At 71.1% G+C, this 40,405-nt stretch carries 28 protein-coding genes and 2 tRNA genes (1 of these 30 running past the window's edge); 25 read left to right on the top strand and 5 right to left on the bottom strand.

Features of this window, described 5'->3' with window-relative positions; genetic code table 11:
* Window positions 1–4: transfer RNA gene (locus ACIGXE_RS01655), tRNA-Gly, on the bottom strand; it reaches 67 nt to the left of the window's first position.
* A gap of 135 nt (window positions 5–139) precedes the next feature.
* Between ACIGXE_RS01655 and ACIGXE_RS01660 the strand changes: the two genes are divergently transcribed.
* The 5 genes from ACIGXE_RS01660 to clpX all read left to right on the top strand — a co-directional run bounded on the left by ACIGXE_RS01660 (window position 140) and on the right by clpX (window position 4,791).
* Window positions 140–216: transfer RNA gene (locus ACIGXE_RS01660), tRNA-Pro, on the top strand.
* Window positions 217–362: 146 nt separating this feature from the next.
* The gene (gene tig, locus ACIGXE_RS01665; RefSeq protein WP_399741397.1) at window positions 363–1,742 is read left to right on the top strand and encodes a trigger factor; all 1,380 of its coding nucleotides are present in this window, start codon (window positions 363–365) and stop codon (window positions 1,740–1,742) included.
* A 272-nt stretch (window positions 1,743–2,014) separates the two neighbouring features.
* Window positions 2,015–2,632: an ATP-dependent Clp protease proteolytic subunit gene (locus tag ACIGXE_RS01670; RefSeq protein WP_399741400.1), complete on the top strand. Its 618-nt coding sequence runs from the start codon at window positions 2,015–2,017 to the stop codon at window positions 2,630–2,632.
* A gap of 56 nt (window positions 2,633–2,688) precedes the next feature.
* The gene (locus ACIGXE_RS01675; RefSeq protein WP_399741403.1) at window positions 2,689–3,351 is read left to right on the top strand and encodes an ATP-dependent Clp protease proteolytic subunit; all 663 of its coding nucleotides are present in this window, start codon (window positions 2,689–2,691) and stop codon (window positions 3,349–3,351) included.
* Window positions 3,352–3,507: 156 nt separating this feature from the next.
* Window positions 3,508–4,791 (top strand): ATP-dependent Clp protease ATP-binding subunit ClpX, encoded by a 1,284-nt coding sequence (clpX, locus tag ACIGXE_RS01680; RefSeq protein ID WP_399741406.1) that lies wholly within the window; start codon window positions 3,508–3,510, stop codon window positions 4,789–4,791.
* Window positions 4,792–4,866: 75 nt separating this feature from the next.
* Here the strand turns inward: clpX and ACIGXE_RS01685 are convergent, their stop codons facing one another.
* Window positions 4,867–5,835, bottom strand: coding sequence for a hypothetical protein (locus ACIGXE_RS01685; protein WP_399741409.1), 969 nt, complete (start codon window positions 5,833–5,835; stop codon window positions 4,867–4,869).
* Window positions 5,836–5,973: 138 nt separating this feature from the next.
* Here ACIGXE_RS01685 and ACIGXE_RS01690 point away from each other — a divergent pair, with 138 nt between their 5' ends.
* The 20 genes from ACIGXE_RS01690 (at window position 5,974) to obgE (ending at window position 32,622) form a co-directional block, all read left to right on the top strand.
* The gene (locus ACIGXE_RS01690; RefSeq protein ID WP_399741412.1) at window positions 5,974–8,595 is read left to right on the top strand and encodes a valine--tRNA ligase; all 2,622 of its coding nucleotides are present in this window, start codon (window positions 5,974–5,976) and stop codon (window positions 8,593–8,595) included.
* Window positions 8,596–8,765: 170 nt separating this feature from the next.
* The gene (locus tag ACIGXE_RS01695) at window positions 8,766–9,905 is read left to right on the top strand and encodes a sensor histidine kinase (protein WP_399741415.1); all 1,140 of its coding nucleotides are present in this window, start codon (window positions 8,766–8,768) and stop codon (window positions 9,903–9,905) included.
* A 173-nt stretch (window positions 9,906–10,078) separates the two neighbouring features.
* Window positions 10,079–10,255: a hypothetical protein gene (locus tag ACIGXE_RS01700; protein WP_399741418.1), complete on the top strand. Its 177-nt coding sequence runs from the start codon at window positions 10,079–10,081 to the stop codon at window positions 10,253–10,255.
* Between the two features lie 136 nt (window positions 10,256–10,391).
* Window positions 10,392–11,918 (top strand): bifunctional folylpolyglutamate synthase/dihydrofolate synthase, encoded by a 1,527-nt coding sequence (locus ACIGXE_RS01705; RefSeq protein WP_399741421.1) that lies wholly within the window; start codon window positions 10,392–10,394, stop codon window positions 11,916–11,918.
* A gap of 4 nt (window positions 11,919–11,922) precedes the next feature.
* Window positions 11,923–12,279, top strand: a complete 357-nt coding sequence (locus tag ACIGXE_RS01710) for a DUF4233 domain-containing protein (RefSeq protein ID WP_399741423.1) — start codon at window positions 11,923–11,925, stop codon at window positions 12,277–12,279.
* A 65-nt stretch (window positions 12,280–12,344) separates the two neighbouring features.
* Window positions 12,345–12,758, top strand: a complete 414-nt coding sequence (gene ndk, locus ACIGXE_RS01715) for a nucleoside-diphosphate kinase (RefSeq protein WP_399741427.1) — start codon at window positions 12,345–12,347, stop codon at window positions 12,756–12,758.
* Window positions 12,759–13,051: 293 nt separating this feature from the next.
* Window positions 13,052–14,071: a rod shape-determining protein gene (locus ACIGXE_RS01720; RefSeq protein WP_046905593.1), complete on the top strand. Its 1,020-nt coding sequence runs from the start codon at window positions 13,052–13,054 to the stop codon at window positions 14,069–14,071.
* A 99-nt stretch (window positions 14,072–14,170) separates the two neighbouring features.
* Window positions 14,171–15,202 (top strand): rod shape-determining protein MreC, encoded by a 1,032-nt coding sequence (mreC, locus tag ACIGXE_RS01725; protein ID WP_399741431.1) that lies wholly within the window; start codon window positions 14,171–14,173, stop codon window positions 15,200–15,202.
* On the top strand, window positions 15,199–15,864 hold the full coding sequence (gene mreD / locus ACIGXE_RS01730; protein WP_399741434.1) for a rod shape-determining protein MreD: 666 nt from the start codon (window positions 15,199–15,201) through the stop codon (window positions 15,862–15,864). Before mreC ends, mreD begins: the two co-directional genes overlap by 4 nt.
* Before the next feature lie 19 nt (window positions 15,865–15,883).
* Window positions 15,884–18,133 (top strand): penicillin-binding protein 2, encoded by a 2,250-nt coding sequence (gene mrdA / locus ACIGXE_RS01735; RefSeq protein WP_399741437.1) that lies wholly within the window; start codon window positions 15,884–15,886, stop codon window positions 18,131–18,133.
* 4 nt (window positions 18,134–18,137) lie between these two features.
* Window positions 18,138–19,337, top strand: coding sequence for a rod shape-determining protein RodA (gene rodA, locus ACIGXE_RS01740; protein WP_399741440.1), 1,200 nt, complete (start codon window positions 18,138–18,140; stop codon window positions 19,335–19,337).
* 49 nt (window positions 19,338–19,386) lie between these two features.
* Complete coding sequence (locus ACIGXE_RS01745) at window positions 19,387–20,904, top strand: CHAD domain-containing protein (protein WP_399741443.1); 1,518 nt, start codon at window positions 19,387–19,389, stop codon at window positions 20,902–20,904.
* Window positions 20,905–20,956: 52 nt separating this feature from the next.
* On the top strand, window positions 20,957–22,885 hold the full coding sequence (locus ACIGXE_RS01750) for a TIGR03960 family B12-binding radical SAM protein (protein ID WP_399741446.1): 1,929 nt from the start codon (window positions 20,957–20,959) through the stop codon (window positions 22,883–22,885).
* Window positions 22,886–22,955: 70 nt separating this feature from the next.
* Window positions 22,956–24,365 carry a hypothetical protein gene (locus tag ACIGXE_RS01755; protein ID WP_399741449.1) on the top strand — a complete coding sequence of 470 codons (1,410 nt, stop codon included), beginning with the start codon at window positions 22,956–22,958 and terminating at the stop codon, window positions 24,363–24,365.
* A 125-nt stretch (window positions 24,366–24,490) separates the two neighbouring features.
* Complete coding sequence (locus ACIGXE_RS01760) at window positions 24,491–25,282, top strand: TIGR03936 family radical SAM-associated protein (protein ID WP_399741452.1); 792 nt, start codon at window positions 24,491–24,493, stop codon at window positions 25,280–25,282.
* 235 nt (window positions 25,283–25,517) lie between these two features.
* Window positions 25,518–29,288: an Rne/Rng family ribonuclease gene (locus ACIGXE_RS01765; RefSeq protein WP_399741455.1), complete on the top strand. Its 3,771-nt coding sequence runs from the start codon at window positions 25,518–25,520 to the stop codon at window positions 29,286–29,288.
* 93 nt (window positions 29,289–29,381) lie between these two features.
* Window positions 29,382–30,293 (top strand): UTP--glucose-1-phosphate uridylyltransferase GalU, encoded by a 912-nt coding sequence (galU, locus tag ACIGXE_RS01770; protein ID WP_399741458.1) that lies wholly within the window; start codon window positions 29,382–29,384, stop codon window positions 30,291–30,293.
* Window positions 30,294–30,480: 187 nt separating this feature from the next.
* A complete protein-coding gene (rplU, locus tag ACIGXE_RS01775; protein WP_365340082.1) occupies window positions 30,481–30,801 on the top strand; it encodes a 50S ribosomal protein L21 in 321 nt (106 codons plus the stop codon).
* Window positions 30,802–30,815: 14 nt separating this feature from the next.
* The gene (gene rpmA, locus ACIGXE_RS01780; protein WP_030494090.1) at window positions 30,816–31,070 is read left to right on the top strand and encodes a 50S ribosomal protein L27; all 255 of its coding nucleotides are present in this window, start codon (window positions 30,816–30,818) and stop codon (window positions 31,068–31,070) included.
* A 112-nt stretch (window positions 31,071–31,182) separates the two neighbouring features.
* Window positions 31,183–32,622: a GTPase ObgE gene (obgE, locus tag ACIGXE_RS01785; RefSeq protein WP_399741462.1), complete on the top strand. Its 1,440-nt coding sequence runs from the start codon at window positions 31,183–31,185 to the stop codon at window positions 32,620–32,622.
* Between the two features lie 140 nt (window positions 32,623–32,762).
* On the opposite strand, the gene ACIGXE_RS01790 is transcribed toward obgE, so the two are convergent.
* The 3 genes from ACIGXE_RS01790 to ACIGXE_RS01800 all read right to left on the bottom strand — a co-directional run bounded on the left by ACIGXE_RS01790 (window position 32,763) and on the right by ACIGXE_RS01800 (window position 40,222).
* Window positions 32,763–34,325: a DUF6020 family protein gene (locus ACIGXE_RS01790; RefSeq protein WP_399741465.1), complete on the bottom strand. Its 1,563-nt coding sequence runs from the start codon at window positions 34,323–34,325 to the stop codon at window positions 32,763–32,765.
* Entirely contained in the window at window positions 34,322–37,864 is a 3,543-nt protein-coding gene (locus ACIGXE_RS01795) for a CDP-glycerol glycerophosphotransferase family protein (protein WP_399741468.1), read from the bottom strand. The genes ACIGXE_RS01790 and ACIGXE_RS01795 overlap by 4 nt, the downstream gene beginning before the upstream one ends.
* 108 nt (window positions 37,865–37,972) lie before the next feature.
* Complete coding sequence (locus ACIGXE_RS01800) at window positions 37,973–40,222, bottom strand: CDP-glycerol glycerophosphotransferase family protein (protein ID WP_399741471.1); 2,250 nt, start codon at window positions 40,220–40,222, stop codon at window positions 37,973–37,975.
* Window positions 40,223–40,405: the final 183 nt, after the last annotated feature.

Consider the following 40,405-nt stretch of genomic DNA (forward strand, 5'->3'; position numbering starts at 1 on the left):
CCGCGAGCGGCGCGCGCCGTGACTGATCACCGCGGCGGCACGGACGCCATCGTAGCGGGTTCCGGCAGGTCCCCGCACACCCCTGGGAAAGTGGGGGCGTCGCACCGTCCCCGTCCATGTACCCTACGTGTCGCACCGACGGGGTGTGGCGCAGCTTGGTAGCGCGTCCGCTTTGGGAGCGGAAGGCCGTGGGTTCAAATCCCGCCACCCCGACCAGCCAAGATCACGTTGTGGGGCGCGTGGCGCTTGCGGTTACTATGCAAGCTGCGTGCCCGTGTGTCTCTCTGACCGGGCCGATCGGCCGGAACCGCCACAGGCGGCGCCGCCGGAAACCAGGAATCAGCCATCAAGGAGACCGAACCGTGAAGAGCGCCGTGGAGACCCTGAACCCGACCCGGGTTCGGCTCACTGTCGAGGTGCCCTTCGAGGAGCTCAAGGACAGCCTCGACGCGGCGTACAAGAAGATCAACCAGCAGGTCACGGTCAAGGGCTTCCGCAAGGGCAAGATCCCCGCGCGTGTCATCGACCAGCGGTTCGGCCGCGGTGCCGTGCTCGAGGAGGCCGTGAACGACGCCCTCCCGAAGCTCTACACCGAGGCGGTCAACGAGGCCGAGGTCAACCCGCTGGGTCAGCCCGAGGTCGACATCACCGAGCTGAAGGACGGCGAGAAGCTGGCCTTCACCGCCGAGGTCGACATCCGCCCGGCCATCGAGATCCCGGACTACTCCGGCATCGAGGTCGAGGTCGACGCCGTCGAGGTCACCGACGAGGACGTCGAGAAGTCCGTGGAGCAGCTGCGCGAGCGCTTCGCCTCCACCAACCCGGTCGAGCGCGCCGCCGCCGAGGGTGACGTCGTCACCATCGACCTCGAGGCCAAGGTCGACGGCGAGGTGCTGCCCGACGGCGTCGCCTCCGGCGTCTCCTACACCATCGGTTCGGGCGAGCTCCTCGACGGCATCGACGAGGCCGTCACCGGCCTGGAGGCCGGCGGCGAGGCCACCTTCACCTCGCAGCTGAAGGGCGGCTCCGCCGAGGGCAAGGACGCCGAGGTCACCGTCAAGGTCACCGCCGTCGCCGCCCGCGAGCTCCCCGAGCTGGACGACGAGTTCGCCCAGATGGCGTCGGAGTTCGACACCCTCGACGAGCTCAAGGCCGACAGCCGCAAGCGCCTCGAGAACATGAAGCAGTTCGACCAGGCCACCCAGGCCCAGGAGCGCGTCCTGGAGAAGTTCCTGGAGCTCGCGGAGATCCCCGTTCCCGAGAAGCTGCTCGAGGACGAGATCAACACCCGCAAGCACAACCTGGAGCACCACCAGCTCGGTCAGATGGGCCTGACCCTCGAGAAGTACCTGGAGTTCCAGGGCAAGACGGTCGAGGAGTTCGACGCCGAGACCAAGGAGCAGGCGGTCAAGGGCATCAAGACCCAGTTCCTGCTCGACGAGCTGGTCTCCAAGGAGCAGCTGAACGTGGACCAGGAGGAGCTCACCGAGCACCTCATGCGCCGCGCCGCCTCCTCCGGCATGTCCCCCGACCAGTTCGCCCAGGCCGTCGTCCAGGGCGGCCAGGTGCCGATGCTGGTCGGCGAGGTCGCCCGCGGCAAGGCCCTCGCGGTCGTCGTCGAGGCCGCCAAGGTCGTCGACACCAACGGCGACGTGGTCGACCTGTCCGACGAGGACGACGAGCAGGCCACCGAGACGGTCGAGGCCGTCACCGGTGACGCCGAGGTCGCCGAGGAGAAGTAAGGCTCACCGGGAGGCCCGCGCCTCGCGCTGAACCCCGCGCCACGGGCCCGGACGCACAGTCGTGCGCCGGGCCCGTGGACGTCACCGGGCCCTTCGGAAATCCCCTCGTGACCCGTTTATGCGCGCCCAACTACCTTGCGCTCCCAGCGAACAGTTCGGGAACCGGGATGGCGTTGTCCTACCTGCGCGTTAGGGTCCATGAATACGAGGGCACTGCCCTCAGAACGAGACGCGAGACGGCCCGGGGCCGTCGGAGACGAGCAGGTGGATACGTGACGAATCTGAAGCCTTACGCCGCGGGTGAGCCGTCCATCGGTGGCGGCCTCGGCGACCATGTCTACAACCGGCTGCTCGGCGAGCGGATCATCTTCCTCGGCCAGCAGGTCGACGACGACATCGCCAACAAGATCACCGCGCAGATGCTCCTCCTGGCCGCCGACCCGGAGAAGGACATCTACCTTTACATCAACAGCCCCGGTGGCTCGGTGACGGCCGGCATGGCCGTCTACGACACCATGCAGTACATCCCGAACGACGTCGTGACCATCGGTATGGGCATGGCGGCGTCGATGGGCCAGTTCCTGCTCACCGGCGGCACCCCCGGCAAGCGCTTCGCGCTGCCGAACACCGACATCCTGATGCACCAGGGCTCCGCCGGCATCGGCGGCACGGCCTCGGACATCAAGATCCAGGCCGAGTACCTTCTCCGCACGAAGAAGCGCATGGCCGAGATCACCGCGCACCACTCCGGTCAGACCGTCGAGACGATCATCCGCGACGGTGACCGTGACCGCTGGTTCACCGCGGAGGAGGCCAAGGACTACGGCCTCATCGACGACATCATCACCCACGCCGCGGGTGTCCCGGGCGGCGGCGGCACGGGCGCCTGAGCCGCAGGCAGCCCGCTCCAGAGCCCACGATCGCCCTCAGGATGGTGAACAGCCCCATGACCCCGAACTTCTCCGCGAGCGGCCTCTACACCGGCCCGCAGGTGGACAACCGCTACGTCGTCCCGCGCTTCGTCGAGCGCACCTCGCAGGGCGTGCGCGAGTACGACCCGTACGCGAAGCTCTTCGAGGAGCGCGTGATCTTCCTCGGCGTGCAGATCGACGACGCGTCCGCCAACGACGTCATGGCGCAGCTGCTGTGCCTGGAGTCGATGGACCCGGACCGCGACATCTCCATCTACATCAACAGCCCGGGCGGCTCCTTCACCGCCCTCACGGCCATCTACGACACGATGCAGTTCGTGAAGCCGGACATCCAGACGGTCTGCATGGGCCAGGCGGCCTCCGCCGCGGCCGTGCTGCTCGCCGCCGGCACCCCGGGCAAGCGGATGGCCCTGCCGAACGCGCGCGTGCTGATCCACCAGCCGTCCGGCGGCACCGGCCGTGAGCAGCTCTCCGACCTGGAGATCGCGGCCAACGAGATCCTGCGGATGCGCAGCCAGCTGGAGGAGATGCTGGCCAAGCACTCCTCGACGCCGATCGAGAAGATCCGCGACGACATCGAGCGTGACAAGATCCTGACCGCCGAGGACGCCCTCGCGTACGGCCTGATCGACCAGATCGTCTCGACCCGCAAGAGCACGGCCGCCGCGGCACACTGACGCTCGACCTTCCCTTGCCGCGGTTGGTGTGGCCGAATCCCGTCCATGCCAACCGTGCCAAGGGGGGCCCGAACGGGGGGCCCGGCAAGGTACCGTCGAATATGAGGCACCAGGAGTCGCTGAACCAAGCGCTCCCAGGCGAAGGGGAAGCACCTCGTGGCACGCATCGGTGATGGCGGCGACCTGCTCAAGTGCTCGTTCTGCGGAAAGAGCCAGAAGCAGGTGAAGAAGCTCATCGCAGGCCCCGGTGTGTACATCTGCGACGAGTGCATCGACCTCTGCAACGAGATCATCGAGGAAGAACTCGCCGAGACGAGCGAGGTGCGGTGGGAGGAGCTCCCCAAGCCCCGCGAGATCTACGAGTTCCTCGAGGGATACGTCGTCGGGCAGGAGCCCGCGAAGAAGGCCCTCTCGGTCGCGGTGTACAACCACTACAAGCGCGTCCAGGCCGGCGAGAACGGCGGCGGGCAGGGCCGGGACGACGCCATCGAGCTGGCGAAGTCCAACATCCTGCTCCTGGGCCCCACGGGCTCCGGCAAGACGCTGCTGGCCCAGACGCTCGCCCGCATGCTCAACGTGCCGTTCGCCATCGCGGACGCGACGGCGCTGACGGAGGCGGGCTATGTCGGCGAGGACGTCGAGAACATCCTGCTGAAGCTGATCCAGGCGGCCGACTACGACGTCAAGAAGGCCGAGACCGGGATCATCTACATCGACGAGATCGACAAGGTCGCCCGTAAGAGCGAAAACCCGTCGATCACGCGCGACGTCTCCGGCGAGGGCGTGCAGCAGGCCCTGCTGAAGATCCTGGAGGGCACCACGGCCTCCGTCCCGCCGCAGGGCGGCCGGAAGCACCCGCACCAGGAGTTCATCCAGATCGACACGACGAACGTGCTCTTCATCGTGGGCGGCGCCTTCGCCGGCCTGGAGAAGATCATCGAGTCGCGCGCGGGCGCCAAGGGCATCGGCTTCGGGGCCACCATCCGCTCCAAGCGCGAGATCGAGGCCAGCGACCAGTTCCAGGAGGTCATGCCGGAGGACCTGGTGAAGTTCGGGATGATCCCCGAGTTCATCGGCCGCCTCCCGGTCATCACCTCGGTGCACAACCTGGACCGCGAGGCCCTGCTCAAGATCCTGGTCGAGCCCCGCAACGCGCTGGTGAAGCAGTACCAGCGCCTCTTCGAACTCGACGGTGTGGAGCTGGACTTCGACCGTCCGGCGCTGGAGGCCATCGCCGACCAGGCCATCCTCCGCGGCACCGGTGCCCGTGGCCTGCGCGCCATCATGGAGGAGGTCCTCCAGTCGGTGATGTACGAGGTCCCGTCCCGCAAGGACGTGGCCCGCGTGGTCATCACGGCCGACGTGGTCCGCAACAACGTCAACCCGACGCTGGTCCCGCGGATCGTGCAGAACGACGGTCGGCACGAGAAGAGCGCATAGCGTCCGCGCACGCTGCGAGAAGGGGCGCCCCGCCGGTCTCACCGGCGGGGCGCCCCTTCGTCGTCAGGCGTCCGGTCAGGCCTTGACGCGAACTTCCGTCCGCAGCTTGGCCGTGGTGGCGGCGGCGGACGTGGGGTCGGTGCCCTTGCCCGCCAGCATCGAGGCCATGTCCATCGGGATCACGAAGCCCAGCGTGCTGTGGTCGCCCCACACGCACACCGTCATGGTGAACTCCTTCGGACCCGGGCTGGTGTCACCGGTGTCCGGCTTGCTCTTCATCTGCTGGCACTTGAGGATCGCGCCGTCGAGGCCGGCCGGCGAGTAGGACTGCGGCTCACCGACGAGCTCCGCCTCGCCGCTCTTGTCCTTCGAGGCCTCCGCCTTCATGCTCGCGAACACACCGTCGACGACCTTCTCGGGGTCGTCGATCTGGCCGTAGACGCCACCGAACTGGAGCAGCTTTCCGGCCAGCGGGTTCGACTCGTCCTTCACCTCGTACGAGGCGTCGACCTGCTTGGCGTTCTTCACGCCGTTCTTCTCGGCGTCCTTGAGGAAGTCGTCGTCGTCGCTGGACTTGCTCTCGTCCGGGGACTTCTTGTACTCGCCGAGCACGGTCGCCGGGGTGATCAGCTTGTGCGGGCCGTCGTCCGCGACGGAGGCGCCGCCGCCACCGCCGTTGCCGAGCACGAAGTACGCACCCACGGCGAGGGCCGCCACCACGGCGATGCCGCCGATGACCCAGCCGGCCTTGCCCTTCTTCGCCGGCGGCGGGGGCATGTAGCCGCCCGGGCCCTGGGGCGCGCCGTACGGGGGCTGCTGGCCGTACGGCGGCTGCTGGGGCTGCTGGCCGTAGGGGGCGGGCTGACCGTACGGGGGCTGCTGCGGCGGGACGCCCTGGGGGGCCTGCTGCGGGTAGCCGTAACCGGGCTGCGGCTGGCCGCCGTACGGGGGCTGCTGGGGCTGCTGGCCGTAGGGGCCGGGCTGGCCGTACGGCCCGGGCTGCTGCGGCTGGCCGCCGTACGGGCCCGGCTGGTTGTAGCTCATGGACAGGTTCCCCTCACAGGATGTTTATGCGTAGCGAACATCCTGTCGGAAGCCGTGCCGTGCCGGGGCGGTGGGGGTCACACCGTTACCGAACAATCGAGTTTCAGGAGGACCGTCGGACACCCCTAAACTGGCCCCGTGACCGAGAACACTCAGCAGCAGACAGCAGCCACCACCGAATTGCCGACCCAGTACACGCCGGCCGAGGTAGAGGGGCCGCTGTACGAGCGCTGGGTGGAGCGCGGGTACTTCGAGGCGGACGAGAAGAGCGACAAGCCGCCGTACACCATCGTCATCCCGCCGCCGAACGTCACCGGCTCGCTCCACCTGGGCCACGCCTTCGAGCACACGCTGATCGACGCCCTCACCCGCCGCAAGCGCATGCAGGGGTACGAGACGCTGTGGCAGCCCGGCATGGACCACGCCGGCATCGCCACCCAGAACGTCGTCGAGCGCGAGCTCGCCAAGGAGGGCAAGTCCCGCCACGACCTGGGCCGCGAGGCGTTCGTCGAGCGTGTCTGGCAGTGGAAGGCCGAGTCCGGTGGCCAGATCTCCGGTCAGATGCGCCGTCTCGGTGACGGCGTCGCCTGGTCGCGCGAGCGCTTCACCATGGACGAGGGCCTCTCGCAGGCCGTCCAGACCATCTTCAAGAAGCTCTACGACGACGAGCTGATCTACCGCGCCGAGCGCATCATCAACTGGTGCCCGCGCTGCCTCACCGCGATCTCCGACATCGAGGTCGAGTACCAGGACGACGACGGCGAGCTCGTCTCGATCCGGTACGGCGAGGGCGACACGGAGATCGTCGTCGCCACCACCCGCGCCGAGACGATGCTCGGTGACACCGCCGTCGCCGTCTACCCGGACGACGAGCGCTACCGGCACCTGGTCGGCACCGAGATCGAGCTGCCGCTGACCGGCCGCCGCATCCCGGTCGTCGCCGACGCGCACGTCGACCCGGAGTTCGGCACCGGCGCCGTCAAGGTGACCCCGGCTCACGACCCGAACGACTTCGAGATCGGCCAGCGGCACGACCTGCCGTCGATCGCCGTCATGGACGAGCACGCGGTCATCACCGTCCACGGCCCCTTCCTGGGCCTGGACCGTCTGGAGGCCCGCTCCGCCATCGTCGCCGCGCTGCGCGCCGAGGGCCGGATCGTCGCCGAGAAGCGTCCGTACACCCACTCCGTCGGCCACTGCTCGCGCTGCAAGACCACCATCGAGCCGCGCCTCTCCATGCAGTGGTGGGTCAAGGTCGGCCCGCTCGCGAAGGCCGCCGGTGACGCGGTCCGCGACGGCAAGGTCAAGATCCACCCGCAGGAGATGGAGAAGCGGTACTTCGACTGGGTCGACAACCTGCACGACTGGTGCATCTCGCGCCAGCTGTGGTGGGGCCACCGCATCCCGGTCTGGTACGGCCCGAACGGCGAAGTCGTGTGCGTCGGCCCGGACGAGGAGCCGCCCGCCGGCGAGGGCTGGCACCAGGACACCGACGTCCTCGACACCTGGTTCTCCTCCGGTCTGTGGCCGTTCTCCACGCTCGGCTGGCCGGAGCAGACCGAGAGCCTCGCGAAGTTCTACCCGAACTCCGTCCTCGTCACCGGCTACGACATCCTCTTCTTCTGGGTCGCCCGGATGATGATGTTCGGCCTCTACGCGATGGACGGCACCCCGCCGTTCCACACCATCGCGCTGCACGGCATGGTCCGTGACCAGAACGGCAAGAAGATGTCGAAGTCCTTCGGCAACGTGGTCAACCCGCTGGACTGGATGGACCAGTACGGCTCCGACGCCGTCCGCTTCACCCTGGCCAACGGTGCCAACCCGGGCGTCGACGTGCCGATCGGCGAGGACTGGGTCAAGGCCTCCCGGAACTTCGCCAACAAGATCTGGAACGCCACCCGCTTCGCGCTCATGAACGGCGCGACGATCGAGGGCGAACTGCCCCCGGTCGAGCAGCTGTCCGCGACCGACCGCTGGATCCTGTCCCGTCTCAACAAGACGGTCGCCCAGGTCGACGCGTACTACGAGGACTACCAGTTCGCGAAGCTCAGCGACGCGCTCTACCACTTCGCGTGGGACGAGGTCTTCGACTGGTACGTCGAGCTGTCGAAGACGACGTTCTTCGCCGGCGGCGACCAGGCCAAGGTCTCCGGCCGGGTCCTCGGCGAGGTCCTGGACGTCATGCTGCGCCTGCTGCACCCGATCGTCCCGTTCGTCACCGACGCCCTGTGGACCACGCTCACCGGCCGCGAGTCCCTGGTCATCGCCGAGTGGCCGACCGACAGCGGCTTCCGCGACGACGCCGCCGAGGCCGAGATCGAGAACCTGCAGCAGGTCGTCACCGAGGTGCGCCGCTTCCGCGCCGACCAGGGCCTCCAGCCCGGCCAGAAGGTCCCGGCCCGCCTGGAGCTGGACGGCACCCCGCTCGCCGCGCACGAGGCGGCCATCCGCCAGCTGCTGCGCCTCCAGCCGGAGGGCGAGGGCTTCTCCGCCACCGCCTCCCTGCCGGTCGCCGGCGCGACGGTCTCGCTCGACCTGTCGGGCACGATCGACGTCGCCGCCGAGCGCAAGCGCCTCGCGAAGGACCTCGCCGCCGCCGAGAAGGAGAAGGCGCAGGCCGAGGGCAAGCTCGGCAACGAGGCCTTCCTGGCCAAGGCGCCGGACAACGTGGTCGACAAGATCCGCACCCGCCTGGCCAAGGCGGAGGAGGACATCGCCCGCATCCAGTCCCAGCTGGAGCGTCTGCCGCAGGCGTGAGCCGTACGCCGAAGGCCCCCGGAACCGCACCTGGTTCCGGGGGCCTTCGGCGTTTCCGCCCGCGGCGCCGTCTCATGTTTCGGACAAACGGGGTCCTCGTGCCCCATCTCACATCAGACGGGACTTCAGGTCCACGGTGACGGGACCAAGGACCCGGGATGATGGAAGGCATGGTTCCTCTTCCCACCCCGTCCGCGCTGCGCCGCTGCGTGGACCGGTGGGCCGTGTCGCCCCGCGCCATGGACGCCGTCGCCGCGCTCAGCGCCTTCGGTCTCATGGTGCTGGACGTGCCGGGGCTCGCCCGCGAGGACAACTCCCTCACCGGCATCACCGCCACGCTGGTCCTCGCCTCCGGCGCGGCCACCCTCGTGCTGCGGCGGCGGGCGCCCTGGGTGCCGTTCGTGGTGGCGCTCGTCCTGATGGGCTGGCTGCACGAACTGACGATGATCCAGTTCGCGCTGTACTCGCTCGGCCGCTTCCGGGGCCGGCGGACCGCCGTCCTCGCCACCGTGCTGTACGTCGGCGCCGCCTACGCCTACTTCAACACCCCCGGCTGGCCCGACCGGCACGGCGAGACCCTCAGCGACTTCCTGAGCCTCGTCGTCCCCATCGGCGTCCTCGCCGCGGGCGTCGGCATCGCCGCCTCCCGCCACGACCTCGTGCGCGCCCTGGAGGTCCAGCGCCGCGAGGCCGCCGCCCGGCAGGCCGTCCAGGAGGAGCGGATCTCGGTCGGGCGCGACGTCCACGACCTGGTGGGCCGCGAGCTGACCGTGCTCGCGGTGCGGGCCGAGGTGCTCGCCGTACGGGCCAGGGGAGCGGCGTACCAGCAGGACTTCGAGGAGCTCGCCGACACCGCCCGGCGCGCCCACCACATGCTCAACGAGACCCTCGTGCGGCGCGCCGACGGGGGCGCCGCCACCCCGGGTCTCGAGGGGCTCGCGGCCCTCGCGGACGAGAGCGAGCGGATGGGCAGCCCCGTGGACGTCCGCGTGGCCGAGGAGGCGAAGGCGCTGTCGCCGCTGCGGCAGGCGGCCGTGCACCGGGTGGTCCGGGAGTGCCTGACGAACGCGGCCAAGCACGCGCCCGGTCTGCCGGTGAGCGTGTCGATCACGGTCGAGGGTCCCGCGCTGCGCGTCGAGGTCCGCAACCCGCTCGCCCCCGCCCCGCCGGACCGGGCGCCGGTGTCGACCGGCACTGGCCTGTTCTCCATGGAGGAGCGGGTCACCAGCATGGGCGGCACCCTCGACGCCCGCCGCGAGCGCGGCGCGTACGTGGTGACGGCCACCCTGCCCTCGGGCCTCGCCCACTAGAGGCACCCGGGGCGCGGCCGGGCGTCGTGATCCGGCCGGGCGTCCAGGACCGGCCGGTCCGGCGGGTGGTCGGTTCCGGCGGGCGGTCCGTTCCGGCGGATCCGTGCGCCCGTGGGGTTTTGCTCCTGAGCAGGTGCGGGTACCCGCAGGGTCCACGGAAGGAGTGATGCGCCATGGCCGACGACCGGGACTTCTACTCGCGCGACCGGCCGGACCACCCCCGCCTCGCCGAGGACCGTCCGCGCGGCGGCGGCCCCGAGGATCCGGGGCGACGCGGCCACTGGCCCGTCTGGGCCGTCATCATCGGCATCGTGGTCGTGATCGTCCTCGTCACGGTCCTGCTGGGCTGAACACCCGCCGTGCCGGCCCGGCCGCATGACGGTCCTTGATCGTCGTGCCCGCCGGGCGGCCCGGCGGGCGGTGGGCCGAACGTCCCGAATGGGGTGGGTCCGTGGTCCTGTCGGAGCCGCTCCGTAGACTGGGTGCGTGAGTGAGCCGAGCGACCCGCGCGACCAGTTCGACGACAGCGACCAGGGCGACCTGTTCGACGACATCGTCGACACCGAGACGACCCGCGACCCGGACCTGGCGGTGATCGAGGCCGGCAGCCGCACCCTGCGCGCCATGGCCGGTCCGCCGCAGGGCGACCCGGTGCCCTCGCGTCCCGCCGACCCCGAGGTCGACAAGGCGCTGCGCGAGGTCGAGACCGAGCTGTCGACCCGCTGGGGCGAGACCAAGCTGGAGCCCTCGGTCACCCGTATCGCCGCCCTGATGGACGTCCTCGGCGAGCCGCAGCGCGCGTATCCGTCGATCCACATCACCGGCACCAACGGCAAGACGTCCACCGCCCGCATGATCGAGGTCCTGCTCGGCGCCTTCGACCTGCGCACCGGGCGCTACACCTCGCCGCACGTGCAGACCATCACCGAGCGCATCAGCCTCGACGGCGCCCCGATCGACCCCGAGCGCTTCATCGAGACGTACCAGGACATCAAGCCGTATGTGGAGCTGGTCGACGCCCGCGAGGAGTACCGGCTCTCCTTCTTCGAGGTCCTCACCGGAATGGCGTACGCGGCCTTCGCCGACGCCCCGGTCGACGCGGCCGTGGTCGAGGTCGGGATGGGCGGCACCTGGGACGCCACCAACGTCATCGACGCCTCGGTCGCCGTCGTCACCCCGATCGACCTGGACCACACCGACCGGCTGGGCGACACGCCCGCCGCGATCGCCGGCGAGAAGTCCGGGATCATCAAGCAGGGCGCGACGGTGATCCTCGCCCAGCAGCCGGTGGACGCGGCCCAGGTGCTCCTGAAGAAGGCCGTCGACGTCGACGCGACGGTGGCCCGCGAGGGCATGGAGTTCGGCGTCGTCTCCCGCGAGGTGGCCGTCGGCGGCCAGCTCCTCACCCTGCGCGGACTCGGCGGCGAGTACGACAACGTGTTCCTCCCGCTGTACGGCGCGCACCAGGCGCACAACGCGGCCGTGGCGCTCGCCGCCGTCGAGGCCTTCTTCGGCATCGGCTCGCAGCACGCCCGCACCCTGGACCTCGACACCGTCCGCCGGGCCTTCGCCCAGGTGGCCTCGCCCGGCCGGCTGGAGGTCGTGCGCTCCTCGCCCACGGTCATCCTGGACGCCGCGCACAACCCGCACGGCGCCCGTGCCACGGCCGACGGCATCACCGAGTCCTTCGGCTTCTCCCGGCTCATCGGCGTGGTTTCCACCAGCGCCGACAAGGACGCCCGCGGCTTCCTGGAGGCCTTCGAGCCGATCTTCGCGGAGGTCGTGATCACGGCGAACTCCAGCCCGCGGGCCACCGACGTCGACGCGCTCGCCGCGATCGCGGTCGAGGTCTTCGGCGAGGAGCGGGTGGTCGTCGAGCCGCGGCTCGACGACGCCATCGAGGCGGCGATCACGCTGGCCGAGGAGGAGGACGAGTACGCGGGCGCGGGCGTCCTCGTCACCGGTTCGATCTTCACCGTCGGCGACGCCCGACTGCTCCTGAAGCGAGGCTGAGCCGATGCGGGTGCTGTGTTCCTCGACGCTGATCGGCGAGTTCTTCGTCATCGGCTTCGCCGGGCTCGTCGCCATGAAGGACGACACGCTGGCGATGTCGACCGTGTGGTGGGTCTGCGGGATCGCCATGGTCCTGTCGGTGCTGCTCTGCGGGATGATCACCCGTCCGGGCGGCGTCCAGCTGGGCTGGGCGCTGCAGATCGCGCTGATCGCCAGCGGCTTCGTCGTGCCGATCATGTTCTTCCTCGGGGCGGTCTTCGCCGCCCTGTGGTGGGCCTCCGTGCACTACGGACGCAGGATCGACACCATCAAGGCCGACTGGGCCGCGCGCCAGGGCTCCGCAGGGCCTGACGCTGCGTGATCGGGGCCGGTCCGGGCCCTGTAGATTCGTCAGTCCCGCACACCGTTGTCTGAAGGAGTTCCACCGTGAGCCAGCGATCCCTCGTCCTGCTCAAGCCCGACGCCGTCCGCCGTGGCCTGATCGGCGAGATCATCGGCCGTATCGAGCGCAAGGCGGGCTGGACCATCACGGCCCTGGAGATGCGCGAGCTGGGCCAGGAGACGCTGGAGCAGCACTACGGCGAGCACAAGGGCAAGCCCTTCTACGAGCCGCTGATGGGCTTCATGCAGTCCGGCCCGGTCGTCGCGCTCGTCGTCGAGGGCGAGCGGGTCATCGAGGGGCTGCGCACCCTCGCCGGTCCGACCGACCCGATCGCCGCCGCCCCGGGCTCCATCCGCGGCGACTTCGGCACCATCGTCCGCGAGAACCTGATCCACGCCTCGGACTCCGAGGAGTCCGCCGCCCGTGAGCTGAAGATCTTCTTCCCGGGTCTCTCCTGAGGCCTGCGCTGACCGGGCGTCAGCCGATCAGCGCCATGACCAGGGGGCGACCGAAGGAATTCGGTCGCCCCCAGGCATATGAACGACGAACCCGGGAACGGATCGCCGCGTCATTCCGTCACCTATACAGAGGTGGACTGAGGCGGTCCGCCGCGCGGTATCCGCGCGGGCAGCACTACGATGGAAAACTCCACGCCGCACCACCTTCAGCCACCACCTCGCCGACCTGAGAAGCCGTCAACGCTCCGATAGGGAAGGCCCGACGCATCCTCATGGGAAACAAGGGGAACTCAATGTCGTTCATCGGCCGTGACATGGCTGTCGACCTCGGGACCGCCAACACGCTGGTGTACGTCAGGGGTCGAGGCATCGTTCTGAACGAGCCGTCCGTCGTCGCCATCAACACCAACACCGGCGGCATCCTCGCGGTCGGTGCCGAGGCGAAGAAGATGATCGGCCGGACGCCTGGCAACATCGTCGCCGTCCGCCCGCTCAAGGACGGCGTGATCGCCGACTTCGAGATCACGGAGCGCATGCTCCGCTACTTCATCCTCAAGATCCACAAGCGCCGCTACCTGGCCCGCCCGCGCGTCGTGGTGTGCGTGCCCTCCGGCATCACCGGGGTCGAGCGCCGCGCCGTCATCGAGGCCTCCACCCAGGCCGGCGCCCGCCAGGTGCACATCATCGAGGAGCCCATGGCCGCGGCCATCGGCTCGGGCCTCCCGGTCCACGAGGCCACCGGCAACATGGTCGTCGACATCGGCGGCGGCACCACCGAGGTGGCCGTCATCAGCCTCGGCGGAATCGTCACGGCACAGTCCATCCGGGTGGCCGGCGACGAGCTCGACAACGCGATCATCCAGCACATCAAGAAGGAGTACTCCCTCCTTCTGGGTGAGCGCACCGCCGAGCAGATCAAGATCACCATCGGCTCCGCCTACGACCTCGACCAGGACGAGCACACCGAGATCCGCGGCCGCGACCTGGTCTCCGGCCTGCCCAAGACCGTCGTCATCTCCGCCGCCGAGGTCCGCAAGGCCATCGAGGAGCCGGTCAACGCCATCGTCGACGCGGTGAAGACCACGCTCGACAAGTGCCCGCCCGAGCTCTCCGGTGACGTCATGGACCGCGGCATCGTTCTCACGGGTGGCGGCGCCCTGCTCCGCGGACTCGACGAGCGCCTCCGGCGCGAGACCGGCATGCCGATCCACATCGCCGAGGACCCGCTGGACTCGGTGGCGCTCGGATCCGGCAAGTGCGTCGAGGAGTTCGAGGCGCTCCAGCAGGTGCTCGACGCCCAGCCGCGCCGCTGACACCACCACCGCTCCCACAACTCCATCACCACCCCCCGGGCCCCGGCCCGGGGGCCCCGCCACAGCCACGTCACAACCCGAAAGGCACGGCCGCCGCACGTGAGGGACACACGAGAGAGCCGGCTGCTTCTGGTGCTGCTGATCGCCATCGCGTTCGCACTGATCACGGTGGACATCCGAGGAGGCCAGGAGTCGCCGGTCGACGGTGCCCGACAGGCCGCGGCCGCGGTCTTCGGTCCCGTCGAGAACGGAGTCGCCTCGGCGGTCGACCCGATCGGCAACGCCATAGGAGCGGTCCGCGACTCCGGGGAACGGCACAACCGCATCGCCGCCCTGGAGCAGGAGAACGCCGCCCTCAAGGCCAGGCTCGGCAGCGACGACCGCAACCGCAGCCGGCTGCGCGAGCTCGACGCCATGCTGAAGACCGCCGGCGCCGGGCAGTACGGCATCAAGGGCGCCGAGGTCATCGCCATAGGAGCGGCCCAGGGCTTCTCCTGGACCGTCACCATCGACGTCGGCGCCCGCGACGGCATCCGCCGCGACATGACCGTCCTCAACGGCGCCGGACTCGTCGGCCGCGTCACCACCGTCGGCCCCTCCACCTCCACCGTGCTGCTGGCCAACGACCCGGACTTCACCGTCGGCACCCGCATGGAGAAGACCGACGAACTCGGCTTCGCCACCGGGCAGGGCGACCGCCCGCTGCTCGTCCAGCTCCTCAACGGCAAGGCGAAGGTGAAGCCCGGCGACCGGCTCGTCACCTTCGGCTCGCAGGCCGACAAGCCCTTCGTGCCTGGCGTGCCCGTCGGCGAGGTGGTCCGCGTCGACCCCTCGGGCGGCGGCCTGACCCGCAACGTCTACGTCCGCCCGTACGTCGGCTTCACCAAGCTCGACATCGTCGGCGTCGTCGTCCAGGCCCCGCGCACCGACCCGCGCGACATGGTGCTGCCGCAGAAGCCCAAGCCGGCCCCGACCGTCACCGTCACGGTCACGCCCACGCCGACGGCGACGCCCTCCGGCGGAACGCAGCCCGGCCGGTCCACGCAGCAGCCGGGCGACCAGCCCGCGCAGAAGCCCGACGACCAGAACCAGGCGCAGGACCAGTCGCAGGACCAGGGGGAGACACCGTGAAGTTCAACCGCATCCTCCTCTCGGCCGTCCTGGTCGTCGTCGCGCTCGTCGTCCAGGTCTCCGTCCTCGCCCGCCTCCAGCTCCCCGGCGCCGTCCCCGACCTCGTCCTGCTCACCGTCGTCGCCCTCGCCCTCGCGTACGGACACGTCACCGGCGCCCTCGTCGGCTTCACCGCCGGCCTCCTCGCCGACCTCGCCCCGCCCGCCGACCACGCCGCCGGGCGCTACGCCCTCGTGCTCTGCGTCGTCGGCTACCTCTGCGGACTCGCCCGCCCCGAGAACGGCCGGCTGAAGTCCGCCACCGGCCCGATGACCGTGGTCGTCGTCGCCGCCCTCGGCTCCACCCTGCTCTACGCGGGCGTGGGCGCCCTGGTCGGCGACACCGCCGCCCGCCATGTGGGCCTCGGTTTCCTGCTGTTCACGGCGGCCCTCTACGACCTGCTCCTCGCGCCCTTCGCCGTGCCGCTGATCATGGCGCTCGCCCGGCGCGTGGACAACGACCCGCTCGCCGAGACCGGAGCCAACGGAGCCGACGTCTCCTCCGGCTGGCTCTCCTCCGGCACCGGCCTGAGGATCGGCAACCAGCGCGGCGGTCTGCGCGTCATGGCCGCCCGGACCCGCGCCTCACGCGCCGGACGCATCAAGGGAGTCAAGCGACTGTGACCGAGGGGGCAACGGCAGCATGAGCAACATCCCCGAGACCGGACGGACCCCCCGGGTCCAGATCCGGCTCGTCGTCATCCAGGTCCTCGTCTTCTCCCTGCTCTTCACCCTCGGCGGACGCCTCTGGTACCTCCAGATCCGCAACGGCAAGGAGTACACCGACGAGGCGAAGAGCAACCACGTCCAGCAGGTCGTCCAGCCCGCCGTGCGCGGCTCCATCCTCGACGCCCGCGGCGTCCCGCTCGCCGACAACGAGACCCGCCTCGTGGTCTCCGCCTCGCGCACCGAGCTGCTGAAGATGAAGGACGACGGCAAGGCCGTCCTCACCCGGCTCGCCGCCGTCCTCGGCATGAAGCCGCTGGACGTCATCAACAAGATCCGGCTCTGCGACTCCCAGACGCCCAAGCCCTGCTGGAACGGCTCGCCCTACCAGCCGATCCCCGTCACCGACGAGGCCACCACCCAGCAGGCCCTGCAGATCCGCGAGCGTGCCGAGGACTTCCCCGGCATCACCGCCGAACCCGCCGCCGTCCGCCGCTACCCGGCCCCCGGCAAGTCCCGCACCGCCCAGGTCCTCGGCTACCTCTCGCCCGTCACCGACGAGGAGATCGAGAAGGCCAAGGACAGCGACTCGCCGTACCTGCGCTCCGACATGGTCGGCCGCTCCGGCCTGGAGCGCACCTACGACAAGCAACTGCGCGGCAAGGCCGGCGTCACCCGCTACGAGGTCGACAACCTCGGCCGGGTCATCGGCCAGGCCAAGAGCGACCCGGCCGAGCCCGGCGCCAACGTCGTCACCTCCATCGACGCCCGCGTCCAGGCGGTCGCCGAATGGGAGCTGCACAACGCGATGGTCGAGGCCCGCAAGACCCACGACCGGAACACCAACGAGAACTACAAGGCCGACGCCGGCGCCGTCGTCGTCATGGAGGCCAGAACCGGCCGGATCGTCGCCATGGCCTCCCAGCCCGACTACGACCCCAACGCCTGGGTCGGCGGCATCTCCGCCAAGGACTACGCCGCCCTCACCGGCAAGGACTCCAACTTCCCGCTGCTGAACCGGGCCATCCAGGGCCAGGCCGCCCCCGGCTCCATCTTCAAGGTCGTCTCGACCGCCGCCGCCGTCAACGCGGGCTACGACTTCGACGGGCGCTACCCGTGCACCAGCTCGTACTCCATCGGCAGCCAGGTCTTCAAGAACTTCGAGTCGCAGAACCACGGCCCCATCAGCCTCGGCCGCGCCCTCGAGGTCTCCTGCGACACCGTCTTCTACGCCCTCGCCCACCAGCAGTGGATCAAGGACGGCGGGATGAAGCCGAAGAAGAACCCGGGCGACTGGTTCTACAAGACGGCCCATCAGTTCGGCCTCGGCGCCGAGACCGGCATCGACCTCCCCAACGAGGTCACCGGCCGCGTCCCCGACCGCCAGTGGAAGCAGAAGTTCTGGGAGGCCAACAAGGACTGGTGGTGCAAGTACGGCAAGAAGGGCGGCACGTACGTCCAGCAGCTGTCGTACGAGAACTGCCTCGAAGGCAACCTGATGCGCGCCGGTGACTCGGTCAACTACTCCATCGGACAGGGCGACACGCTCGTCACCCCCATCCAGATGGCCACCATCTACGCCGCCATCTCCAACGGCGGCACCCTCTGGAACCCGACCGTCGGCAAGGCCGTCATCAGCGCCGACGGCAAGCACGTCAGCGAGATCAAGCCCCGGTCGCACGGCAGGCTGCCGTTCAACCCGGAGACCCGCGACCTGATAGACGAAGCCCTCGCGGGAGTCGCCACCCGCGGTACGGCCGCCTGGCGCTTCGCCCAGGTCGGCTGGCCGCAGGACAAGATCCCGATGCACGCCAAGACGGGTACCGCGGAGGTCTACGGCAAGCAGACGACCTCCTGGTTCGCCACGTACACCAAGGACTACGCGATCGTCATGACGATCTCCCAGGGTGGTACGGGCTCCGGCGCCTCCGGCCCCGCCGTGCGCAACATCTACGACGCGCTCTACGGACTCGACGACGCCGGCAACCAGGACCTGAAGCGGGCCCTGCTGCCGCAGCCGCAGCAGACCCTGCCGAAGATCGAGGCCGACGGCTCCATCGACGCGCCCCGGATCAAGGCGTACGACCCCGAGGCGCAGAAGGTCGACCCGAACGACCCGCTGAAGGCCGACGCCGCGAAGCCGACGCCCGACCCCACCCAGCCACCGGCGAGGAAGCCGGACGACGACCCACTCGCGGGCCCGCCCGCCCACCGCGGGAGGCTCTGAACCGATGACCGCTCCCCACGGCTTCTCCGTCTCCCGCTACGCACCCGAGCGCGGCGCCTTCGCCAGGCTCACCGCCCGCGACTCGGTGCTGCGCCGGCTCGACTGGCCGATCCTGCTGTCCGCGCTCGCCCTGTCCTTCCTCGGTTCGCTCCTCGTGTGGTCCGCCACCCGCGGCCGTACCGAGCTCAACCAGGGCGACCCGTACTACTTCCTGTTCCGGCACGTCCTCAACACCGGCATCGGGCTCGCCCTGATGATCGGCACCATCTGGCTCGGCCACCGCACCCTGCGCGGGGCCGTGCCCTTCCTCTACGGCCTCTCGATCCTGCTGATCCTCGCCGTGCTCACCCCGCTCGGCGCCACCATCAACGGCGCGCACGCGTGGATCGTCATCGGCGGCGGCTTCTCGCTCCAGCCCAGCGAGTTCGTGAAGATCACGATCATCCTGATCATGGCGATGCTGCTGGCCGCGAAGGTCGACGCGGGCGACCAGCTCCACCCCGACCACCGCACCGTCGCCAAGGCCCTCGGCCTGGCCGCCCTCCCCATGGGCATCGTCATGCTGATGCCGGACCTCGGCTCGGTCATGGTCATGGCCGTCATCGTGCTCGGCGTACTGCTCGCCTCCGGCGCCTCCAACCGCTGGGTCCTCGGCCTCATCGGCGCGGGCGTCCTCGGCGCGGTCCTCGTGACCGCGCTCGGCATGCTCGACGAGTACCAGATCAACCGCTTCGCCGCGTTCGCCAACCCCGACCTCGACCCGGCCGGCGTCGGCTACAACACCAACCAGGCCCGGATCGCCATCGGCTCCGGCGGACTGCTCGGCGCCGGCCTCTTCAAGGGCTCCCAGACCACCGGCCAGTTCGTGCCCGAGCAGCAGACCGACTTCGTCTTCACGGTGGCGGGGGAGGAGCTCGGCTTCGTCGGCGCGGGCCTCATCCTGGTCCTGCTCGGCGTCATCCTCTGGCGCGCCTGCCGCATAGCGCGGGAGACCACCGAGCTCTACGGCACGGTCGTCGCGGCCGGCATCATCGCCTGGTTCGCCTTCCAGTCCTTCGAGAACATCGGCATGACGCTCGGCATCATGCCGGTCGCCGGCCTGCCGCTGCCCTTCGTCTCGTACGGCGGCTCGTCGATGTTCGCGGTGTGGGTGGCGATCGGACTGCTCCAGTCGATCCGCGTCCAGCGGCCCATAACGGCCTGAGTGTCCCGACGCACTGCCACTCGTGCCCGTTCACGTCTAGATTCGTTCCATGGCGGAGACGAAACGCGAGATCGAGCGTAAGTACGAGGCCACGGAGAAGACGACGGTCCCCGACCTCGTCGGCACCGGGGGAGTGGCCGCCGTCCGGGACGAGGGCGTCATGGACCTGGACGCCGTCTACTACGACACGGAGGACCTGCGGCTCGCCGCCGACGCCCTCACGCTGCGCCGCCGCACGGGCGGCGCGGACGAGGGCTGGCACCTCAAGTTCCCCGTCTCCTCCGGCATCCGCGACGAGATCAGAGCACCGCTCTCGGAGACCCTCCCGGCCTCCCTGGACCGGCTCCTGCGCTCCCGCCTCCGGGGCGCCGCGGTCGTCCCCGTCGTCCGCCTCCGCTCCCGCCGCGACGTCCGCCACCTGCTCGACCTCGACGGCCGCCCGCTCGCCGAACTGTCCGTCGACACCGTCCACGCCGACCGCCTCACCGGAACGGGCCAGGCCGCCTGGACCGAGATCGAGGTCGAACTCGCGGACGGCGCCGACGAGACCCTCCTCGACGCCGTCGAGGAACGCCTGAGGAAGGCGGACATCCGCCCGTCGGCGGCGGCGTCGAAGCTCGCCAGGGCCCTGGAGGAGACGGGCGCGTCCCTGCCCGCGCGAGAGGACGGCGGCGGCGCCCCCGGCACCGCCGGACACGCCGTCCTCGCCTACGTACGGGAGCAGGTCGACGCCATCGTCGCGTTCGACCCGGCCGTACGGCGCGACCTGCCCGATGCCGTGCACCAGATGCGGGTCGCCTGCCGCAGGCTGCGCAGCAGCTTCAAGTCGTACCGCAAGGTGCTCGACCGCGGTGTCACCGACCGTGTCGGCGAGGAGCTGAAGTGGCTCGCCGGCGAGCTCGGCGCCGCCCGCGACGAGGAGGTGCTGACCGCCCGCCTGAACGCCCGGCTCGACGAGCTGCCGAACACCCTCCGCCTCGGCCCCGTCCGTGCCCGGCTGCGCGCCCGCGGCGCTCGCCGCGCCGAGGACGCCCGGACGAGGGCGCTCGCCGCGCTGGACTCCCCGCGCCACCTCGCGCTCCTGGAGACCCTCGACGCGCTGCTCGCCGACCCGCCCCTGCGCAAGGCGGCCGCCCACGACGCCCCCGAGGTCCTCGCCCACGCCGTCCGCAAGGACTTCGACCGGCTCGCCGGCCGCGTCGAGCGGGCCCTCGCCCTCGATCCCGGCCACGAGCGCGACCTCGCCCTGCACGCCGCCCGCAAGGCCGCCAAGCGCACCCGCTACGCCGCCGACGCCGCCCGCCCCACCCTCGGTAAACCCGCGAAGCGGCTCGCCAAGCGTGTGAAGGCCGTCCAGTCGCTCCTCGGCGAGCACCAGGACAGCGTCGTCGCCCGCACCGCGCTGCGCGAGATCGCCGTCCAGGCCCACGCGGCCGGCGAGACCGCCTTCACCTGGGGACTTCTGTACGGACGCGAGGAGGCCGCCGCCCTGGCCGGCGAGCGCGAGCTCCCCGCGCTCTGGAAGCGGGCCGCGGCCCCGGAACTCCGGGCGGCGCTGAGCCACTGAGCACCGGGGTACGCTTGAGAGTCGCCCCCCTGCCAGCTCACGAAGGTTCGAGATGTCTGCTGCCGAGTCTGTCTTCCCGCAGCTCGAAGCTCTGCTCCCGCACGTGCAGAAGCCGATTCAGTACGTCGGTGGAGAGCTGAACTCCACGGTCAAGCCGTGGGAGTCCGCCGACGTCCGCTGGGCTCTGATGTACCCGGACGCGTACGAGGTCGGCCTGCCCAACCAGGGCGTCATGATCCTCTACGAGGTACTGAACGAGCGCGAGGGCGTCCTCGCCGAGCGCACCTACAGCGTGTGGCCGGACCTCGAAGAGCTGATGCGCGAGCACAACGTGCCGCAGTTCACCGTGGACAGCCACCGCCCCGTCGGCGCGTTCGACGTCTTCGGCCTGAGCTTCTCCACCGAGCTCGGCTACACCAACATGCTCACGGCCCTCGACCTCGCCGGCATCCCGCTGGAGTCCAAGGACCGGACGGTCGACCACCCGATCGTGCTCGCCGGCGGCCACGCCGCCTTCAACCCCGAGCCGATCGCGGACTTCATCGACGCGGCGATCATCGGCGACGGCGAGCAGGCCGTGCTCGACATGACCGAGATCATCCGGCAGTGGAAGGCGGAGGGCAGGCCGGGCGGCCGCGAGGAGGTCCTCTTCCGCCTCGCCAGGACCGGCTCGGTCTACATCCCGGCGTTCTACGACGTCGAGTACCTCCCGGACGGCCGCATCGGCCGTGTCGTCCCCAACAAGTCCGGTGTGCCCTGGCGCGTCTCCAAGCACACCGTCATGGACCTCGACGAGTGGCCCTACCCCAAGCAGCCGCTCGTGCCGCTCGCGGAGACCGTCCACGAGCGCATGTCCGTCGAGATCTTCCGCGGCTGCACCCGCGGCTGCCGCTTCTGCCAGGCCGGCATGATCACGCGCCCCGTGCGGGAGCGAAGCATCACCGGCATCGGCGAGATGGTGGACCGCGGTCTGAAGGCCACCGGCTTCGAGGAGGTCGGCCTCCTCTCCCTCTCCTCCGCGGACCACTCCGAGATCGGCGACATCGCCAAGGGCCTGGCCGACCGGTACGAGGAGGACAAGATCGGTCTGTCCCTCCCGTCCACCCGCGTCGACGCGTTCAACGTCGACCTGGCCAACGAGCTGACCCGCAACGGGCGCCGCTCCGGCCTCACCTTCGCCCCCGAGGGCGGCTCCGAGCGGATGCGCAAGGTCATCAACAAGATGGTCTCGGAGGAGGACCTGATCCGGACCGTCTCCACCGCGTACGGCAACGGCTGGCGCCAGGTGAAGCTGTACTTCATGTGCGGTCTGCCGACGGAGACCGACGAGGACGTCCTGCAGATCGCCGACATGGCGATGAACGTGATCGCCGAGGGCCGCAAGGTCTCCGGCCAGAACGACATCCGCTGCACCGTCTCCATCGGCGGCTTCGTCCCGAAGCCCCACACCCCCTTCCAGTGGGCCCCGCAGCTCTCCGCCGAGGAGACCGACGAGCGCCTGGCGAAGCTCCGGGACAAGATCCGCGGCGACAAGAAGTACGGACGCTCCATCGGCTTCCGCTACCACGACGGCAAGCCCGGCATCGTCGAGGGCCTGCTCTCCCGCGGTGACCGCCGCGTCGGCGCGGTCATCCGCGCGGTCTACGAGGACGGCGGCCGCTTCGACGGCTGGCGCGAGCACTTCTCGTACGACCGCTGGATGGCGTGCGCGGAGAAGACCCTCCCCGAGTTCGGCGTGGACGTGGCCTGGTACACGACCCGCGAGCGCACCTACGAGGAGGTCCTGCCCTGGGACCACCTGGACTCCGGCCTCGACAAGGACTGGCTCTGGGAGGACTGGCAGGACGCCCTCGACGAGACCGAGGTCGAGGACTGCCGCTGGACGCCGTGCTTCGACTGCGGTGTCTGCCCGCAGATGGACACGCACATCCAGATCGGCCCGACGGGCAAGAAGCTGCTGCCGCTCACGGTCGTGAAGTAGCCGCGTAACGCTTCGGGGACGGCCCGGCGGAGGATGAACCCTCCGCCGGGCCGTCCGCGTCCCCCTGGACATGAGCACGGAAAACCCTGCCCCGGTCCCGCCGCCGTCCGCGCCCCACCCGCTCATCCGCATCCCGGTGCGCATCGTCGTGCTGCTCCTGATCCTCCCGGTCCGCATGACCTGGGACGCCCTCAAGGCCGCCGGCCGCCTTCTCGACCGTGCGGTGCTCCGCCCCACGGGCCGCGCCCTCGGATGGCTCCTCCACCAGACGCTGCGCCGGCCCGCCCGCTGGCTGTGGCACCGCGTCCTGACCCCGACGGGCCGGGCGATCGCGTGGGCCGGGACGGCGGTCCGGCGCGGGGTCACGTGGGTGCTCGGCGGGCTGTGGCGGGGCCTGGCGTGGACGGCCGGCGGCGTCGGGCGGGGGCTCGCATGGGTGTTCGGCGGGCTGTGGCGCGGCCTGAGTCTGGTCTTCGGCGGGCTGTGGCGCGGCCTGAGCTGGGTGTTCGGCGGGGCGTGGCGCGGCCTGAGCCTGGTCCTCGGCGGGCTGTGGCGGGGCCTGGCGTGGACGGCCGGCGGCGTCGGGCGCGGGATCGTGGTGCTCGCCGGGTGGGTCGGGAAGGGTGTGGCCTGGCCCCTGGTCGCGCTCTGGCGGTACGTGGTCGTGCCCGTCGCCCGCCACGGGATCGCCGCCCCGGCCCGTTGGCTCTGGCTCCGGGTGCTGGCACCGCTCGGCGCCGGGCTCTGGCGGTACGGAGCGGTCGTGCCGGCCCGGTGGCTGTACCGCTGGGTGCTCGCCCCACTGGGCCGGGGCGCCGCGTGGCTGCTCACTCGTTCGGGGCGCGCCCTGGCGTGGGCGTTCACCGGGCTCGGCCGGGGGATCGCGGCCGGTGCGAAGGGCCTCGGCACGGTGCTGTTCGGGTGGCCCTGGCGGTACGTGCTCGTGCCGCTCGTCACGTACGGGATCGCCCGGCCCGCGGTCTGGCTCTGGCAGCGGGTCCTCGCGCCCCTGGGACGTGAGATTCGCGACGCGCTCGGGCTCTGCTGGCGGGCCGCCGGCTTCGTCTCCGTGGCCGTCGGCCGCGGCCTCGCCTGGCTGGCCCGGAACCTCGTGGCGCGCCCGGTGGTCTGGGCGGCGCGGCATCTCGTCGCCCGCCCCGTCGCCTGGCTGGCGCGCAACCTGGTCGCCCGCCCCCTCGCCTGGGTCTACCGCGAGGTGTGCACCCCGGCCGGGCACTGGGTGCGGGACGCCCTCTGGGCCCCGGCCCGGCAGGCCGCGGCCGAGGCCCGCAGGACGGCGCGGGCCGCGCTCACCGCCGCCCGCGACACCGTCCGGCAGGCCCGCCGGGACGCGTGGCGGGCCCTGCTCGGCGGGCGGCCCGGGGAACCGGAGGTGGCCCGGGCGCGTACTCTGGGTAGTACAACGAACGTCCCCGGCGCGGCGCCCGCACCCGAGATCTCCCCGCAGCAGCGGGGGTGAGCCGGGCGGGACCCCCGGGACACCCACCGCATTTCGAGGGCGGCGCGCCCCCCGCGCCCGCTCCGCACCGAGGAGAAGAACCACTGGGCAAGCGACAGCCCGAAGGCCCGCCGCCCGCACCGGCGGTGCAGCGCATCCGACTGCGCTACACCAAGCGCGGCCGCCTCCGGTTCACCAGCCACCGTGACTTCCAGCGCGCTTTCGAGCGTGCGCTGCGCCGTGCCGAGGTGCCCATGGCGTACTCGGCCGGGTTCACCCCGCACCCCAAGGTGTCGTACGCCAACGCCGCCCCGACGGGTACGGGCTCCGAGGCCGAATACCTGGAGATCGCCCTCACCGAGACCCGCGATCCCGAGACCCTGCGGGGCCTGCTCGACGCATCCATGCCGAGCGGCCTCGACATCGTCGACGCCGTCGAGGCCCGGACCTCCGGACTCGCCGACCGGCTCACCGCCTCCGTGTGGGAGCTGCGGCTCGACGGTGTGGACGTCGAGGAGGCGCAGAAGGCCGTCGACGCGTTTCTCGCGGCCGAGACCGTGGAAGTACAGCGCAAGACCAAGAACGGTCTGCGCACCTTCGACACCCGCGGTGCCGTCGTGGAGCTGACCGCGGCCCCCGCCCAGGGCGATCCCCAGGGTGATAGGCCGCTCGACAGCGCCTGTGCGATACTGCGGCTGGTTGTTCGGCACGTGACACCTGCCGTGCGACCCGACGACGTCCTGTCCGGTCTCCGAGCTGTGGCCGACCTGGCGCCGCCGGTCCCCGCTGCGGTGACCAGGCTGGCGCAGGGGCTCTTCGACGAGGAGTCCGGCACGGTGACCGACCCGCTCGCGCCCGACCGCGAGGCAGTCACGGCCGCTTCACCCACGGCCGCCGCGACCGCCTCAGCGACGGCGCCGGGTGCGGGTACCGCGTAGGGAGCGGTCGTTGTAGCGCCGCCCTGGTACTCGGGAGCCACCTGGGTCGGGCAGCGCACCCACCAGGAGACTTTCGCCAGGCCGTACGCAGAAGGCGTACGGAACCGGCGAGCCAGACATAGAGCTCCCGTGTGGCGCCCGCGCCCCGGACGGCGGCACCGCGCTTCCCGCGCGTCCGTGCCGCCGGACCGGAACCGGACGCGGCGCCCGGGAGCGTGACGGGAGAACCGCCCGCATGCTCGAACAGAACGAAGAGACCGAGAACAACGCCCCCGGTGACAAGCTGCCGCCGCGCCGTCGTCGCCGCGCCGCCTCCCGGCCCGCCGGTCCGCCGGTGACCGCCGAGGCCGCCGCCGACACCGCCGAGGTCGTGGAGACCGTCGCGGCCCCGGCCGCCGAGACCGCGCCCGCCGAGGAGGCGGCCCCCGCGCGTCCGCGTCGCCGGGCCACCCGCAAGGCCACCGCGCCCGTGGCCACCCCCGCCGAGACCCCGGCCCCCGAGGCCGCGGAGACCCCCGAGGCCGCTCCGGCCGCCGAGGCCGCGCCCGCCGCCGAGGAGGCCGCCCCGGCCCGCCGTACCCGCCGCCGCGCGACCCGCGCCGCCGCGACCCCCGAGGCCGAGGCCCCGGCCGCCGAGGCCGTCCCGGCCGCGGAGCCCGCTCCGGTGGCCGAGGCCGCCGAGGAGCCGGCGCCCGCCCCCCGCACCCGCCGCCGCGCCACCCGCGCCGTGACCTCCCCGGAGCCCGTCGAGGCCCCGGCCGCCGAGGCCCCCGCGGCCGCTCCGGCCGCCGAGGAGGCCGCCCCGGCCCCGCGCACCCGCCGCCGCGCCACCCGTAAGGTCAGCGCGCCCGAGGTGACCGCGGACGCCGCCGCCGAGATCGCCGCCGACACCTCCGGCGAGTCGCTGCCCGAGGACACCGTCGAGGAGATCGCCTCGCACGCCGCCGACGTGGCCGCCGCCGAGCAGGCCGCCACCCGCGGCCGCGGCCGCCGTCGCGCCACCTCGCCGCAGTTCACCGCCGAGCGGGCCGCCGAGGCCGAGGAGACCCCGCGCGCCCGCCGTGCCGCGCGCCCGGCCGTCGCCGTCTTCCAGGCCCCGGTCTTCACCGAGCCCATGTTCCAGACCCCGGAGACCGCCGCGGCCATCGCCGCCGCCGAGGCCGCCGACGAGGAGCTGGAGGAGGAGACCACCGAGGCCGCAGAGCCCGTCGAGGCCGTCGAGCGCCCCGAGACCGGCGCGCGCCGTCGCCGTCGCCGCCGTGGCGAGCCCGTCGCCGTCGAGCCCGTCCCGGCCACCGTCGCCGACGAGCCCGAGGTCGAGTCCACCCCGGAGGCCGAGGCCGAGGTCGAGGGCGAGGCCGAGGACACCGAGGAGTACGAGGAGCGCCCGTCCCGGCGCCGTCGCCGTGGCGGCCGTCGCCGTCGCCGCGGCGAGCTGTCGGAGGCCGAGGGCGAGGAGGCCGAGGAGGCCGAGGAGTTCCACGCCGAGGAGGGCGAGGAGGCCGAGGAGCCGGAGGACTCCGACGAGGCCGAGGCCTTCGGCGGGTCCAGCAGCTCCCGCCGTCGCCGCCGTCGGCGTCGCCGCAGCGGTGAGGCCGCCGACACCGAGGGCGCCGACGAGGACGGCGTCCGCACGGTCGTCAAGGTGCGCGAGCCCCGCCCGGCCCGCGAGAAGGCCGAGCCGAGCGACGAGGTGCAGTCCATCAAGGGCTCCACCCGTCTGGAGGCGAAGAAGCAGCGCCGCCGCGAAGGCCGCGAGCAGGGCCGCCGCCGCGTCCCGATCATCACCGAGGCCGAGTTCCTCGCCCGCCGCGAGGCCGTCGAGCGCGTCATGGTCGTCCGCCAGAACGGCGAGCGCACCCAGATCGGCGTCCTGGAAGACAACGTGCTCGTCGAGCACTACGTCAACAAGGAGCAGGCCACCTCCTACGTCGGCAACGTCTACCTGGGCAAGGTCCAGAACGTGCTGCCGTCCATGGAGGCCGCCTTCGTCGACATCGGCAAGGGCCGCAACGCCGTCCTGTACGCCGGCGAGGTCAACTTCGAGGCGCTCGGCATGGCCAACGGGCCGCGCCGCATCGAGTCCGCCCTCAAGTCCGGCCAGTCGGTCCTCGTGCAGGTCACCAAGGACCCGATCGGCCACAAGGGCGCCCGCCTGACCAGCCAGGTCTCGCTGCCCGGCCGCTACCTGGTCTACGTGCCCGAGGGCTCGATGACCGGCATCAGCCGCAAGCTCCCGGACACCGAGCGCGCGCGCCTGAAGACCATCCTCAAGAAGATCGTCCCCGAGGACGCGGGCGTCATCGTGCGCACCGCGGCCGAGGGCGCGAGCGAGGACGAGCTGCGCCGTGACGTCGAGCGCCTGCAGGCGCAGTGGGAGGAGATCCAGAAGAAGGCGAAGAACGGCAACGCTCCGACCCTGCTCTACGGCGAGCCGGACATGACCGTCCGCGTCGTCCGCGACATCTTCAACGAGGACTTCTCCAAGGTCATCGTCAGCGGCGACGACGCGTGGGAGACCATCCACGGCTACGTCTCGCACGTCGCGCCCGACCTGGCCGACCGTCTGTCGAAGTGGACCAGCGAGGTCGACGTCTTCGCCACGTACCGCATCGACGAGCAGCTGATGAAGGCGCTGGACCGCAAGGTCTGGCTGCCCTCCGGCGGTTCGCTGGTGATCGACAAGACCGAGGCGATGGTCGTCGTCGACGTCAACACCGGCAAGTTCACCGGCCAGGGCGGCAACCTGGAGGAGACCGTCACCAGGAACAACCTGGAGGCGGCCGAGGAGATCGTCCGGCAGCTGCGCCTGCGCGACCTGGGCGGCATCGTCGTCATCGACTTCATCGACATGGTCCTGGAGTCCAACCGCGACCTGGTGCTGCGCCGCCTCCTGGAGTGCCTGGGCCGTGACCGGACCAAGCACCAGGTGGCCGAGGTCACCTCGCTCGGCCTGGTCCAGATGACCCGCAAGCGGGTCGGTCAGGGCCTCCTGGAGTCCTTCTCGGAGACCTGCGTCCACTGCAACGGGCGCGGTGTCATCGTCCACATGGAGCAGCCGGCCACCCACGGTGGCGGTGGCGGCGGCAAGCGCTCGAAGAAGCGCGGCCGTGGCGGTGCCGAGCACGTCCACGAGCACGAGCACGAGGCCGTCGAGATCCCGGCGGAGGCGGAGGCCCCGGCCGAGACCGAGGCCGAGACCGCCGCCGAGGTCGCGGCCGAGCTCGCCGCCCCGGTGGCCCTGCCCGAGCCGATCGGCGCGGACGAGGAGCTGTACAGCAGCGTCGCCGAGGCCGAGGCCGCCGCCTCGCGCGGTGGCCGTGGCCGCCGCCGGGCCACCCGCCGGGTGTCGGCGCCCGCCGCCTCGCCGGTCGTGACCGAGACGGAGACCTTCGAGGTCGTCGTCCCGGAGCCGAAGGCGAAGGCCGAGCCGGTCGCCGAGCCCGTGACCGAGCCGGTCGCGGAGGCGGCCCCGGCGCAGGTGGCCGAGGAGGCCGCCCCCGCGCCGCGGACCCGCCGCCGGGCCACCCGTAAGGCCACGGCCCCGGTGACCGCCACCGCGGAGCCGGCCGCCGAGGTCGCCGAGACGGTGGTCGAGACGGTCGCCGTCGAGGAGCCGCCGGCCGTGGTCGAGGCCCCGGTCGCCGAGGCCCCCGCCGTGGAGGAGGCCCCCGTGGCCGCTCCGCCGAAGGCGCGCCGCCGGGTGGTCCGCAAGGCCACCGCCCCGGCCGGTTCGCCGACCGGCGCCGAGGAGGCCGCCGTGGTCGTGGTGGCGTCCGCCGCCCCGGCCGAGCCGGTGGAGTCCGCGGAGCCGGCGGAGACCGCGGAGGAGGCCGCCGAGGCCCCCGCCCCGGCCAAGAAGGCGGCGGCCCGCAAGACCGCCAAGAAGGCCACGGCGAAGAAGGCCGCCACCAAGAAGACGGTGGCCGCCAAGAAGACCGCGGCGAAGAAGGCCACGACGGCGAAGAAGGCCGCCAAGAAGACCGCCGCTCCCGCGCAGGACTGACCCCAGTCCCCTGACGCGACCCGTGTGGACCGTCCTCCCGCCGAGGGCGGTCCACACGGCATTGACCCCGGATCGGAACCAGGAACCAGCCCGATGAACAACACCCCCGCTCCCCGCGTGCGCAAGGCCGTCATTCCCGCCGCCGGTCTCGGCACGCGCTTCCTGCCCGCCACGAAGGCGACGCCGAAGGAGATGCTGCCGGTCGTCGACAAGCCGGCCATCCAGTACGTCGTGGAAGAGGCGGTCTCGGCCGGGCTCGAGGACGTCCTGATGATCACGGGCCGGAACAAGCGTCCGCTCGAGGACCACTTCGACCGGAACTACGAGCTGGAGGAGGCGCTCACCCGCAAGGGCGACGAGGAGCGCCTCGCCCGGGTGCAGGAGTCCAGCGAGCTGGCGACCATGCACTACGTCCGCCAGGGCGACCCCCGCGGTCTCGGCCACGCCGTGCTGTGCGCCCAGCCGCACGTCGGCGACGAGCCCTTCGCGGTGCTGCTCGGCGACGACCTGATCGACCCGCGCGACCCGCTGCTCGCCCGCATGCTGGAGGTCCTCGGCGAGCACGGCGGCAGCGTCGTCGCGCTGATGGAGGTCGACCCGGCGCAGATCCACCTGTACGGCTGCGCGGCCGTCGAGCCGGCCGGCGACGCGGACGTCGTACGGATCACCGGCCTGGTCGAGAAGCCGGACCCGGCCGAGGCGCCCAGCAACTACGCCATCATCGGCCGCTACGTCCTCGACCCGGCCGTCTTCGGCGTCCTGAACGAGACCGAGCCGGGCCGCGGCGGCGAGATCCAGCTCACCGACGCCCTCCAGAAGATGGCGGCCGACTCCCGCCTTGGCGGCCCCGTGCACGGCGTCGTCTTCAAGGGCCGCCGCTACGACACCGGCGACCGCGGCGACTACCTGCGGGCCATCGTGCGGCTCGCCTGCGAGCGGGAGGACCTCGGGCCGGACTTCCGCGCCTGGCTCAAGGGCTTCGTCGCCGAGACGGCCGAGATTTGACCCCCTACGGGCGGCGCCCGTAACCTAGACCGTCGGCGTGTCGACTGACATGCCGCACCTCTGAGCACCTCCCTCCCGGTCCGCCGGGAGAGGCCGCTCGTCCGATCCGGATCGCCGCAGGCCCCTCGGGTCCGCGCGTGGGCGGCTGGCGTCAGAGGTCCCTTTACCGAGTGAGAGAGAGATCCGCGTGTACGCCATCGTGCGCAGCGGTGGTCGCCAGCACAAGGTTGCTGTCGGCGACATCGTTGAGGTTGACAAGATTTCCACCGCCAAGGCTGGCGACACGGTCGAGCTCTCGACCCTGCTCGTTGTCGACGGCGACGCCGTGACCAGCGACCCGTGGGTCCTGGCGGGCATCAAGGTCCTGGCCGAGGTCGTGGACCACACCAAGGGCGCCAAGATCGACATCCTGCGCTACAAGAACAAGACCGGCTACCGCCGTCGCCAGGGTCACCGTCAGCAGTACACGGCGATCAAGGTCACGTCCATCCCGACGGCCGCGAAGTAAAGAGGGACTGAGCAATGGCACACAAGAAGGGCGCATCGTCCACCCGGAACGGTCGCGACTCCAACGCCCAGCGGCTCGGCGTGAAGCGCTTCGGCGGTCAGGTCGTCAACGCGGGTGAGATCCTGGTCCGCCAGCGCGGCACCCACTTCCACCCGGGCTCGGGTGTCGGTCGCGGTGGCGACGACACGCTGTTCGCCCTGCAGGCCGGTTCGGTGCAGTTCGGCACCTTCCGTGGCCGCAAGGTCGTGAACATCGTTCCGGTCGCCTGATCGGAACAGCTTGGCGGAGGCGGACCTCACTTCCCGATCGGGGAAGCGGGTCCGCCTTTCGCGTGTTACTAGATAGACATTCCGTACGAAGCTGACTGCTGGAGGCACAACCATGACCACCTTCGTGGACCGCGTCGAGCTGCACGTCGCCGCGGGTAACGGAGGCCACGGCTGCGCCTCCGTTCACCGGGAGAAGTTCAAGCCGCTCGGCGGCCCCGACGGCGGCAACGGCGGCCGGGGCGGTGACGTGATCCTGGTCGTCGACCAGTCGGTCACCACACTTCTCGAGTACCACCACTCGCCGCACCGCAAGGCCACCAACGGCAAGCCCGGCGAGGGCGGGAACCGGGCCGGCAAGGACGGTCAGGACCTGGTCCTGACCGTGCCCGACGGCACCGTGATCCTGGACAAGAAGGGCAACGTCCTCGCGGACCTCGTCGGCCACGGCACGACGTATGTCGCCGCGCAGGGCGGCCGCGGCGGCCTCGGCAACGCGGCGCTGGCCTCCGCCCGCCGCAAGGCCCCCGGCTTCGCGCTGCTCGGCGAGCCCGGCGACCTGCAGGACATCGTCCTGGAGCTGAAGACCGTCGCCGACGTGGCGCTCGTCGGCTACCCGAGCGCCGGCAAGTCCTCGCTGATCTCCGTCCTCTCGGCGGCCAAGCCGAAGATCGCGGACTACCCCTTCACCACGCTCGTCCCCAACCTCGGCGTGGTCACCGCCGGCTCGACCGTCTACACCATCGCCGACGTCCCCGGCCTCATCCCCGGCGCCAGCCAGGGCCGCGGCCTGGGCCTGGAGTTCCTGCGCCACGTCGAGCGCTGCTCGGTCCTCGTCCACGTCCTCGACACCGCGACGCTGGAGTCCGACCGTGACCCGGTCACCGACCTCGACGTCATCGAGGAGGAGCTGAAGCAGTACGGCGGCCTCGACGACCGTCCGCGCATCGTCGTCCTCAACAAGATCGACATCCCGGACGGCCAGGACCTCGCGGACATGATCCGCCCGGACCTGGAGGAGCGCGGCTACCGCGTCTTCGAGGTCTCCGCGGTCGCCCGCACCGGCCTGAAGGAGCTGTCCTTCGCCCTCGCCGACATCGTCGCGAAGGCCCGCGCCGCCAAGCCGAAGGAGGAGGCGACCCGCATCGTCATCCGCCCGAAGGCGGTCGACGACGCCGGCTTCACCGTCACATACGACGAGCACGAGGACGTCTACCGCGTGCGCGGCGAGAAGCCCGAACGCTGGGTCCGCCAGACCGACTTCAACAACGACGAGGCCGTGGGCTACCTCGCCGACCGCCTCAACCGCCTCGGTGTCGAGGACGAACTGATGAAGGCCGGCGCCCGCGCCGGCGACGGCGTGGCCATCGGCTCGGACGAGAACTCCGTGGTCTTCGACTGGGAGCCCTCGATGATGGCGGGCGCCGAGATGCTCGGCCGCCGAGGCGAGGACCACCGTCTGGAGGCGCCCCGCCCGGCCACCCAGCGCCGTCGTGACCGCCAGGCGCAGCGGGACGACGCCCAGCGCGAGTTCGACGAGTTCGAGGCCTTCTAGGCCGCGGGCTCACGCACGGGCCCCCGCCGGACACCTGTCCGGCGGGGGCCTTTTCGTGCGCTCTTCGGGCGGGGACGTACGCGTAAGGGGCCCGTCTCCTCGGGGAGGAGGCGGGCCCCTTCGTGTGGTGCGTCAGCGGGTCAGGCGACCGGTTCCGGTTCGGGCTCCGGGTCCGGGTCCGACGTGGGCTTCGTGGACTGCTTCGGTTCCGGCTTCGGCTCGGTCGGCTGGGGGCGCTTCGTGAAACGGGGGTTCGCGCCGATCAGCGGGAGGCACATGATGCCGATGAACATCGGGGCGAACATGTAGCGCGCCAGCGGGGCCGGGTTCGCGGCGACGACCGTCAGCTGGAGGGCCAGCGGGACCGCCAGCAGGGCCACCGGCGTCCAGGTGCGGTGCTTGCGGGAGAACGCCAGGACGATCGCGTACGCCGCGTAGCACCAGATCGCGCCACGGAACAGCAGCCACTGCAGTTGCGGGGTCTTGCTCGCCTGCCACACGAAGTACGCCGCGTGGTTCAGCTTGTAGGACAGCGGACGGATCTTCATGACCGGGCGGTACGGGCTGTCCCGGACCTCCTCGTTCCACTCCGCCCAGCCGAACAGGTTGTGCGGCACGGCCGGCGGACTGATCAGCGTGTGGCCCATCTTGTCCACCGGGCCCGGGAACGGCGACCACGCGATGTGCGAGCGGCACAGCCGGGCCGAGATCATCTTGTCCGGCGTACGGTCCAGCACCCGGAACCACAGGTCGAGCAGCTGGTCGTTGTACTTCGCCGCCGCCTTGCGGTTCATCGGCTTCTGCATCGCCCAGTCGGCGTTGTAGCAGTTGGACGCCCGGCCCTTCCAGTGCTCCAGCGGCGCGACCTTGGCCATCAGCTTCTTGTCGGCCTTGGTGAAGGTGTACGGGGCCTGCCCGTAGACGACCGCGATGTCCGCGTAGTTCATCGCGTACACCTGGTCCTTGGTCGGCGTCTGCACGCCGAGGCCCGGGTAGATCACCGCGTTCAGGACCGCCGAGATCAGCACCGGCACGACCGTCGCGAACATCAGCCAGCGACGCATCTTCGGCAGCGTCAGCAGCAGCACCGGCACCGCGATGACCGCGACCAGCAGGCCGTTGTTGCGGAAGATTCCCATGCACAGGAAGCCGAGGAACAGCATCGCGATCTCGTTGCGGAAGGCCTTGTCCCGCACCTGGGACTCGCCCCGCAGCCGGCGCGCGGCCAGCCGGCCCGCCGCGCCGAAGGCGATGACCGCGCCGATCGCGAACGGCACGTCCTTCCACACGAAGATCACGAAGGTGCCGATCGACGGCAGCAGCGCGCAGGCCACCGCCGCGGCGAACAGCCACTTGCCCTTGACCCCGAACATCCGCAGCGTCACCGCCACGTACGCCAGCGCCGCCGCCATCGCCACGGACTGCAGGAAGGTCAGGACCGCCAGGTCCCCGGTGATCTGCAGGGACAGCCAGACCAGGGCGTCGTACGCCACCGAGTGGTTGGACATCCAGTGGCCCGTGGTGACGTGCCACACGTACGAGATCGAGTCGTAGCTCATCCCGCCCGGGTAGAACGCCGCCCACCAGACCAGGTAGATCAGCTGTGTCGCGGCGTACACGGCCAGCGGCAGGCGCCGCCGGACGGGGATCCGCTCCACTATCCGGTTCATCCGGTTCACGAAGGGGTTGGAAGACGTGGTCAACGCTGCTCCGCGGGCTGCTCGGTGGCGGTGGAAGGGAGTTCGGGGTGGGCGAGCTCCAGCATCCGGCGGATCACCCGCTCGGAGGCGTGGCCGTCGTCGAGGTCGCAGAACACCTCACGGAACTCGCGGTACGCGTCGGTGTATCCGGCGCTGATCCGGTCGATGTCGCTCAGTGCCTCGATGAGTTCGTCCGACGTCTGCAGCAGCGGACCCGGGGCCCGCTTCTCGAAGTCGAAGTAGAAGCCGCGGAGCTGGTCGCGGTAGTACTCGAGGTCGTACGTGAAGAAGAGCATCGGGCGGCCGGTGTTCGCGAAGTCGAACATCAGCGACGAGTAGTCGGTGACCAGCACGTCGGTGATGAGGAACAGCTCCGCGATGTCCGGGTAGCTCGACACGTCGAAGACGAAGCCGTCACCGGCGCCGGGCACGGCGTCCACGATGTTGGAGTGCTTGCGGACGAGCAGGACGTGGTCCTCGCCGAGCCGCTCCGCCGCCTTCTCGATGTCGAGACGGAGATCGAACTTGTAGTTGCCCGCCTGGTAGAACTGGTCGTCCCGCCAGGTCGGCGCGTACAGCACGACCTTCTTGCCCTCGGGCAGCCCGAGCCGGTCCCGCACCGTGCGCGCCAGGTCCTCCGTCTTGGCGGACAGCAGCACGTCGTTGCGCGGGTAGCCGGACTCCAGGATCTCCCCGTCGTACTGGAACGCGCGCTTCATGATCGGCGTCGAGAAGCGGTTCGGGGAGACCAGGAAGCTCCAGCTGGGGGTCTCCTCGGCCACCTTCTGCAGGTACTTGCGGTCCGCGAACTGCACGCTGTCGATGTCGTGGCCGATCCGCTTGAGCGGGGTGCCGTGCCAGGTCTGCACGATGACCTGGCCCTCACGGCGCCGGATCCAGAACGGCAGGTGCGTGTTGCTCACGATGAAACGGCTGTTGCCGAGCGCCTCGTACCACTCGCGGCTCCAGCGGCGGATGACCCGGACGCCCTCGGGGATCTCGGCCCGGCGGTCCTCCACGACCCAGACGTGCTCCAGGTCGGAGCCCTGCCGCAGCAGCTCCTCGTAGACGGCGCGCGGCGAGTCCGAGTACTGGCGGCCGGAGAACGACGCGTACAGGACGGTGTTCTTCAGCGGCGCGGTACGGGCCTGCTGGTACACGGTGGTGCGCATCTCGCGCTGGCGGAACCAGCCGACGTCGTCGACGTCCAGGTCGGGCGCGGCGTCGACGAGCAGCCGGTCGTAGAAGCGGTGGGTCAGCGCGTAGTCGCGGCCGCGCACCGTGAAGTCGACCGGCAGGGCGCGCAGGGCCGAGGGGACGGCCCGGACGGGCACCTCGACCCGGCTGTCGACGCTCCGCACGAACAGGTACCAGCGGCCCTGGCGCAGCGGCACCTTGGTGAGGCCGCCGGGCACCGGCAGGAAGTCGGCGTGGAAGACGCCGTCCTCGACGGTGACCGGGTGGGTGTGCTCCTCGGCGTGCCGGCTGTGCCGCAGCACGAGCTCCAGCGCCTCGGCCGCCTGGCCGGAGCTCACCGGAACGGCGCCGGTGAGGACGATCCGGCCCTCGGCGCTCACCGTGGCCTCCGCGACCATGGGCTGCACCGGCTGGGTGCGCAGCACCAGACGGCCCACGCCGTCGTTGGTGACGGCGATCGTGCGAGTGCCCCACGCGGCGGTGTCCCCGCCGGCCAGCGGGTACTGGCGGCCCAGGTCGCCCTCGCGGTCGTCCACGGCCACGTGGTGCTTCTTCTTGCCGAGCATCAGCTCGGCCGCCCACTTGTCGGTGACCTCCAGGTCCTCCGAGTCGCGGCCCTCGACGTCCAGGTCGGCGAGCGGCACGCGGACGGTGAAGTCCGCGCCCTTCCGGGTGACGGGGAGCTCCAGCTTGGCGCCGGAGGTGCCGTGGGTGAGCCGGATCAAGGGCTTGGCGTCGGCCGCCGCGGCCTCGTGGCCGAGGACACCGGACAGCTCGAGCGCCCCCTCGACCAGCCGGTGGCCGGTCAGCTTGGCGCGGACCTTGTCGACGCGCACGTACAGGTGGGCGTCGGCGACGAACGGGACGACCCGCACGTCCTTCTCGACCCAGTGCTGGGCCGGGCTCTCGGCGCTGCCGCTCTCGCCGGCCTTCAGCCGGGTGCGGCGCACCACGCCCTCCTGCACGGTGGCGACGGTGAGCCGCCACACGGCGTCCCGCCAGCCGCCCCGGCCCTTCAGCTTGGCCGGGTTGAGGTCGAGCGAGAAACCGGACCAGTCGTAGTTGTGCAGGGACTGGCCGGAGGTCTGGGTGGCCTTGGGCGCCCGGGTCCGGCTGGGCCGGACGAGGACGGTGCGCCGGCTGCCGTTCTCGCGCAGCATCAGCACGCGCAGCGAGGGCTTCGGCTTGGGGGCGGCCAGGTTACGGATGTAGGCGTGGCCGTCGAGGTGCAGCCGGCCGTTGCGCCAGACGACCTCCTCGACCCGGGCGCGGGCGGAGAACTCCGAGCCGACCCGCAGCACGTCGCGGGGGACGCCCTTGCCCTTGTCGAGCACCGGGTAGTAGGCGAAGTGCCGCAGGCCCTGGCGGGTGACGGGGATCGCCCGGCCGGTCTCGCGCTCGAAGGCGATCAGCTCCAGGAGCTCGTCGAAGCGGCCCTGGGTGATCAGGTGGCACTTGAGCCGCAGCGACACGTCGACCCGGGCGAGGACCTTGGGGTCGACCCGGCCGAGGAAGTCGCCGGCGCCCTTCATGAACAGGTCGCGGAACTCCTCACCGGCCTCGTCGAGCACGCCCATGAAGAGCGGCAGCTCGTCGCTGATGAAGATCTGGTCGTACCAGCGCTTGTGCTCCGCGTAGGCCTCGCCCGGCTGGGAGGCGAGGAAACGGCTCACGGAGTCGCACGACCTTATGCGGTCGCGGACGTTGACCGGCTCGGTGCGGCGCTGGGTGATCGAGGGGGCGCCGCCGGTCCGCTGCCGCCACAGGTAGACGGGCTCGCCGAGCACGTCCACGCTCTTCGCCTGGAAGTGGGCCGGAAGGGTGACCGGGGCGTCCTCGTAGAGGATGCCGGGGAACTCGAAGGCGTGCTTGTCCCAGAAGGAGCGCCGGAAGACCTTGTTCCACGCGGTGCGGTCGTAGACGAGCTGCTTGTCGCGGGTGATGTGGGTCTTGTCGCGGTCCTTGCCGAGGCGCTTCTGGTGCAGCGGCGAGGGCAGCACCTCGCCCGCCTTGAGCAGGTTCACGTTGCCGCTGGCGAAGTCGGAGCCGGTCGCGTCGAGCTTGGCGATGAACCGCTCGTACGTGTCGGGCAGCACGATGTCGTCGCTGTCGACGAACGCGAGGTACTCGGTGCCGTCGCCGATGTGCGCGACACCGGTGTTACGGGCGGGCCCCAGCCCCTGGTTCTCCTGCGCGACCACGCGGAACCGCTTGTCCTTCTCGGCCCACGCGTGCGCGATCGCGAGACTGCCGTCCGTGGAGCCGTCGTCGACGACGACCGCCTCCCAGTCGGTGAACGTCTGGTCGGCGATGGACTGCAGGCACTCGTCGAGAAAGAGCTCCACGTTGTAAACGGGGACGACTACTGACAGGCGGGGAGGCATTGGGTACTGCGCCTTTCCTCAAGGTGTTCGTGCGTGACGGCGACGTACGGCTCGCCGGACACGGTAGCTCTAGCCGCGGGTGCGAGGGGTCGGGCGCTCCGGAGGGAGCGCCACCGGCGGTACATTCTCCTCGTTCAGGAAGACCTTGCGTACCACGCGCTCGGCGGCGAAACCGTCGTCGAACTCACAGAAACGCCGTCGGAACTCGGTCCGCAGCTTCGCGGAGTCGCCGTCGGACCAGCGTCCGGAGCGGAAGACGTCCAGCAGCTCCGGCTCGGTTGCCACCACGTGGCCCGGGGACTCGACGTGGATGTCGAAGTAGGTGCCGCGGGTCGCGCGGTAGACGTCCCAGTCGTTCGCGAAGATCACGACCGGGCGGTCGAGCAGCGCGTAGTCGAACATCAGCGACGAGTAGTCGGTGAGCAGACAGTCGGCCGCCAGGAACAGCTCCTCGACCGAGGGGTGCCGACTGACGTCCACGATGCCGGAGCCCGCCTTCGGGCCGGTCCCGCCCGGGGTCTCCAGGTGGAAGTAGTGGGCCCGGGACAGGACCGTGAAGCCCTCGCCGAGCTCGGCCGCCAGGTGCTCCAGGTCGAGCAGCGGCTGCGGCACGCTCTGGTAGTCGCGGTGGGTCGGCGCGTACAGGACGACCGTGCTGTCGGCGGCCAGGCCCAGCTTCTCGCGGGCCGCGCGCCGGTCCTCCTCGGTGGCCTTCACCAGCACGTCGTTGCGCGGGTAGCCGTAGTCGAGCGAGCGGTACTCGGCCGGGTAGGCGCGGTCCCAGACGGCGGTGGTGAAGCTGTTGGAGGAGACGCTGTAGTCCCAGCGGTCCACCCGCTCCATCAGCGACTTCATGTCGAGCTCGCCCTGGGCGACGGGGAACTCGGTCAGGTCCACGCCCATCCGCTTCAGCGGGGTGCCGTGGTGCGTCTGCACATGGATCTGGCCGGGGCGCTTGACCACCCGGGTGGGGAAGTTCACGTTGTTGACGAAGTACTTCCCGCGGGCCATCGCGCGCCAGAAGCCGAAGGAGCCGGGGTGCACGACGTTCGTGCCGGGCGGCGGGGTGTTGCGCGAGCCGGGCTTCAGGACCCAGGTGGTCTTCACCTTCGGGGCCAGTTCGAGCAGCTTCTGGTGGATCGCGGCCGGGTTGCAGGCGTAGTCGGTGTTCCAGTACGCGGCGAAGACCGCCGTGTCGTTCTGCACCGGCAGCATCCGCTGCGCCCGGTAGTAGCCGGCCAGGACCGCGGTGCGCAGCGGCTTGCGCAGCTTGCGCGGGGCCGCCTTGGCGCGCCGGGCCGCGCGGTAGGCGCGCCGGGCGGCGCCGCGCAGCGGGGCGGGCAGCTTGGCGACGGCGGCCTTGCGGGAGGAGGCGCCGGCCCGCGGGCCGGTGTGCCCGGCGGGCCGCAGGGCCGCCTCGTAGGCGAGGTACTTGGCGTGGAACTCGGCGCGGGCCTCGTCGGGGAGACGGCCGGGGGAGTTCTCGACCACCCGGAAGTGGGTGATCATGCGGTCGAAGAGCGGGCCGCGCCAGCGGTCGAACTCCGGGTGCGCGTCGAGGAACGCGAAGACCTTGTCGTACTGGTCGAAGACGTCGAAGTGCTTGCGGCTGGTGCTGTGCAGGATGCTGCCCTGACGGCGCTGGCGGTAGTGCACGCAGATCCGCGGCAGCACCGCGATCGACTCGGCGGCGACCAGCACCGGATAGGTCCAGGGGGTGTCCTCGTAGTAGCCCACCGGGTACTCGAAGTCCCAGCGGTCGAGGAAGTCACGGCGGTACGCCTTGTTCCAGGCGACCTGCAGCAGGTCGAGCAGGCCCGGGTTGTCGGCCAGGCCGACGGCGCCGCGCGGACTGTCGGCGAGCACCTTCGCCTTGGCGTTGGGGACGATCCGGCCGTCCCAGTGGGTGCGCGCGTAGTCGAAGACCAGCAGCTCCGGGTCGCCGGTCTCGGCGAGTCGCTGCGCGATCGCCGCCAGCGAGCCGGGCAGCATGGTGTCGTCGCTGTCGAGGAACAGCAGGTACGTGCCCCTGGCCCGGGCCATGCCGGCGTTCCGGGCGCGGCCCAGGCCCACGTTCTCGGCGAGCTGCACCGCCACGACCCGCGGGTCCGCCGCCGCGTACTCGTCCATGATCTCGCCGCACGCGTCCGGGGAGGCGTCGTTGACCGCGATGATCTCGAAGTCCTGGAACGACTGGCTCAGGACGGAGTCGAGGCAGTCGCGCAGGTACGCCTCGACGCGGAAGGCCGGAACGATGATGCTGAACCGCGGAGCGGCCACTTCGTCGGACGGCCGTTCTGCTGCTTGCGTGGGAGTCATGAGGGCGTGGCTTCCGGACGGGCGAGGGGCGGACGAGATGCGGCCGGGACGGGCGTCGCGTGGCCGCGTACGGACAGAGTTCCGCGGGGGGGGGGGGGGGGGGCCCCCCCCCCCCCGGGGGCGGGAAAAACGGGGTGGTGTTGGGGTGGCCCCAGAGAGAGGGCAAAGGGGCCGCAGGGGCGG

This window comes from Streptomyces sp. NPDC053431 (genome assembly GCF_044544925.1).
GTDB lineage: Bacteria > Actinomycetota > Actinomycetes > Streptomycetales > Streptomycetaceae > Streptomyces.

What these genes read in the sequence shown, in the direction of transcription:
- ACIGXE_RS01675 (WP_399741403.1), top strand. Translation starts at nt 2,689, where the DNA reads ATGACCCCGAACTTCTCCGCGAGCGGCCTCTACACCGGCCCGCAGGTG.
- ACIGXE_RS01685 (WP_399741409.1), bottom strand. Translation starts at nt 5,835, where the DNA reads ATGAGCTACAACCAGCCGGGCCCGTACGGCGGCCAGCCGCAGCAGCCC.
- ACIGXE_RS01695 (WP_399741415.1), top strand. Translation starts at nt 8,766, where the DNA reads ATGGTTCCTCTTCCCACCCCGTCCGCGCTGCGCCGCTGCGTGGACCGG.
- ACIGXE_RS01700 (WP_399741418.1), top strand. Translation starts at nt 10,079, where the DNA reads ATGGCCGACGACCGGGACTTCTACTCGCGCGACCGGCCGGACCACCCC.
- ACIGXE_RS01710 (WP_399741423.1), top strand. Translation starts at nt 11,923, where the DNA reads ATGCGGGTGCTGTGTTCCTCGACGCTGATCGGCGAGTTCTTCGTCATC.
- ACIGXE_RS01720 (WP_046905593.1), top strand. Translation starts at nt 13,052, where the DNA reads ATGTCGTTCATCGGCCGTGACATGGCTGTCGACCTCGGGACCGCCAAC.
- mrdA (WP_399741437.1), top strand. Translation starts at nt 15,884, where the DNA reads ATGAGCAACATCCCCGAGACCGGACGGACCCCCCGGGTCCAGATCCGG.
- rodA (WP_399741440.1), top strand. Translation starts at nt 18,138, where the DNA reads ATGACCGCTCCCCACGGCTTCTCCGTCTCCCGCTACGCACCCGAGCGC.
- ACIGXE_RS01745 (WP_399741443.1), top strand. Translation starts at nt 19,387, where the DNA reads ATGGCGGAGACGAAACGCGAGATCGAGCGTAAGTACGAGGCCACGGAG.
- ACIGXE_RS01750 (WP_399741446.1), top strand. Translation starts at nt 20,957, where the DNA reads ATGTCTGCTGCCGAGTCTGTCTTCCCGCAGCTCGAAGCTCTGCTCCCG.
- ACIGXE_RS01755 (WP_399741449.1), top strand. Translation starts at nt 22,956, where the DNA reads ATGAGCACGGAAAACCCTGCCCCGGTCCCGCCGCCGTCCGCGCCCCAC.
- ACIGXE_RS01765 (WP_399741455.1), top strand. Translation starts at nt 25,518, where the DNA reads ATGCTCGAACAGAACGAAGAGACCGAGAACAACGCCCCCGGTGACAAG.
- galU (WP_399741458.1), top strand. Translation starts at nt 29,382, where the DNA reads ATGAACAACACCCCCGCTCCCCGCGTGCGCAAGGCCGTCATTCCCGCC.
- rpmA (WP_030494090.1), top strand. Translation starts at nt 30,816, where the DNA reads ATGGCACACAAGAAGGGCGCATCGTCCACCCGGAACGGTCGCGACTCC.
- obgE (WP_399741462.1), top strand. Translation starts at nt 31,183, where the DNA reads ATGACCACCTTCGTGGACCGCGTCGAGCTGCACGTCGCCGCGGGTAAC.
- ACIGXE_RS01800 (WP_399741471.1), bottom strand. Translation starts at nt 40,222, where the DNA reads ATGACTCCCACGCAAGCAGCAGAACGGCCGTCCGACGAAGTGGCCGCT.